Source organism: Arthrobacter sp. UNC362MFTsu5.1 (assembly GCF_000685965.1).
Lineage (GTDB): Bacteria > Actinomycetota > Actinomycetes > Actinomycetales > Micrococcaceae > Arthrobacter.
In genome coordinates this window covers 57,672-113,152 of sequence record NZ_JMLE01000013.1, presented here as the reverse complement: position 1 = coordinate 113,152, position 55,481 = coordinate 57,672, and the positions used below count along the sequence as shown (strand labels likewise).

Sequence of the window (55,481 nt, the reverse complement as noted above, 5' to 3'; positions counted from 1 at the left end):
ACGACGCCCGCGACTCGTACGGGATGCCCGCCATGCGCATCCACTACCGCCTTACGGAGCAGGACCACAACGTGCTGGACCGCGCCAGGCAGGAGATTGTGCGGCTCGGCAGGGCCGTGGGCGAGCCGCTCGATGAGCGGCCGTTCGTCCTGCCTCCGGGCTCATCGCTGCATTACCAGGGCACCACACGCATGGGCGCGGCGGACGACGGCGAGAGCGTCTGTTCGCCGGACAGTCAGGTCTGGGAGCTCCCCGGCCTCTTCGTGGCCGGCAACGGGGTCATCCCCACCGCCACCGCCTGCAACCCCACGCTGACGGCCGTGGCGCTCGCCGTACGCGGGGCACGCAGAATCAGCGAAGAACTCACCAGTTCTTTACTTATGTCTGAATCAGACAATAGACTGTCTAAATAATGAAGAAGCAGCAGTTGCCTTCTCCATTCAACGATTTGCTCAAGCACAGGCATTTGTTCAACAGCAGGCAAAGCATGCCGCAGACAAGGAGGTCTCGATGATTGCCGATCGCATTATCGAGCACGGAACACTGACCACCCAGGACGGCCGCACCGCCGTCGAAGTCCGGATCCCGTGGTACCGGGCCCTGCCCGGCTCGTGCATCGCAGGAGCCGCACTGACAGTGGACGGCGTCGCCGCGCCTGAGGGCTCGCTGCGCTGGACCATGAACAACCGCACGTTCAGCTTCGGGGAGCTCGTGGACGAGACCGGCGAATGGTGGTTCCCCCTGGATTCAGCCGTTCTTTCCGGCGACCTTCCCGTAGCGGACGACCAAGCCGAGCACGAGGTCCGCGTGGATCTGAAGCTCTACATTCCGTACATCATCACCGACCACGGCGTGCTGCATATCGAAGAGCACGACACCAAGACCATGAAGGTGGCACAGCGATGACCAGCCTCGGCACGCCGATCCAGGGCGTCACCCTTTACAGCTTCACCCGGGCCTCCCACGCCCGGCAGTACGACCTCGATGGCCTGATTCGCAAAGTGGCGGCCGAAGGCTTCGGCCCGGGCCTTGAGGTCATCGGATTCTCCAGCCTGCGAGGCTTCCCGGACCGGATCGACGACACGTTCGTTGGCCAGTTCCGCGACCTTGTTGCCGAGGTGGACCTGGTTCCCACGTCGCTGGCGGTCAACGTTGACACGGGCATCCGCCGCGACCGGCTCATGAACCACGACGAGCTGGTCGAATACATGGCCAAGCAGATCGAGGTGGCGTCCAGGCTCGGCTTCCCCATTGCCCGGGTGCAGATTTCGCTGACGCCGGACGCGATGGAAAGCCTGCTGCCTGTGGCCGAGAAGTACGGGGTTACCCTTGCCCTCGAAGTCCACGCCGACCAGCACGGCGCGCACGAGCGCGTCCTCGCCCTGCGTGACCGCTACGAAAAACTGGATTCCCCGCTGCTGGGCTTCACCGCCGACTGGGGTGCCACCGTCACCGGCTTCGCACCTTCCCTGCTGGAGGCCTACCGCCGACGCGGCGCTTCGGAGGAACTGCTCCGACAGGTGGTTGACCTGTGGAACGGCTTCTACGCCGAAGGGCCGCCCAACACGCAGAAAGTTCACGGCGAGCGCTTCGGTGCTTTCATTGGCCTGGCAGCCCGCAATGGACGGCCGGACCTGGGCATCGACTTCGCCATCAACGGAACCGGGCTGTTCGGGCCGGCCGCCGTAGACACCTGGCTGGAGATCATGCCGTGGGTGCGCCACGTTCACGGCAAGTTCTTCGGCATCGACGAAAACGGCGAAGAGCCCTCGGTCCCCGTACGTGGTTTGGTTCGCCAGCTCGTGGAGAACGGTTACTCCGGTGCCATCTCCAGCGAATACGAAGGGTGGCACTGGAACAACTGGCAGGACCCGTTCGACATCATCCGCGGCGAGCAGGCCGTCCAGCGTTCCGCCGCAGTCAACGCCGGCTCGGCCATGATCACGGACGCCGCCGAAGCACGCCGCATCCTCAACAGCCACCTCGCCCAGCCCGTCCGCGGCTGAAACAGAAGGAAAACAACATGTCAGAAGGCATCGCAGGCTCGGGCATCGAGCTCGGCATCACCCTCTATTCGCTAACCTCCGAGTTCGCCGCCGGACTCTACACTCCAGAAACGCTGATCAAGGCCGTTGCCGACGAAGGCCTCGGTCCCGGCGTCGAGTTCAACATCGCCCAGATGCTGCGCACTTATCCCGATGTGGACGACGATTTCATCCGCCTGTGGCGCGACAGCATGGACCGTTACGGCCTTACCCCCAGCGCAGTGGGCACCAACCTGGACATGGGCCGCCGCAAGGACCGGGACATGACCCCGGACGAGGAATACGACTTCTTCGCCGCGCAGCTGAACACCGCCAACAAGCTCGGTTTCCACCGCGTGGTGATCCGCTCCGCCGGCAAGGAACTGCTCCGCCGGCTCCTTCCCCTGGCCGAGAAATACGACCAGAAACTCGGCTACGAGATCCACGCGCCGCAGGGCCCCAACGATCCCAAGATCCTGCAGATCCGCGAAATGTACGCGGAGCTGGGCAGCGACCGGCTCGGGTTCACGGCAGACTTCAGCTCCACCATGCACAGCCTCTCCCCGACGCTCTTCCGCACGCTGACGCAGATGGGGCTCCCCGAGGAGCATTTTGCCGTGATGCAGGACATCTGGCGCAAGCCGCTGCCGATGCAGGAGCGCAACCAGGAGTTCGAGGACTACCTCAGCTCGAACAACTTCGACCCCTCCCGACTGGGCCCGTTCACCCGGCTGGCCTTCAACATGCACGGGCTGGTTCCGCCGGAGGAATGGCTGGACATCATGCCGCAGATCTTCCACGTCCACGCGAAGTTCTACGACATCGACGGCAACGGCAACGAACCGGCGATGGACATTCCCCGCATTGTGCGGCAGTTCGTCAAGGGCGGCTACCAGGGCTACCTCTCCAGCGAATGGGAGGGCCACGCCTTCGCCGACCTCGGCGAATCCGACCCGATCGACCTCGTCAAGAAGCAGCACACGCTCATGCGCCGTGCCATCGAAGAAACCGTTGACTCCAACGCAAGCATTTTCCACCCGGCCCTCATCGAGACAGGTAAGTAAGGCCCATGGCAACTCACAATTCGCTGTTCCAGGACGCCGACGTCCGCAGGCACCCCGAAGGCATTGCCGTGTCAGTGCAACTGCCCTGGTACCGCAGCCTGTGGCTGTCCGCCGTTGACGACGTCGTTGCATCCGTCAACGGTGACGAAGTCCCCAAGGAGTCCCTCCGCTTTGAACTGCAGGGAAAGTCCTATTCCGTTGCCGAGCTCCCGGAGCAGTGGGAAACCCTGTGGTTCGTGGCTGACAAGCCGGAGGTCATCATCCCGCTGGACCGCATCCCCGACGCCGGCGAGGAGCTCGACGTTGAGGTCATCCTCACCCTCCGCCTGCTCTACATGCAGATCGCGCCCCAGCGTTATGTGGGCAACCGCGTGGCGGTGGAGCGGAAGGTAGTGCTCGCATGACAACCCTGCGCGTGGCCATGATCGGCCACGGCTTTATGGGTGCCGCACACTCCCAGGGCTGGCGCACGGCCCCCCGGATCTTCGACCTGCCGGCCGAGCCCGAGATGGCAGTCGTGGTGGGCCGGAACGCAGAAGCGGTGGCGGCGGCCGCCCGAAAGTGGGGCTGGGCTGAGTCAGCCACAGACTGGCGCGAAGTAGTCGCCCGGGATGACATCGACGTCGTCGACATTGTCACCCCTGGCGACTCCCACGCCGAGATTGCGATCGCCGCACTGGCGGCGGGGAAGCACGTCCTGTGCGAGAAGCCGCTGGCCAACACGGTGGCGGAGGCCGAAGCGATGGCGGAGGCCGCCGAAAAGGCAGCCGCAAGGGGTATACGCGCGATGGTGGGATTTACCTACCGTCGCGTTCCCGCCGTCACGTTCCTCCGCAACCTCATCGCCCAGGGCGCCGTGGGCCGGATCAATCACGTGCGCGCCGCCTACCGGCAGGACTGGCTGGTTGACCCGGAGATGCCGCTGGCCTGGCGGCTGCAAAAGGAGCACGCCGGGTCCGGTGCCCTCGGGGACATCGGCGCCCATGCGATCGACCTGGCCCAGTTCGTGACCGGCCTGAGGCTGGAGAAGGTGTCCGGCGTCATCGACACCATCGTGAAGGAAAGGCCTCTGCTCGATTCCGGTTCGGGCCTTTCCGGCACTGGGTTGTCCGGCACTGCCGGGGACGGCAAGGGCGAGGTGACCGTGGACGACATTGCCATCTTCACCGGCCGCTTCGAATCCGGGGCGCTGGCATCGTTCGAGGCCTCACGCTTTGCCACCGGCCGGAAGAATGCGCTGGAGATCGAAATCTCCGGGGACAAGGGTGCCCTGGCCTTCGACCTTGAGGACCTGAACAGCGTCCAGTTCTACGACCGGACGGCACCCGCGGACCGCCAGGGCTTCCGGAAAATCCTGGTCACCGAAGCGGAACATCCCTACGTTTCGGGGTGGTGGCCGGCCGGCCACATGCTCGGCTACGAACATGGCTTCTCCCACCAGGTCAAAGACCTCGTGGAGGGCATCGTGGCCGGCATCGACCCGCACCCCACGTTTGCTGACGGACTGGAGGTACAGCGGGTGCTCGACGCCGTCGAACGCAGTTCCGAGAATGATTCCGCCTGGGTGCGCATCGCCGTCCCTGTGCGGGCACTGTAAGGAAGGGAAAGTACGTGGCACGACCAATTACGTTGTTCACGGGCCAATGGGCCGACCTGCCGTTTGAGGAGGTGGCCCGTCTCGCCGGCGAGTGGGGGTACGACGGGCTGGAGATCGCCTGCTGGGGCGACCATCTGGACCCCTGGCGCTGGGACGACGACGCCTACGTGCAGGGCAAGCTGGATATTCTTGAACGCCACGGCCTCAAAGTCTGGACGATCTCGAACCACCTCAAGGGCCAGGCAGTCTGCGACGACCCCATCGACGAACGGCACCGGGGAATCCTGCCGGACGTCGTCTGGGGTGACGGAGATCCCGAAGGGGTCCGCCGCCGCGCCGCCGAGGAACTGAAGAACACCGCCCGGCTCGCGGCCAAACTGGGAGTCAAGACGGTCACCGGGTTTACCGGATCCTCCATCTGGAAGTACGTGGCGATGTTCCCGCCTGCCACCGAAAAGATGGTCGACGCCGGATACCAGGACTTTGCGGACCGGTGGAACCCCATCCTGGACGTCTTTGACGAGGTGGGCGTGCGGTTCGCCCACGAGGTGCACCCGTCCGAGATCGCCTACGACTACTGGACAACGCAGCGCACCCTCGAGGCGATCGGGCACCGCGAGGCCTTTGGGCTGAACTGGGACCCGAGCCACATGGTGTGGCAGGACATCGATCCGGTGGGGTTCCTGTGGGACTTCAAGGACAGGATCTACCACGTGCACTGCAAAGACACGAAGAAGCGGCTGGTCAACGGCCGGAACGGGCGTCTGTCATCCCACCTGCCCTGGGCAGATCCGCGGCGCGGGTGGGACTTCATCTCCACCGGGCATGGCGACGTGCCCTGGGAAGATGCGTTCCGCATGCTCAATGCCATCGACTACCGCGGGCCGCTGTCCGTGGAGTGGGAAGACGCTGGCATGGACCGGCTGGACGGCGCGCCGGAGGCGCTTGCCTTCGTGCGCCGACTCTCCAGCTACGAACCCTCCGCAGCCGCATTCGACGCAGCCTTCAGCACGAAGTAGTACCGCACGAAGTAGCACCAACGCAGAACGGCTGGCCCGCGATTTCCAGGGCCAGCCGTTTTGCTGTGTCAGCCGGTGATTGAGCCTGTCGAAATCAGGTTGTCGACGGGCTGGGCCAAAGCCGTCTCCGCCAGCGCCAGATGCCGCCGCGTCATGTCCGTGGGGTCGTCCTGCAGCCATTCGTGGCCGCCCCACTCGCTGGTCAGCGTGCCGGTGAAACCGTTCCTGCCGAGGAGGCCGCCAAGGTCACGCAGCGGCTGCGAAACCCGGCTGGAGTCGTCGTCCAGGTCCCAGAACTTCAGGTGGAAGGCGCCCACGAGGGGGAGGACGTCCTGAAGGTCGGCGGCGTCGCTGCGGCCAAAGCGGATGAGCAGGTTCATAAAGAGGGTATGGATGCGCGGCGGAACCTGCCCTGAGCGGAGCAGGGCCGTGACTGCGTCATGGGTGGCGGGATCCTGCCAGTCATTTTCCAGGCGCTCCAGAAGGTCCGGGGCAACTCCTCCCCGGCGCAGCTCTTCGAGGTAGCTGACAGGAAGGGCCGGCATCAGCATGCTGATGTCCACGAGGACCCGCACACGATCATCGGCAAGCCCGGCGATCGCCTTCAGTGCTGGAGCAACCGCCGGGTTGCCAGGAGTCTGCTGGCCCTGGATCTCCTCGTAGAGCACCAGGTCGAGCTCATGCAGCAGCGGCTGCACGAGCGCGAGGAGTTCCGTGCCTGCCTGGCCGATCGGCAGCCGGACCCCGATAGCACCCGCGCGGCGCGCGGCCTGGAGCTGGGGGACAAGGAAGTCCAGGCGCTCCTGCAGGGTGCGGCGCCCGGTTGGAGAGGTGAAGTCGTCCAGGCTGGCGCCGACGATGCTGACGCGTCCTCCTTTGGATGCCAGCCCATGGCGCAGTGCGTCAACCTCGCCGTCCTGCGGAGCGGGGAAGGACCGCCACAGCAGTCCGGGTTCGATCTCGATTGTTTTTGTTACTGAGTCCGCGATGCCGGTGACGATGTCCTGGGCCGTTCGGGCGGCGGCGATGATTTCGGGGGTCCAGTTGAACGAGCTGGCGCAGAGGGTCCAGCCGTTGGGAATTTCGAGGGCCATTCGGATGCCTTCCCATTTATGCTTGATAATGACAAACTTATGTCAGTTTTAGGATAAAGGATGAAAGCCATGTTGCACACCGCTTTGCGCCAAGATGCGCTGACGGCCACACCCGGGGGATTTGAGCTTCGTGTTGGCCTTCCCTGGATACGGTCGATGCCCCTGTCCAGCTTCACTGGCCTGGCGGTTGAAGTGGACGGCGTTCCGCTGGCGTCGGGGGAGCTGACGGTGGCGCTGGGGGCCCGCGACGTGCCGGCAGAAGCGCTCCGCGGAGAGTCCGGCTGGTGGTTCGTGCAGGACAGGCTGGTCCTGACGGGCCGGCGCGAGCTCGGTGGTGGCGTCCACGCCGTGGCCGTCGACTTCCAGATGCTGGTGCCCTACCTCCAGTCGGGCCCCGATTCCCCGCTGGTCCTGCCGTTCCACCTGGAGGCCCGGCTGGATCCTGACGGGGCGCCGGTGCCCAGTGTGTCCCGCGACGTCGCCTGAGCGGACCTTGCGGAGCCGGCCTAGGCGGGAACGGCAGTCCGCTCAGGGGAGGGCCGGCCGGCGGCGAACCAGCGGGGGAAGGTGACGTCGAACAGCTGCTCGCGGGCCAGTTCGGCTCCGCCGCGCAACGGTTCGCGCTCATCGTTGACCGAGAGCGTGATGGTGAGGTCGCGCGTGGCAAGTGGAAGTGACAGTTCGTAGACCCGCTGGCGCACCTCGGCCAGGAACACCTCGCCGGCGGATGCAATGGCGCCGCCGATCACGATCACCCCCGGATTGAACATGTTGACCAGGGCTGAAATGGTTTCGCCTGCCACCCGTGCCGACTTTTGAATGAGGGTGATGGCCAGGGAGTCCCCGGCCTGGGCGGCGAGGGTGATGTCTTCAAGCGTCAGTACATCCTTCCCGGCCCGCGCGGCAAGCGAGCTGGGAGCGCCTTCCTTGATGGCTTGTTCGGCATCGCGGACAAGGGCCCAGCCGCCGGCCACCGCTTCCAGGCAGCCGATCTTGCCGCAGCGGCACAGCGCATCCGAGTCGGAGACGCGGACGTGGCCGATATCGCCGGCGGCCCCGTTTGCGCCCCGGTGGATCCTGCCCTTGGACAGCAGGCCGGCGCCAACCCCTGAACCGATCTTGCAGTAGATCAGGTCCGCGTGGGAGTCGCGCCGCCGGGCGCGTTCGCCGAGGGCAAGCAGGTTTGAATCGTTGTCCACCCATACGGGCGCATTGAAGCGCTCTTCAAAGGGGGTGCGGACGTCGTAACCGTTCCACCCCGGCATGATCGGCGGCGCTACGGGCTGTCCGGTGGCGAAGTCCACCGGACCGGGAAGCCCCACCACCACACCCCATACGGGCACAGTGGGGTCTCTCTTCAGCAATTCATCAATCAGGGGCATGACCGCGTCGATGGTCTTCTCCGGGCCCTGCGCGATATCCCAGCTTCGGTGCGTGTGTTCCAGGATGTCCCCGTCGAGCGCGGTGACGCCGACCCTCATATGGGCCGCTCCGAGGGCGCACACCACGATCCGCCCTTGCTCCGCCCGGAAGCGCAGGGTCCGGGGTGCGCGTCCGCCGGATGAGGCCCCGAACTCGCCATCGCCGAGGAAGCCGATCTGGATTGCCTGATCCACGCGCTGGCTGACGACGCCCCTGCCCAGGCCCGTGACCTTGCCGATTTCAGGACGGGTTGTTGCCTCGCCCGTCCGCACCAGGTTGACGATCCGCAGGAGGCTCGTCACTTCATCCGTCTGTGCCCCAAAGCGGAGGGCGGAGTCTGTCGTCATGCTCACAATTCTCACACATTGGGGCCGACTAAAGTGCTAAGGGACGCGACTATAGCCAGAACCAACCTCACTTATGAATAATAGGAACATAAGAGGAGGGGCGACGATGCCTTGGAGCGTAGGAATACTTGGAGCCGGGCCGGGCGTCGCGGCTCTCCATCTGCCGGTGCTGGGAGGGTTGCGGGACCTGTTTCACATACGGCACATTGCCGATGGCGGCAGCGGACGCGCCCGGGAACTGGCCGGGCGCTTGGGTGCCCGCTGGTCGGCGGGGGAGGCGGACCTGCTTGCGGACACAGGCGTTGACGTGGTGGCCGTCTGTAGCCCGCCGGCAGAACATGCCCGCCAAATCCTGGCGGCAGTGGCCGCGGGCAAGCGGGCGGTGTTCTGCGAGAAACCGCTGGCCACCAGCCCGGAAGAGGCCGAAGCGGTCATAGCTGCGTGCAGGGCCGCAGGAACCGTCCTCCTAGTGGGGACCAACCATTTGTTTGATGCGGCGTGGGGGCGCGTACGGCATCACCTGATGGCTCTCGAGGGCCGGATTCAGACAATTTCCGTGACGCTGGCACTCCCGCCCAACGACAGGTACCACGGGCTGGTCGCAGAGGGAGGTCCTTTCCAGGCAGCGCGGCGCGGGCGCCCCGGCGTGGAGGATCCCGCCGTGGCGGCCGAGGTTCTGCGGCAGCTCCTGACGGGCCTGGCGGTCCATGACCTTCCCGCCGTCAGGGACATTGCGCCGGGCATCGATGAGGTTATTTACGCAAGAATCGCTCCGCCGATCGGCTATCTGGTGGGTTACCGGTCAGGCGGCGTCCTTGTCCAGTTGGCGCTCACCATGCTTCCGGAAGGCCCCGATGCCCTGTGGCGGATGACGGTGGCCACCTCGCATGACCGCGTTGAGGTCAATTTCCCGCCGGCCTTCGTCCACGCCGGAAGCGCGTCCACGCGGGTGCGAAGTGTGGACGGACAGTGGACGGAGTACCGGCGGGATCCCGACGACGGCTACGTGGCGGAGTGGCGCCTGCTGTCATCGCTCCTTGAGGGCGTGGCTCCCGTGGAGTATGACGAACTGTTGGCCGACGCATGCTATGCACTCGAGCTCGGCTACGGTGCCGCCGCCAAGGTCCTCGAAGGAGTGTCCCCGTGAGCCTGATGCGCCAAAGGCGTGGCGTCTTAACTGCGTTGCCGGCCTACGCAGCCGCAACGGCGGAACTTCCCCGCACTGCCGCACCGGCCGATGGCGTCCAGGGTGCCGTTGCGGTAGTGCCCGGTTCCGGCGACTGGTGGCAGGGCTTGCTTGCGGCCCGTTCCGGGGGAGCCGTAGCGGTGGTGATCACGGACCCTGGCACGCTCCCGTGGGAAGCCCTGGAAGCCCGCCCCTGGCCCGGCGGCATCCCGGTTATTGTGGAGCGTCCCCGCCTCCGGTCCGACGTTGTTGCTGATGCGGTTCGGGCAAGGCGGGGCAGCCCGGCCCGGATCGTCATCGTTGAGTGCGCTGCCCCCGCTGCCAGCCTTGAAGGGGTCATCCGCGATGGCTTTGGCTGGGCGCGGTCCCTTGGCCAGGGGCCGCTGACGCTGCAGGCGGGCAGTGCCACGACGCAGGGCCGGATCGCATTGCTGAGCTCGGCAGGGACTGCCGGGGCACCAGTGCCCACCACCCTTGCGGCGACCGCGGCAGCCGCAGGCCCGCATGGCGGCGGCCTGCTTCAGGTACTCGCCCTCGGCGAAGTAAGGACTGAAATAACGGTGGACCAGCCCGCCGGGTTGATGCGATTGGAGACGTCCACTGAGGAGGGCATCTTGAGGGCGCCGGAGCGCTACGAATCGTCCGCCCGCCTTGCGCTGCGCCGGGCGCTCGCAGCCTGTTCGTCCGGCGAGCCGGTGGCGGACCTCGATGAGCTGCTCGAGGACATCAGTCTGGCGGCGGCGCTGCTCCGCAGTTAGCCCTCCAGCCTTTCAGGTCGCATTCAGACAATCTTTTGTTGCTTTCTGACTAAAGTGGAGTAGGATGTGTAATGGCGCCGGGGTTCCTACGGACCCGTTCTCCGCCGTGATGGTGCGTCGGAGGCACAATTCGTCGCGTCGACGGCCCGATCGTTCGGGTAGATCACTATGCCACTTTCGCCTTTGAGACTTCGTCTCCTTGTTATGTCCCTGCTCTCGGTCTCCTTCCTTGGGGCCCTGGACCATACGGTGGTGTCCACATCCCTCGCCACGATTGCCGGTGAGCTGGATGCGCTGGCACTGATGAGCTGGGTTGTTGTGGGCTATACCCTGGCCAGTACGGTGCTGCTGCCCGTGCTCGGCAAACTGGGCGATGTCCTGGGAGCCCGCCGAATCTTCGTCGGATCCCTGCTCGTGTTCCTGGCCGCTTCGCTGGCGTGCGGGTTCGCCCAGGACATGGCATGGCTCATCGCCGCCCGCGTCCTGCAGGGAATGAGCTCGGCCGGCCTGCAGCTCATGTCCCAAACGATCATTGCCCGGGTCACGACGCAGCGGGAACGGCCGCGTTACATGGCGATCATTGGCGCCGCTTTCCCCATTGCGATCCTTGTAGGCCCCGTCCTGGGCGGTGCGATCACGGATTACTGGGGCTGGCAGTGGGTCTTCTGGATCAATATCCCCGTTGGCGCCGCAGCCTTGGTTCTCGCGCTGATCGCTGTTCCGCACCTGGAGCCCGGCCCCAGGCCACGCCACTTCGATGTTGCCGGTGCGGCCGTTTTCACCACTGCCCTGGTGGCCGTGGTACTCGCCGTGACGTGGGCTGCAGAGCGGAACGCCGGCATCGCCACAGCCGCGGCGCTCGCGGTCAGCATCGTGGGCTTCGTTGCTTTCTTTCGCATCGAGCGCCGGGCTCCCGAGCCCATCGTGCCGCTCCATTTGTTCACCAACCGCACGATTGCGGCAGGTACCGCGCTGTCGGCGATCATCGGCGTCGGGCTCTTCTCCATCACTGCCTACCTGCCCACGTACTTTCAAATGGCCTACCAAACTACCGCCACCGTGTCCGGGCTCGTACCCATCGCAACAGTGTTCGGCATGCTGATCAGCAACCTGCTCACCGGTTGGCTGGCCAGCCGGACGGGCAGGTACCGGGTCTTCCCGATCCTGGGGACGTCGCTGGGAGCGGCAGGTCTTTTCGTGATGGCCGCGCTGCCCGCGGGCCTCCCGCTTTGGGCACCCATGATTGTGATGGGTGTGGTCGGGATGGGCACCGGTGCCTTTATGAGCCTGATTGTCGCCGTGGTGCAGGGCGCGGCGCCGGCCAGCCAGACCGGAACCATCACGGCAACCATCAACCTGGTGCGGCAGGTGGGGTCAACCGTCGCCACGGCCATCATCGGCGGGGTGATCGGCTTCGGCGTGGCAGCCCTCCTGCCAGCAGGCCTTGACGCGTCCACGTTGACGCCCCAACTGGTCCACGCGGCCGCGCCGGAGGTGCAGGCCAGCGTCGCGCAGGCCTACGGCTCCGTCTTTACGCCTGTCTTCATCGCTTTGGCCGCCACCTACGCCGTGGGCATTGTCGCGGCGCTCCTGCTTCCGCATGGCCGGCTGTCCGACGAACACGTTCCCGCCCCGCAAACAACTTCCGAATCCCTTTCGGCCTGATTTCAAAGGAGACATCATGTCCAACCCCACCATCGCCGTCGTCGGCAGCGGGCCCGTTGGTTCCGCCTATGCACGGGTGATTCTTGAGCAGGTCCCGCATGCCCGGGTGGTGATGTTCGAGGCCGGGCCGCAACTGACGGAAGTTCCCGGTGAGAGCGTCCGGAACATTCCCGACGCCGCCGAAAAGGCCCGCGCACGGGAATTGTCGCAGGGGCCGCAGGCCGGCGCCTACCGCGAGTCGCTCGGCATCCCGGCCGGAACCGTCACCGAGGGAATGTTCACCGCGCGCCAGGGCACCCACCTGCTGGACTTCGGCGGCGCCGGCTCGGCCCACGCGGCAACCTTTCCCGCGGCGGCTGCGGCCACCAACGTCGGCGGCCAGGGGGCGCACTGGACTTGCGCGACGCCGTCGCCCGCCTTCAGCGAGAAGATCCCGTTCATCGCAGACAGCGAATGGGATGCGCTCATCGAGGACGCCAAGCAACTGCTGCATGTGCACAGTGCGGCGTTCGCCGACTCCGCGGTAGGTGAAGCCATCAGGTCCCTCCTTGACGAGGAGTTCGGCCCGGAACTGCCGGACGGCTACGGCGTTGGCACACTGCCGGTTGCCGGCGATCCGCAGCCGGACGGTTCCGTGCGCTGGGCCGGTGCCGACGTTGTCCTCGGCCCCCTCCTCGACCGGGACAGCCCGCTCTCGAAGCAGTTCGAACTCCGTGACCTCACCCTGGTCCGGCGCGTGGAACTGGACGGTCACCGGGTCACCGGAGTCACCGTCCAGGACCTCCGCACAGGGGAGACATCGTTCGTTGCGGCGGACATCGTTGTGGTTGCCGCGGACGCGTTCCGTTCCCCGCAGCTCCTGTGGGCTTCGGGTGTGAGGCCGACGGCGCTCGGGCACTACCTCACGGAGCATCCGGTGGTCATCTCCACCGTCGCGCTGGACGCCGAGAAGATGCGCCGTTTCGCCACCGAAGGGGATCTCGACGCCGAACTGGCCCGACGCGCACTGAACCCCGCGGATCCCGTGGCCGCCGTCAACCGAATCCCGTTTTCCGAGCCGGAACACCCCTTCTCGGTCCAGGTCATGTACTCGGAATCGACTCCGTTCCCTATGGAGCCCGGAACACCGTACGCCGAAAACCGCTGGGGCTACGTCAACATGGGTTACGGCATGCGCAAGCACCCCCGCTACGAGGACGCCGTCACTTTTGACGACAACGAACCGGACTACCGGGGCTTCCCGAACATGACCATCGAGTACGCGCTCACCGAACGGGAAGAGGCGGAGATCGCCGAAGCCACCGAGCGGCTGCGGCGCGCCGGCAAGGCCCTCGGCGCCTTCGTAGCCGAACCCCGCCTGATGCCAAACGGCTCGAGCCTGCACTACCAGGGCACCTTGCGGATGGGCGAGATCGACAACGGCACCTCCGTGGCGGACCCGTGGTCGCGGGTATGGGGCTACGAGAACCTGCTGGTGGGCGGCAACGCGCTCATTCCGACGGCGACAGCCATGAACCCCACCCTGATGAGCGTGGCCATCGCCGTCCGCGGCGCCCGCAAGGTTGCGGAGGAGCTTGGCTTCTGACGAACCGGGGACGGATGGAAGGTGCGGCCGCGGCATGCAGCCGCCTCGAATTCCAGCAGCGCGGCCGCGGCACAGGCATCTGGACGGGAACGCTGTTCATTGGCCAGTTCCTGACCCCCATCGTCCTCGGCGTGGCTTCAGGGGCTTTGGGCGGTCTCAGCCTCGCCCTCGGTGCACTGGGGATCGCCTGTGTGGTGGCATTCCTGGCAGTCCTGGTCCGCGGGCCACGAATCGTGCCCGTCAGTCACTGAAGGGGGGCGGCCTCGCGCCGCGGATAACCTATGGGTATGAAGAACCTGGACCTCAACCTTCTGCCCCAGCTGCAGGTCCTGCTCGAACTGCGGAACGTCTCGCGGGCAGCGGAGCGGCTCCAGCTGAGCCAGCCGGCCACCAGCGCGGCCATGGCCAGGCTCCGGCGTCATTTCGACGACGAACTCCTGGTCCGCAACGGCCGCACGTATGACCTCACGCCCTTTGCACAGTCGCTGGTACCGCTGGTTGATGAAGCCATGCTTCACATCCAGAGGGCCACGCGCGTGCGGTCCGGTTTCGACGCTGCCACGAGCGAGCGCGAGTTCATCATCGCCGCCTCGGACTACGCCGCGGCGCTGATTGTAGGCCCGCTGCGTGGGATCCTGCGCGAGGAGGCACCCGGCGTGGCAGTGGACTTCGTGCCGACGGCGAAGTCCGGCATCCAGGGCCAAATGGCCGACTATTCAAAAATCGACCTGCTGGTGGGGCCGACGGGATACCACATGCAGGGCGCCAGCAAGCAGCTCTTCCGCGACAGCTTCGTGGCTGTCACCGACGACGGGAACCCGCTGCTCCAGCAGCCCAGCCTCACCTTGGCCGACCTCAGCACCGTGCCCCACGCCGTCGGATATTTCGGAGAAGGCATCAGCACCCCGGCGGACAAGCTCTTCGAGTCGCGGGGCATCCAGCGCCGGGTGGCGGCCGTGGTGGCCGGGTTCCTGTCCCTGCCCCTCCTGGTCGAAGGAACTGACCTCGTGGCCCTGGTTCCGGGGATGCTGGCAGCACGTGCCCAGCGCGGCGCTGACATTGCGGTGCTGGAATTCGCCGAAGACGCCGAGGCGTCCCTGGTGGAGGCCATGTACTGGCATCCCTCACAGGCGGAGGACCCGGCCAGCGTCTGGCTGCGATCCGTGGTCCAGCGCGCCTGTGCCCGGCTGCACGAGCTATTCCCGGTCACGGCACACCCGGTCACTATTCGCGCGGCGGATACCACCTAGAACCAAAGCGCCGTTCCCCGTTCTGCCCATCCCTGCGAAAGTCGGAGAAACGAACTTCTCGAAGGGACCTTCCATGCCTGTCTCCAGCCACCGCCTCGCCGGCAAGACCGCCGTCATCACCGGAACGGCCAGCGGCCAGGGCAGGGCGGCCGCGCTCGCTTTTGCGGAGGCGGGTGCGTTCGTGGTGGGCTGCGACATGGACGACGACGGCGCCGCGGCCACCGTCGCGGCGGTCACCGCCGCCGGTGGCAGGATGAGCAGCCACCGGGTTGACCTGACGAACGACGCCGCCGTGGCTGTTTGGGCTTCTGATGTGGCCGCTGCTCACGGCCAGGTGCACATCCTGTACGCCAACGCGGCAGTCACCCGCTTCGCCCCGGTGGAGCAGCTCTCGTTTGCTGACTGGAGGTGGAACGTGGAACACGAGATGGACGTGGTGTTCCTGCCGGTCAAATACTTCTGGCCCCACCTGATCCAGGCACAGAACGCAGCCATCGTGCTGGTGGGGTCCACGGCGGGGGTCACGGGCTCCATGACCAACGGGCGGCTGGCCCACACCGCCACGAAAGGTGCCGTGGTGGCCATGACCAAGCAGCTCGCCGCCGAAGGTGCCCCGCACGGATTGCGGGTAAATACTGTCAGCCCCGGCATGATCCGCACCGCAGCCACCGAGGGCAACCTCCTCGCCGCCGACCACCCCATGCGCACCATCGCCGGCAGCATCCCGCTGGGCCGGATTGGAACTCCGGAGGAAGTGGCCAAGTGCGCACTCTTCCTCGCCTCTGACGAAGCGTCATACGTGACGGGCGCCAACCTGATGGTCGACGGCGGCTGGTCGGCGGTGCTGCCGGGCTAATCCCTGCACGCAGTACCCAACTAGGTAGCAGTAGGTGTCGTTTTGAGCGCTCAAAAGGACATCTACTGCTACCTAGTTGGGGCGGGCGCGGGGGCGGGGGGAGGTCAGCGCAGGGCGTCGGAGACGGACTTGGCTCCGCCGTGGCTGGACTGGCCGCCGTCCACCGGGATCTCGGCACCTGTCACGAAGGACGAGAGCGGGCTGAGGAGGAAGAGCACGACGGCGGCCACCTCCTCCACGCTGCCCGTGCGGCCTAACGGGGTCTCGGCCAGTGTGGCCTGTCTGAATTCCGGCCTGGCGCCCGCCGTCATGGGCGTTTCGATGAAGCCCGGATGGACAGCGTTCACCCGGATCTCCCGCGGGCCAAGTTCCAGGGCAGCCACCTGGGAGAGGCCCCGCAGTGCCCACTTGCTGGCGGTGTACGCGACCGGGTAATGGGCGGTCAGGCCAGCCACGGAGCCCACGTTAACTATCGAGGCACCAGGTCCCATCACCGGCGTGAGAGCCTGGATTCCCAGGAGGCTTCCGGCAACGTTGACCTCGTAGACGCGCTGCAGGTCAACTACTGAGGCATCCAGCAAACGGCTGCGCTGCGTGATGCCGGCATTGTTGACGAGCCCGTCCACCTGCCAGCCTTGGGAACGGATCCAGGAGGCGAGATCGGACCAGCCGGCAGCGTCGGCGACATCCAGCTGCCGGTACACCAGCGCACCGTTCGAAACTGACGGCGAAGGCACGGACGCAAGCCCGGCCGGCATCTCCGCCGCAAGGTCCGTGGCGATGACCCGCGCCCCGGCGTCCACCAACAGCCGTGTTTCGGCAGCACCCTGGCCCTGGCCGGCACCGGTGACCACCACGGTCCGGCCCTCGAGCTGAAGGGAGACCACGCTACGTCCCGGACGTAGCCAAGGGGGCAACCCTGTTGCGCGGCCTGACCCTGGCAGGAATGCGCGTCAAGGCCTCACGCCGGGCACCCACCGTGTTCTCGATGCTGCCGATGCCTTCCACGGTCATGCGGACCACGTCGCCGGTTTTCAGCGGAGGGGGAGTCTTCGAGCCGTTCCGCCCCCAGAGTTCGGCGAGGCAACCGCTGCCGCACGTGCCGGAGCCCAGGACGTCGCCGGGACGCACCACGGAATCCTGCGACGCATAGGCCACCAGTTCTGCGAACGGCCACCCCATATTGGACAACAGGTCCTGGCCGATGGCTTCGCCGTTGACCTCGACGGACATGGAGATCGGCAGGAAACCCTCGGCGTCGTGCCGGTCCTCGAACTCGTCCGCAGTGACAATCCAAGGCCCGAGGGTGTTGGAGAAGTCCTTGCCCTTGCAGGGCCCCAGGCTGACTTTCATCTCGCGGCGCTGCAGGTCCCGCGCCGACCAGTCGTTGAGCACCGTGTAGCCGAAGATGTGCCGGTGCGCCGCCTCGGCTGTCAGGTTCCGGCCGTCGCTTCCGGGGACGCGTCCGACGACGGCGGCCACCTCAGTCTCAAAGTCCAGGTCCTCGCAACCCGCCGGAATGCAGATCACCTCGCCGGTGCCGGTCACCGTGTGGGGATTCGTGAAGTAGAAGGTGGGTGCCTCGTACCATTCGGGGACCACGCCGGCCACACCGTCGATGCTTTTCCGCACGCCTTCGACGTGTTCCTCGAATGCCACGAAGTCCCTGATGGTGGCGGGTACCAGCGGGGCAAGCAGCTGCACCTCCGCCAGCGGAACAGGCGATGTCGAACCGATGACGTCCCCGGCAAAACGCAGGGTTTCGTCCAGTCCGGCGTCGAGCAGCGACTGGACGCTCTGTCCCTCCGGCAGCGGGTAGCAGTGTCCGTCGTCAACGAAGCCGGACTGCGTCCCGCCGTCGTGATTCCAGCGTGCAATCTTGACCATTCGAGAATTCCTATCCGTTGGTGCGGGCGGTGAGGACTGAAGCGGCGGTGATGCCCAGCCTGCGTGCGTTGACGCCCAAAACTTGGTCCTCGTCCTCGGCCGAGAGTCCGGCAGCTTGGACCTCGTCCACCGGAAGGTCGGAGCCCATGTCGAACGGATAGTCCGAGCCGAGCAGCACCTGTTCCGGTCCGGCGGCGGCCACCAGTGCCCGCAGTTCAGTGGCGCTGTGGACCAGGGAGTCGAAGTAGAGCTTTTTCAGGTACGACGACGGCGGTTCGGCGCAGCCGTGCGCCTCCGGCCGGACCCGCCAGGCATGGTCGGACCGGCCCAGGGTGGTGGGAAGGTAGCCGCCGCCGTGCGCTGCCAGGACTTTCAGGTCCGGGTGCCGGTCCAGGACGCCGCTGAAGACCAGGTGGGAAAGTGCCACCGCGTTTTCGGCAGGCTGGGAGACGGTGTTGGCCAGGTAGAACCGGTCCAGCCGCTCATCCAGCGAGCAGCCGAACGGGTGCAGGAACACCAATGCACCCAGCTCCTCGGCACGGCTCCAGAACGGTTCCAGGCGGGCGTCAGAGAGCTCCACAGTGCTGCGCTCAGAATCTCCCGGGGTGGCGGCAAACGAGCCGATTTCCACCCCGAGCAGCCCGCACTCCAGCACGGCGTGCTCCAAGGCTTCCACCATCAAACCGGGATGCTGGAGCGGGACCAGGCCCAGGCCGTTGAGCCGCTCCGGCGCGCGGTCCACGAAGTCGCGGACGGCCTGGTTGGCTGCCCTGGCCAGCTGCAGGGCCAGTTCCGGCCCGGCGAAGTAGTAGAAATGCGACGGCGACGGCGAGACGAGCTGCACGTCTACACCCTGGGCATCCATGTCCGCGAGCCGACGGTCAAGGTCCGTCAGCTGCGGCCACCGTTCCTTGATCATCCGGCCCGAAGCAGCCATCGACTCGGGCCCGTTGCGCCGCACTTCAAGGGCCTGCTGGGCTCCGAAGCCTTCGGGATCGGCCTCGGACACCAGCTGTTGCAGGGCAGGAAGCAGGATATGGGCGTGGACGTCCACCGTGGGATTTTCGCCAGGCCGGGTGCTCATGCGGGTTCCCTGACCAGGCTGGAGACTGAATGCATGAGGCCCGGTACGTTGGCGTCGCGGACGCCGTCGAGCATCCACTGGCCCAGCTGGACGGAGGCCTCGACCACAGCTTTTGCCCGGTCCAGTCGGCGGTCGGTGAATTCCTTCCAGAGTGTTTCGGTGACGTCCTCGGCGCTGACCAGGAGCTCGGCCAGCACTGCCGCATCTTCCATTGCCATGGCGGCACCTTGGGCAATGGTTGGCGGGCAGCTGTGGGCGGCGTCGCCGATGATGACCGTGCGGCCGCGGTTCCACGGGCCGTCAACCAGGTGGGTGGTGAACCACGTGTAGTTGATACGGGCGCTCTGGTCCAGGTTGGCGCGGATCTCATTCCAGGGGCCGCCGTAAGCAGCCGCCAGTTCCGCCATGACGCGCGGACCTTCCCCGTGCGTGCGCTCCTGCGCCTTTTCCACCAGGTACGCGTAAATGGTGTCCGGGCCGGTGGGGCAGTACCCGGCAATAAAGCAAGGGCCGCCGTAGGTGAGGTCGGTGCGGACCACGTCCGCGGGCCGCTCCACGAAGGCACGCCAGATGCCCATGCCGGTGGACTGGGGTTCGGCGTCAATGCCGATCGCCTTGCGGACAGCGGAGTGCAGCCCGTCGGCGCCTATCAGGAGGTCGTAGCGGGCGGTTCCGCCGTCGGCGGTGCTCACGGTGACGGACGCGCCGTCGTCCTTTATTTCAGTGACCGTCTTGGCGTAGCTGATCCGGGCGCCTGCCTGCTCGGCGCGTTCGCGGAGGATGGCGGTGAGGTCGGGGCGGTACATGCCCAGGGTGGCGGGGAGGTCATCGCCGCCGGTTCGCATGTCATCCAACACGGCGATGACGGTGCCTGCAGGATCCGGGGCGCGCAGGCCCAGGGTGCTGAACGCGTAGCCCTCCGCCTCGATCTGATCCCATACGCCGAGCTGGCGAAGGACGCGCAGGGCGTTCCCCTGCAAGGTGATTCCCGAGCCGACGGTCTGCGGAGAATCGGCTTTTTCCAGGATTTCCACATGGATTCCGGCGTCGGCCAGGAGGATGGCTGCGGTCAGACCTGCGGCTCCCGCCCCGACGATTCCGACGTTCTGTACTGCTGCCATCGCTGACTCCTTTGTATTGACGGCGTAACTGCTGGTGGTTTGTTGAAGTGAAAGTTACCGGACTGCGATCGGGTTGACAGGTGAACCGACTGCTCCGGTGATGGGCAGAGGTGCTGCGGTGAGCAGGAAATCGTACCTTCCGTCCGACGCGCACGCTTCCGCCAGGCCGTCCGGGTCCCACATCTCGCCCAGGAACAGCCCGAGGTTGGGGATGGCAATCTGGTGCAAGGGCTGGAAGGCGCCGTCAAACTCGTTGGGCCGGACCTCGAAACCCCACGTATCGGTGGCGATCCCGGCAATTTCGCTCCGGTGCAGCCACGGGGCCGTGCTGAAGGACAACCCCGGGGCTGCGCCACCGGCGTAGTCTCCCCAGCCGTCGCGGCGGACCCGGGTGTGCTGTCCGGTGCGGACCACCACGATGTCGCCCCGGCCCGCCCTGGAGCTGGGCCCCTGGAGTTCAATAGTCCGTTCCAGGTGCTCCGGGGTGATGGCGAAGCCGTCCGGCAGTTCGCCGTCGGTCCTGCCAAGATCGGGGCCGAGCGCACGGCCGACGTCCAGCAGGACACCGCGGGTGACAATCTTGGCGGCGGCTGTCTCGATGCCTGTGACCAGGTCACCTTCGGAGGTAACGACGTCCCCGGCAGCACGGCCGTTCCATGCCTTGCCCTGGTCGAAGATGTGGCCCAGGCCGTCCCACTGGGTGGAGCACTGCAGCGGCATGGCGATCACGTCGTCCGCGCCGCCGAAGCCGTGCGGGAAGCCCTGGTTGCCGCGTTCGGCGTCCACGCCGGTGTCCGTCATGGTGTGGACGGGGTTGGTGCGGCGGCGCCAGCCCTTCTGCGGTCCGTTGGTGTCGAAGGGCTGGGACAGCGAGAATGCCTCGCCCGTCTTCACTAGGGCCGCGGCTTCGACGCGCTTGGCCCCATCGATGAAGTTCAGGGTCCCGAGGACGTCATAGGCACCCCAGCGGCCCCAGTTGTTGTGGGCCGCGGCCATCGCGCGGATGCTGCCGAGCGGGTCCTCACGCCGGATCACCGGGGAATCGGTGGCCGATTCTCCGGTGCCGGCGAAGGGCGCTGTGTACTGCGCGGTCACGACGCGCGACCTTCAGCGTCAGCTTCATCCTTGCAGTGGATCAGCTGGGTACCGAGGCCGGTGATGGTGCCTTCCATGACGTCGCCGTCCTGGAGCAGCCGGCCCCAGTGCTGGCCGTTGCCGGCCGGGCTTCCGGTCAGGACCAGGTCGCCCGGGCGCAACGGCATAATCTGCGACGCTTCGCTGACCAGCTTGGCCACGCCGAAGATCATGTCCTGCGTGGATTCGTCCTGCATGGCCCGGCCGTTGAGCTTTAGGGTCACCCGGACGTCCTGCGGGTCACCAAAGAACTTGGCCGGCACCAGCAGCGGACCTGTGGGCAGGAAGCCGGGGGCGTTCTTGGCGCGGTACCAGTCCGAGCCGATCGCGGGCATGTCCTTGCGGAAGACGTACTCGCGCGTGGTGATGTCGTTGACCATGGTGTAGCCGAAGACGTAGTCCAAAGCCTCCTCGGGGGTGACACGGAACGCTGTCCTGCCGATTACTGCCGCCAGTTCCAGCTCCCAGTCGTGGGAATCGGAGTAGGCAGGCAGGGTGAGGTCGTCCGTGGCGGACGCGATCGCCGTCGGCAGTCCGATGAAGAAGTACGGCGTGCCCTGGCCGGCGCGCTTGTCCATCATGGCGGCCGTCCTGGCGCGCACTTCGTCCTCGTCCTGGCCCGGTTCGCGATGGGCGGCGGCGAGATCGATCACGTGCTTGCGGTAATTCGCACCGGTCTGCAGGACCTGCACCGGCTCCACCGGGGCGAGAATTTCGACGTCGGCCCGGGCCAGGCCGCTGTCCTTGCCTGCCGAGGCGGCGAGGGCGTCAAGCCCGGCCTCGGTGGTGTCCCAATGCTGGATCAGGGAGTTGATGTCCTCATCCAGCGGCAGGACGCGGTCTTCCACCAGCAGGCCCGCACGGGCCTTGCTGTCCCCGGCTTCCTGGAAGCGGATGAGTGCATATTTTGCTTCGGCCATGATTTCTCAGCCCCGGCCCTGCTTGGCGTACGGGTTCAGCAGGGCTTCCTTCATCTCGGGCGAGGCGCCTTCTTCGGTGGCGGTGAAGCCTTCGGCCGGCGGGAAGGATTCCGTCATGGAGTGGGGCATGGCACCGTTCTTGTAGAAGTTGTTGGAGCCTTCGGAAGGCTTCCAGGTGTTGGCCTCCCAGTCCGGCACGTAGTTGCGGTAGCCGCCGGAGTTCAGCTCCACCCGCAGGCCTGACGGTTCACGGAAGTACAGGAAGTTCTGCTCACCTACGCCGTGGATGGAGGGGCCGTATTCCATCGGGGTGCCGTTTTCCATCATCACGTCGGCGGTGCGAAGCAGATCCTCGGTGGAGTCAACCCAGAAGGCAATGTGGTTGACGCGGCCGGGGCGGTTGGAGGTGTCCAGGACAACGCCCAGGTCGTGCGACTTTTCGTTGGTGGTGAGCACGGAGAAGACAGTGATGGGTGCTTCGTCCAGGTCCACAAAGGCCATAACGCGGAAGCCCAGGGCCTCGTTGTACCACTTGGCGAAGCCGCGGACATCCGAGGTGGCGACGGTGACGTGGTCCAGGAAGCGGGGTGCGGCGGCGTGGCTGCTGCGGCGCTCCGGGCGGTCCGGGTAAGTGGACTCAAACCCGGATTCGGCGACGAACTTTTCCACGTCGTAGAAGAGGCGCATGTGGTGGCCGTAGGGACCGGTGAACTCGTAGGCCTTGCCGTAGCCGTGGCCCCCGGCGGTCCAGCTGCCTTGCACACCGGTTGCTTCGATGCGCTGGGCTGCGGCTTCGAGGGCCGCCTGGGAATTGGTGCGCCACGCCATCCGGCCGAGGGATGCTTCCGGTCCTTCGGTGACGACGAGGCTATAGCGGTAGTAGTCGCCCCAGCAGCGCAGGTACACGTTGCCGTCCACCCGGTCAATGATGCGCATGCCGAACTTTTCCTCGTAGAACCGAGCCGAGGCCTCGACGTCCGGGCTGGTGATCTCGAGGTGGGCGAGATGGGAGAGGGGAGTTTCCACGTTGAAGTCCTTCTGGTTACTGGCTGCTGTCGGTTGGGTGCAGGTCCTGTAACTACTGTGAGCGATTTCATGTATCTGAAGAAGGGCCGCTTTCGCATAGGAGCTATCCATGCGGCTGATAGTTGCGGCGTTGGGGCGTTTGACGGGGAACATGGATTACGCGACCGCTCCGGCCTTGTAGCGCCCGGTGCGCATTTGTGCTGTCGGCGCTGAAGAGCGAACCAGCTGGTTAACGTTTTCCGCTTTCAGTGCGGCTTCGCGGGCAAGGTGATGTGCAGCTTCCATTGCAGAGTCCGGCGAATTGTTCACGGCCCGGACTGTCAGCACCCTACCGGCCGTGGGTGGAGACAGGGCATAGACCGATTCCTGTACGCCCGCCAGGTATTCGGCGGTCTTAGGGTCTTCCGGGCCGCCGATGAAAATGAGGGAGGGATTCAGAATGGCGACACAGGCGGCGAGGGCGGCCCCTACACGTCGGCCATCCTCGCGGGTGTCGCGTGTGCCGGGTACATGACCAGCCGGGGATGCATGGCCGCCGGGCGGGTCAGGCGGCAGCGGCAGTGTGCCTGCCAGTCCGCCGGAGCCCCTTTGCACCACGCCGTCGACGACCCAGCTGGCATGCTGCGGCACGTTTTGGTCGACATAGATCACGTTCCGTCCCGCGTGGCCGGCTCCTGCCGCTGCCTGGATGGCGAGGGCGTCGCTCGTCCGGATGACAGCCAGGGGCAGTCCGGCAACCCTCCCGCTGGTCGGGTGCTCCCTCGGCCGCGCCAAGGGCGGGAGCCTTAAGCTTTCGGGGCGTCGCGGCTGGTCATCGATGAGCAGCGTGCCGGCCGCGAGACTCGCACCCGCAGGCGCTGCCTTCCTGACGAGGTCAGCCCACGCTGCTGTAACCGTTGTCACCAGCTCGTCGCAAGCGTTGATCGGCCGCGGACCCACTTCTGCTATCGGTTTTCCCGCAGCGGTTCGCAAGGCAACACGGAGCGTGTTGCCGCTGGCTCGGCCGGTGAGGACGAGGATGTCCGCCCCGGACCTGACGGCATAGCGGGCCGCCGGACGCCCCCCGGATGAGGGAGCGGGGGCGGTCAGCGCAATCAGCCCCGCGCCCTCCAGCTCCCGCAGGCGGTCGCAGATCGTTGAACGGGCGAATCCTGACGCTGTACAGAGCTCGCCAACCGTCTTGGGCTGGCTTCGAAGATATTGCAGGACGTCGCCTGCGCTGGCACCTGCGCGCTGCCCTCTCATGTGCGGCGCCTGCTTCTTTCCATGACACTAAAGTACGCAATGCGCATACTTTTGTACATAACAAACATAAGTGGGATGTTTCCACACCGCATGGAGCCTGGTGTCCTGCCGCTGTTGCCACTGCCAGGCTCCGGGCCGTTCGGCCCTTGGCTGATCCGTTCACACCGCGGAACCTTGGCGTATGAGCCAAGAGAAAAACGGGATCCGGCTAGTCCAGCGCCCCGAGCAACCCACCGCCGTCGTCCGCGAAAAAGTGCCCATGAACGCTCTGCCGGAATTCTTCGGCCGTGCTTATGGCGCCGTTATGGCCGCAGTGCAGAACCAGGCCGTGCAGATTGCTGGGCCGCCTTTTGGCCGGTACCTGAGCATGCCCACAGATACGGTCGATGTCGAGGCAGGATTTCCGGTGGCGGCGCCCTTCACCGGGTCAGGAGAAGTTGCGGCCGGAACACTGCCGGAGTGCCAGGCTTTCGAAGCCACCCACACGGGCCCGTACGACACGTTGAATGCCACGTATGACGCCATCCAGGAGCGGATGAAGGAAGAGGGGTTCAGCCCGGCCGGCTCAATGTGGGAATACTACTTGAGCGACCCCGCCACGGAGCCCGACCCGGCCACCTGGAAAACCCTGGTTGTCTGGCCTGTGGCCTAGGGTCCGTCCCTGGCGGTCGGTGTACGCCGCCTAGTCCTCGGCGTCGATCTTCTCGAGCAGGTCCTTCGCGGCCTTGGCGATGTCATGGTGGTTGTGTTGCGCAGCCCGGCTTTCCAGGGAAATGACCGCGCAGCGGTGGATCTTCTTGAAATCCCCGAAAGGAAAGCTCACGCTGCCTTTGGTTCCCTCCGACTCGTCAGGGTCCAGGCCCAGGTGCCACGTGGCGAAATCCGAAAAGCCGTGCTTGTCGATAAAGGCATTTTCCTGGTCCGCCGACGGCGCGTGCTCGCTCCAGTCGTCGCGGGTGTCGCGGACAACCTTCCCGTCCCTCACCAGGCTGCGGGCGTGTTCCAGGGCCTTCTTGTTCAATTTCGTGGCCATGACATTCCTCCGGAGGTCTCGGATTTGTTGTGCATCAAGGCTAGGACCATGGTTCACGGACCGCCATGGCACTCCCGTCCCGAAATGTAACTCCGTGGAGACTGCGGCGAAACGTGCCCACAACATGGGGCGCCTACTTTTGGGGCTATGACACCACGCCTGTTCACCAGAATCGCTTCATGGTTCGAAGCCCGGACCTTGCCTGCCACTGCATCACCGTCGGGCGACGGCGCCCGCGAACACGGCGCCTGGGAACACGGCGCCTGGGAACAGGGCAACGCCGCGATCGCCGATGTCACCAGGTGGGGCTGGCTGCCGGCACTCAGCGGGGTGTCCATTGCGGCCGATCACGCGGCGGCCGCACACCGGGAGAAGGCTGCCGCGGCAAGCAAGGGATAGCCGCCGGCCTGCCTGTCCAGGGAGCCTCGGGCCGGCCGGTGACGGACGATTTGTCGGGTTGAACACACTTTTCTTCCACAACCGGCATAATGTCCTAAACTGCTTCACTGAGGTGCCTGAAATGGCGCTGCGCAGCAACGAAAGTGAACCACGCCATGGCTACCGATTACGACGCCCCACGCAAGACAGAAGAAGAGTCTCCCGCTGAATCACTGGAGGCCCTTCAGGCGTCCCGCGGCGGCGGAGCCCAGACCGCCGTCATCGACCTTGATGAGAACGATACGGCTGAGGGAATTGACCTTCCCGGGGCGGATCTTTCCGGCGAAGAACTCACGGTCACCGTTGTCCCCGAGCAGTCCGACGAATTCACCTGCTCCTCGTGCTTCCTGGTCCGTCACCGGTCCCAGGTTGCCCGCGAAAAGAACGGCATGAAGTACTGCCGCGACTGCGAAGGCTAGGCAGCCTCCAGCAAGCGTCCCAAATTTCAGATGCACGGCATCGAGAGGCGCCGGCGAGCCGCAAGGCCCGCCGGCGCCTCGTCGTTATCCGGCATTACGGAAGCGGGTCCAATGACCTTCCGGACAGCCCCTGAATGCCGCTAAATGCGCCGCTGAATAACCGTCCCGTAACCTGCGCCGCCGCAATTTAACAGTTGGGCGCCGAAGGGATTTCGGCCCTCGTTTTAGCCTGTCACGGCTCCTACGCTTGAGTTATCTCAACACTTCCGAGGGTGGCTGAAATGAAGAAATTCCAAGTATGGCTGGTGGCAATCCTGATGGCTGCCGGACTCGGCCTGGTGGCCCCGGCGCCTGCATCCGCGTCCTACTGCGGCCTGGTGTGGGGGTCGTTGGCGAAGTCCGAAGCCCCCATGGGAACCGGAAAGGTCACCAATGTGCGGACCGGGCAGCACTACTGCTTCGACCGCCTGGTCGTTGACCTCAACGGTCCGGTGAAGGGCTACACCGTGCGGTACGTTCCCACTGTGGTGCAGGACGGTTCGGGGTTGCCGGTTCCCCTGCGGGGGCGGGCATTCCTCCAGATCACCGTCAATTCACCCGCTTATGACGACGGCGGCAACTCCACGTATAACCCGGCCGACCGGAAAGAACTGACAAACGTTGGCGGCTACCAGACCTTCCGCCAAGTGGCTTGGGCCGGAAGCTTCGAGGGCTACTCGAGCATGGGTCTTGGTGTCCGTGGACGGCTGCCGTTCAGGGTATTCACCCTGGACGGCCCGGGAGCAGGGTCCCGGTTCGTGGTTGACGTTGCCCACTACTGGTGACCTGCACTAGCCAGACGTACGGCAGGCCCCGCTCCGGATCTTCCGGGCGGGGCCTGCAGCCTTGTGGGTCCTCCAACGTCCTGGTCCCTGCGTTACTCCGGGACCACCAGGGCCGGGGTGTCCTTGCGGATGGTTTCGCCGCGGAAGAACCCGGGACGCAGCCTGGCCATGATGAGCATGAACACGGCGCCCAGGGCAAGGATTCCCACCCCGAGGACGAAGACCAGCCCCACACCGAAGATCTCTGATCCGCTGCCGAACTCCGGTGCCCAGCTGTCAGCGGCCGTCTGCAGGAACACCACCAGCAGTCCCAGTCCGCCCAGCAGCGGGCAAAGCAGGCGCAGGACGAAGTTGCGGACGCTGCTGAAGACGCTGTTGCGGAAATACCAGGCGCACGCGAACGCCGTCAGCCCGTAGTAGAAGCAGATCATGAGCCCCAGGGCCAGGATGGTGTCGTTCAGGACGTTTTCGCTGACCACGTGCATCACCGCATAGAACCCCGCGGAGAGGACGCCTGCGGCAACCGTGGCGAAGCCCGGGGTCGCAAACTTCTTGCTCATGTGGCTGAACGGTTTCGGCAGCGCGCCGTAGTGTGCCATGGCCAGCAGGCTGCGGGACGGCGAGGTGAAGGTGGACTGCAGCGACGCCGCCGAGCTGGACAGGACCGCCAGGGACATGAGGATGGCGAACGGGCCCATGATGGGGGAGGCCAGCGCGGTGAAAATGTTCGCGTGGTTCTCTTCATTGTTCAGTCCGACGCCTTCGGTGCCCACGCCTGCGAACATCATGGTGGCGATGGTGACCAGCAGGTAGATGCCCAGGACCACCACCGCGGTGAGGGTGCCGGCGATGCCCGCGGTTTTCTTGCCGTTGGCCGTTTCCTCGTTCACGGTGAGGCAGACATCCCAGCCCCAATAGACAAAGATGGACAGCGAAATTCCGGCGGCAATCTGCCCGAACGTCTCGATCTTCGTGACGTCAAACCATTCCCAGCTGAACGGAATAGCGGTTTCCGAGGACGACCAGTTGGCGAAGGCCATGGCCACGAACAGCCCCAGCACCAGCAGCTGGAACCCCACCAGGCCGTACTGCACGATCTTGGTGGTGTGCAGGCCGCGGTAGCTCACCCAGACGGCCAGGGCCACGAAAACGAAGCATGTGGCAACGTTCAAGGGTTTGTTGGCGGCGAGGTCCGCAAGCTCCGGTGCGCCCGTGAGCTGGGCGAGGAAGAGGTAGAAGAAGTCCACCGCCACAGCTGCCAGGTTGGACAGCACGATGATGTTCGCGGCGAGGAGTCCCCACCCGCCCATCCAGCCCACCCAGGGGCCGAAGGCCTTGGTGACCCAGGTGAAGGTGGTGCCGCTGTCCGGCGAGTCGGCGTTGAGCTCCCGGTAGGCCAGGGACACCAGGATCATGGGGATGAAACCAATGAGGAAAATGACCGGCAGCTGCAGCCCGGCCTCGTTAACGGTGGGACCGAGGGCACTGGTGAGCGTATAGGCCGGTGCGATGGTGGAAATGCCAAGAACGACGACGGCGAGGAGGCCCAGCTGCCCGCCCTTCAGTCCCTTTCCGGTGATGCCGTGCGGGGTCCCGGGCGCGTCGGTGACAGATGCCGCTGTGCCGGCTGCTTGCTCGCCGGCCTGTGAGCCCTGGCGGATGGTTTGGGTCATGTCCGGACCTTTCAGGAAGTCAAAACTCTAGGGGACGCAGCGGGTTGCTGCTGGGTGATGCAGTGGATGCCTCCGCCCCTGGCGAACAGCTCGCGGGCGTCGATGCCCACGATCCGGCGGCCGGGGTAGGCATCGGCGAGGATCCGCAGCGCCTTTTCGTCGTTGGGGTCGGCGAACGTGCAGGCAATCACGCCGCCATTAACCACGAGGTGGTTGATGTAGCTGTAGTCCACGAAACCCTCGTGGTCCCTGAGGGTGACGGGAGCGGGGACCTCGATGATGTTCCACTCGCGGCCGGCGGCGTCCCGGGTGGTGGACAGGAAACTGATGATTTCGCGGCTAACTTCGAAATCCGGATGCTCCGGGTCCTGCTGGGAATGGACCAGCAGCGTGCCGGGCGAGGGGATGGCGGCCACGATGTCCACGTGGCCCCGGGTACCGAACCGCTCCGAGTCCCTGGTCAGGCCGCGCGGCAGCCAGACAGCGTGGGTGGCCCCGATGGTCCGGGCGAGTTCTGCTTCCACCTCGGCCTTGGTGAAGCCCGGGTTGCGGCCCGGATCCAGCTGCACGGTTTCGGTGAGCAGCACTGTCCCCTGGCCGTCCACCTGAATTCCGCCGCCTTCATTGACGAGCCCGGAGGTGATGTGGCGGGCTCCCGAGCGGCCGGCCACCTCCGCGCCGATCAGCGAGTCCTTGTCCCAGCGGGCCCAGTCCTGTCCGCCCCAGCCGTTGAACACCCAGTCGACGGCACCGAGGCGTCCGTCGTCATCGAGGACGAAGGTGGGGCCGATGTCCCGCATCCACGCATCGTTGAGGTCTGCCGTGAGCACCTCGACGGCGGGATCCAGGTAGCGCGCGGCGATCCCGACGTCGTCGGGCGTTACCACCACGGTGACCGGTTCGAATTCGACGGCGGCATTGGCGACCGCCGCCCAGGCGGTCCGCGCGGCGTGCGCCTCCTCCGCCGTGTCGCCGAGAGTGTAGCCGCCCGTGGGGAAGGCCATCCAGACCCGCTCCTGCGGGGCCGTCTCGGCGGGCATGCGCCAGCTGCTCACGCGGTCACCTCCATGTACACGGGGGCGGGACCGCCGAGCGGCTGGTCACGCCGCACCGGTTCGGTGAGCCGTGCATAGGTGTCCGGACGGCGGGTGGCCAGGAACGGGAACAGCGTCAGCCAGTCCCTGCGCTGGTCCAGGTCAAGGTCGGCGACGAGGACGGCGGATTCGTCGCGGGGCGCCTGGGCCAGGATCCGGCCGTAGGGGTCCGAGATGAACGAGGAACCGTAAAAGTTCAACGTTCCTTCGTTTCCCCAGCGGTTCGGGGCCACCATGAACAGTCCGTTGGCGATGCCGTTGCCTACGATCACCTGCTGCCAGAGTGGCTGGGTGTCGAAGTCCGGGTGGTCAGGCTCGGAACCGATCGCCGTGGGGTAGACCAGGAGTTCGGCTCCGCCCAGGGAGTACAGCCGGGCGAGTTCCGGGAACCATTCGTCCCAGCAGGTGGGCATCCCCAGCCTGGCACCGCCGAGTTCGGCGGGGGAGTGGACCTCGTAGGCTTCCGCGGACGCCGGGCCCTGGCGGAAGAACTTGTCCTCGTAGTAGCCGGCTGTCACGGGGATGTGCAGTTTGTGCGTGCGGGCCAGCAGTTCGCCGTCGGGAGACACCAAAATCGCAGTGTTCAATCCGAGGCCGTCGTCGGTGCCCTCGGGATTGTCCGCGCGCTGGTACAGGGACGCGTGGACGGAGATGCCGTGGCGGCGGGCGGCGTCGGCGGCGAAGCGGAACGTGGGCCCCGTCAGCAGGTCCTCAGCGAGGTCCGACGGGCGGGTACGGGCTGCCCAGGAGCGGGCGGTGTCATTTTCCGGGAGGGTGTCCGCCGGGTAGCGGGAGAGCGTCAGTTCCGGCAGGAAGACGACGGTGGCCCCCAGCCGGGCTGCGCGTCCGATGCCCTCGTCCAGTTCTGCGCGAAGCCGGGCAGGGTCGGCGTGCCAGCGGTGCTGGACCACGCCGACCCGCAGCGCGGGACGGGCTGAAGGCTGCGTCCGGGCCAGGGATGCGGGTGGTTCGAGGCAGGTAATTTCAATCATGGCGAATACTCCAGTGAGACGGCGGTCACTAAATGAATGACGTTCATTTAGTATCCACGTCACGCCGCCGCATGGCAAGGAAAAAATGAACAAACATCATTTTGTTAAGCCCCGCGCGAGAATCGGTGGCGCCGCTGTGGCGGCTGGGATAGTTTCGAATTACCCGAGAAACCGCTGACACCAGGAGGATCAATGAAGGCATCACCGACGCTGACCAACAATCTGCAGGCTGTGCTCGCGGACCTGATTGAGCTGCACATCCAAGGCAAACAGGCCCACTGGAACATCGTGGGAACCAACTTCCGCGACCTCCACCTGCAGTTGGACGAAATTATCGATGCCGCCCGGAACTACGCCGACGACATGGCTGAGCGCATGCGGGCACTCCACGCCCTGCCGGACGGCCGCAGCGCCACCGTTGCGGAAACCACCAGCCTGGCGCAGTTCCCGCAGGGGCTCATCAACACCAAGGATGCCGTGGACCGCATCGTCGCGGCGCTCGAAGCGGCCGTGGGCACCATGCGCAAAGTCCACGATGAAGTTGACGAGGAAGACCCCACCACGGCTGACCTGCTTCATGAGTTCATTTCGAAGCTCGAGCAGTACGCCTGGATGGTGGGCGCGGAGAACATGAAGGCGTCGGCCAGCGTGACCACGCCCGACAGTAAATAGGCACAGCAGGTAGGCTCGGCGGCCAAGAGCGCCGCAGCCAGGCGGACCGCGGGGACTCCGGCCGCCCGCCATCGCCAGGGAAGCCCGGCGCCGGACAGTGTTTCCGGCGCCGGGCTTCCCTGCTGCCGCGGGGGCTTCCTTTGGCTGCCCTTCGATCAAGCGCATAACCCTTGACTTCCGGACACTTCGGAGAATACTTAAGTATATGCTTAACAATCGTGAGGCGGGCGGCGCGGAACTCGACGCTATTTTCCAGGCGCTCGCCGACCCCACCCGCAGGGCCATCCTCATCCGGCTCTGCGAGGGACCGGCGTCCGTCTCGGAGCTCGCCAAGCCTTTCGCCATGAGCCTGCCCGCAATCGTTCAGCACCTGCAGGTACTCGAGCACAGCGGCATGGTCCGGACCGAAAAGATCGGCAGGGTCCGCAGCTGCAGCATCGAACCGGCGGCGGTCCGGCTGGCGGAAGACTGGCTGGGCAGGCGCAGGACGGGCCTGGAACGCCGCCTCGACCGGCTGGAAGCCTTCCTCAAGAAGCCCTAGCAACAAGAAACGAAGGAGTACGCCATGGCAACCCCCATCACGCACGCAAGCTTCAGCCTCGAACGCAGGCTGAACGCCCCGCCGTCGCGCGTTTTCCACGCCTTTTCCGATTTTGCGAGCAAGAAAAAGTGGTTCGGCGGCCCGCCTGAATGGACCCAGGGCGAGTCCAGCCTCGATTTCCGCGAGGGCGGCAGGGAAACCGATGTCGGAGGTCCGCCCGGCGGTTTCGTGTCCACCATGAACGCGGTGTACCAGGACATCGTGGAGAACGAACGGATCGTCTTCACCTACGAAATGCTGCTCGACGGACGCCGCATGTCCGTTTCGCTCAGCACGGTGGAACTGGCGCCCGACGGCGACGGCACCCTGCTCACCTTGACGGAGCAGGGTGCCTACTTCACCGAAGAGGACCAGGCCGCGGGCCGGGAGGAAGGGTTCAGCGGCCTGCTGGACGCCCTCCAGGCCTTCGTCGAAGGCTGAAGCGGGCGGTGCTACGCCGCCTTCGGCACTCCGCGGAGTACGACGGCGACAAGGACTGCCGCCCCCGCCATCAGCACCAGCCCGATGGACGCCGTCACGTGGACGCCCGACTCAAAGGCAACCCGGGCGGCGGACGTCAGGGCGTCCGCCAGCGGCCCGGGGAGCGAATGCGCGAGCTCCATGGACCCGGCGAGGGTCTCCCGGGCGTGGGCAATCCCCTCGGCCGCACCTCCGGGGCTGGAAGCAGCGAGTCCCTCCGGCAGGACCAGGTTCCGCTGGTACGACGCGGTCAGGATCGAGCCGAGCACGGCCGTGCCCAGCAGCGAGCCAATCTCGTAGCCGGTCTCTGAGATAGCGGCAGCCGCTCCTGACTTCTCCGGTGGCACGGACCCCAGGATCATGTCGTTGGAAATCGTCTCGGCTGCCCCCACGCCCAGGGCCAGGACCAGGAGCGCACCCAGCAAGAGGGCCGGCCCGCCCGAATGGTCCCCGAACGCCACCATGAAATAGCCGGTGGCGCTCAGGGAAAGGCCGCCGGCCACCACAAAGCCGGGCCGGACTTTCCGCACCAGCGGCACCACCAGCAGGCCGGCAACCACCGTGGCAACCAGTGCGGGGATCATGGCGATCCCGGCCTCCGTGGGCCGCTGGCCCTCCAGCAGCTGGAGGTGCTGGGCCAGGAACAGGATGAAGCCGTTGAACGAAAACAGGGCCAGCACGTTGGCGGTGATGGCCGTGCTGAAAATCCTGTTTCCGAAGAGGCTAATGTCCAGCAGCGGGCTGGTCAGCCTCTTCTGGCGCCGGACAAAGGCATATCCGATCACGAGTCCACCGCCGATGGCCGCGGCCGACGCGGCGCCGAAACCTTCCGTAGCCAATGACTTGATGCCGTAGACCAGCGGAACCATGGTCAGCAGCGAGAGGACGATGCTGGCACCATCCACCGATCCGGGCCGGGGATCCCTGGACTCGGGAATGAGGACGGGGCCGAGGACCAGGATGGGCAGCATGATGGGCACTGCCACCAACAGGATCGCTCCCCACCAGTACTGCTCCACGAGCCAGCCGCCGAAGATCGGTCCCAGTGCGGCGCCGCCGGAGAACCCTGCCGCCCAGATGGCGATCGCCAGCCGGCGCCGGTTTGCGTCCGGGAAGATGTTGCGGATCAGGGACAGGGTGGAAGGCATGAGCATCGCCCCGAAGAAGCCCAGTGCCGCGCGGCCGGCGATCAACATTTCCGCGCTCGGGGCGAATGCAGTGGCAGCGGACACCGCGGCAAAGCCGGTGCTGCCGATCAGCAGGAGCCGGCGGCGGCCGATCCTGTCACCGAAACTCCCCATGGCAACCAGTAGTCCGGCCAGGACCAGCGGGTAGGCATCAACAATCCACAGCAGTTGAACGCCGGTGGGTTCCAGGCTGCGGGCGATGGCAGGCAACGCAAATGTCAGCGCGGTGTTGTCCACGGCAACCAGCAGCACCGGGAACATCAGTAGCGCCAGGGCCAGCCAGTCGCGGCCCCGGTTCGTAGCGGCCGGCCGGCCGCCGGCAGCGGCAGGAGCGGCGGCAGGGTGCCGGGCCGGGCCGGCTGTGAGGTGACGGGTTGCCGGCGTCGAGGTTGAGGATGAGTTTCCCATGCCAATAACTGTACCGTCTGGACGGTATAGTTAAGAAATGAGCCCGGAGCACCGGGCATGATAGGAACCATGGCCAGAAAACCCGTCGCACGCGAAGCCGTGCTCGACGCCTTTGAATCCCTTCTGATCGAAGTGGGCGAGCGCGCCGCCACGCTGGATGCCGTCGCCAGGCGCGCCGGCGTGTCCAAGGGGGGACTGCTGTACCACTTCCCGAACAAGGAAGCCATGATTTCGGCCCTGCTCGAGCGCATGGACGTGCTGGTCGCGCGGGATCTGGACACCATGGCGAAGGCTCCGGAAGGAGCGGCGGCCTACTTCATCAGGTCCTCGCTCTGGGCGGACACTCCGTTGGACCGGGTCTTTGTGGCTGCCACGCGGCTCGCCGAAGTGGCGCACGAGGAGACGCTGCACCGTTTCGCGGCTGTCCAGGGGAGCTGGCTGGAGCTGCTGGCCGGTGACGTCGGCCCGGCCATGGCAAAGGCCGTGCTGTACATGGGTGACGGACTCTATTTCAATGCCATGCTGGCCAGCGGTCCCGGTGCCGCCCCGCCGGAAATGAGTGGCGACGTCGACAGCCTGCTGGCCGCCGTCGAGCGGCTCCGCGGCTGACCGCCGTGCCTGCCGAGGCCGCTGGCGGCCCGCTTCGCAACTCAGGCCGTAACGCGGCGGCGGGCGCGATGCGGAGTTTGCAGACTGGACTCCTACGTAGGACAATTGCAGCTGTGACTGTTGTCACCGCTAACTAAATATGCCTTTGATCTGCGGCGGGAGAGTTCTGCAAGTAGGTACAAGCAGGCGCCGTAGGAGCAAATCCTCCCCAGGAATCTCTCAGGCCCACGTACCGCCGCGGCGAGGCAACTCTGGAAAGCAGCAGGCTGTCCGTTGTGCCCCAACATTTGTTGGAGTCAACAACGCCGGACACGCCCTGCTCACCGACGGTGCAAGCTGAGCCATGCGAAAGCACGGCAATGCGGAAACTCTCAGGTCCAATACAGAGCGGGGAGGAACCCGGACCACTGCGGCGTACCCTGCGCCGCCATTAGTAATGGAGTTCCTTCGTGACGGTTAGTTCAGCCTCCACCACCTTCGTCGATCGGCACATTGGCGCCCGCCGCCAAGCCGACATCGACACCATGCTCAAGTCTGTCGGCTACGACACCGTTGACTCACTGGTAGACACCGCGGTTCCCAACGACATCCGCCAGGATGTTGCCCTCCGCCTGCAGGACGCCCTCAGCGAGGTTGAAGTCCTCGGCGAGCTGCGCAAGCTGGCTGCCAAGAACAAGACGGCCGTGCAGATGATCGGCCAGGGCTACTACGACACCGTGACCCCGCCGGTGATCCGCCGCAACGTCCTGGAATCCCCGGCCTGGTACACCGCCTACACCCCGTACCAGCCGGAAATCTCCCAGGGCCGCCTCGAGGCGCTCCTGAACTTCCAGACCATGGTTCAGGACCTCGTGGGGCTGCCCATCGCCAACGCCTCCCTGCTGGACGAAGCCACCGCTGTGGCCGAAGCCGTGCTGATGATGCGCCGCGCCAACAAGAACAAGACCGCCCACGACGGCAAGACCGTCCTCGACGCCGATGTGCTGCCCCAGACCATCGCCATCGTCAAGGGCCGCGCCGAGGCACTCGGCTTCGAGGTTGAGGTCGCGGACCTGTCCCTGGGCCTTCCCGACGGCGTCATCAACGGCATCGTGCTGCAGCAGCCGGGCGTTTCCGGCCGCGTGTTCGACCACTCCGCCGTCATCGCCGCCGCCAAAGAGCGCGGCGCCCTGGTCACCGTTGCGGCCGACCTGCTCTCCCTGACCCTGATCACGCCTCCGGGCGAGCAGGGTGCGGACATCGCAGTCGGCTCCACGCAGCGCCTGGGTGTGCCGCTGTTCTTCGGCGGCCCGCACGCTGCCTACATGGCTGTGCAGAAGGGCCTCGAACGCTCCATGCCCGGCCGCCTGGTGGGTGTGTCCAAGGACAACGCCGGCACCCCGGCCTACCGCCTGGCACTGCAGACCCGCGAGCAGCACATCCGCCGCGAAAAGGCGACGTCCAACATCTGCACCGCGCAGGCACTGCTGGCCATCGTCTCCTCGATGTACGCCGTCTACCACGGCCCCGACGGACTGAAGGCCATCGCCGAGACCGTCCACAACAGCGCCCGCACCCTGGCAGCATCCCTGAAGGCCGCCGGCCTTGAGGTCCTGCACGGCAGCTTCTTTGACACCATCACCGTCCGTGTTCCGGGCAAGGCCGTTGAAATCATTGCCGCGGCGGAGGCCAAGGGTATCAACCTGCGCGGCATCGACGCCGACACCGTGGGCATCTCCACTGACGAAACCACGACGCCGGAAATTGTCGCCGCTGTGGCTGCCGTCTTCGGTGCCGAGGTTGCCGGCGATGCGGCAGGATTTGCCCTCGAGGCCGCCGTCGAGCGCACCTCGGACTACTTGCAGCACCCGGTGTTCAACACCCACCGCTCCGAAACCCAGCTGCTGCGCTACATCCGCAAGCTCTCGGACCGCGACCTCGCGCTGGACCGCACCATGATCCCGCTCGGTTCCTGCACCATGAAGCTGAACGCCACCGCCGAGATGGAAGCCATCTCCTGGCCGGAGTTCGCCTCCATCCACCCCTTCGCCCCGGATTCCCAGACCGAGGGCTGGCGTGAACTGATCGATGGCCTGGAAGCGGACCTCGCCGAGATCACCGGCTACGACCAGGTCTCCATCCAGCCGAACGCCGGCTCGCAGGGCGAACTCGCGGGCCTGCTCGCGATCCGCGGCTACCACCTGTCCCGCGGTGACGACCAGCGCAACGTCTGCCTGATCCCGGCCTCGGCCCACGGCACCAACGCCGCGTCGGCCGTCCTGGCCGGCATGAAGGTTGTTGTCGTGGCCACCGCTGCCGACGGCACGATCGATCACGCCGACTTCCAGGCGAAGATCGAAACCCACAAGGACGTCCTGTCCGCGATCATGATCACCTACCCGTCCACCCACGGCGTATACGACGCCGACGTGCGCGAGATCTGCGACTCGGTGCACGCCGCCGGCGGCCAGGTCTACGTTGACGGCGCCAACCTGAACGCGCTCGTGGGCCTGGCCCAGCCCGGCAAGTTCGGCGGAGACGTGTCCCACCTGAACCTGCACAAGACCTTCTGCATCCCGCACGGCGGCGGCGGCCCGGGCGTCGGCCCGGTTGCAGCGAAGGCACACCTGGCACCGTTTATGCCGGGCGACGCCAACAAGGCAGCGCACGAAGACGGGCACGGCGTTGCGATCTCCGCTTCGCGCTTCGGCTCCGCCGGTGTGCTGCCGATCTCCTGGGCCTACGTGAAGCTGATGGGCGGCGCAGGCCTGACCGAAGCCACCAAGTCGGCCCTGCTGGCGGCAAACTACATTGCCTCCCGCCTCAACGAGTTCTTCCCGGTGCTGTACACCGGCGAAGGCGGACTCGTGGCGCACGAGTGCATCCTGGACCTGCGTGAACTGACGGCCAGGACCGGCGTCACCGCTGAAGACGTGGCCAAACGCCTCATCGACTTCGGCTTCCACGCCCCCACCCTGGCGTTCCCGGTTGCCGGCACGCTCATGGTGGAGCCCACCGAGTCCGAGGACCTCGTGGAGATCGACCGCTTCATCGACGCGATGATCACCATCCGCCAGGAAATCGACCAGGTGGCCAACGGCGATTTCACCGTGGAGAACTCCCCGCTGCGCAACGCACCGCACACCGCGGCCGCCGTCGTTTCTTCCGACTGGAACCGCGAGTACCCGCGCGAGCAGGCCGCCTTCCCGGTCCACCACCTCAAGCAGGACAAGTACTTCCCGCCCGTGGGCCGCATCGACGGCGCAGCAGGGGACCGCAACCTGATCTGCTCCTGCCCGCCCATCGAAGACTTCGAAAACTAAGGATTCCCCCGATGACTGAGAACTACACCGCGCTCTACGAAGAGCACAAGAAACTGGGCGCATCCTTCACCGACTTCGGTGGCTGGCAGATGCCCCTGAAATACTCCTCCGAGCTGGCCGAACACCACGCCGTCCGCAACGCCGCCGGCCTGTTCGACCTCTCCCACATGGGCGAAGTCTGGGTCACCGGCCCGGACGCCGCAGCGTTCCTGGACTACGCCCTGGTCGGAAAGATCTCCGCCATGTCCGTGGGCAAGGCCAAGTACTCGCTGATCTGCCAGGAAGACGGCGGCATCATCGACGACCTGATCACGTACCGTCGCCCCGCGGCTGAAGATGGCACCGACAAGTTCCTGGTAGTGCCCAACGCCGGCAACGCCGTGGTGGTTGCCGCAGCACTGGCGGAACGGGCAGCGAACTTCGACGTCGTCGTTCAGGACGCGTCCGCCGCGACCTCGCTGGTCGCCGTCCAGGGTCCCAAGGCCGAAGCCATCCTGCTTCGCCTGGTCCCCGCGGCACAGCACGAGCTGGTCACCGGCCTGAAGTACTACGCGGCCGTGGAAGTTCCCTTCATGGTGGCCGGCAGCAGCAAGGACCTCCTGCTGGCCCGCACCGGGTACACCGGTGAAGACGGCTTCGAAATCTTCGTGGACAACGATGACGCCGCCGCCCTGTGGCAGGCCATCGAAGCCGTCGCCGAGGAAGGCGAACTGGTTCCCGCCGGACTGGCGTGCCGCGACTCGCTGCGCCTCGAAGCCGGCATGCCGCTCTACGGCAACGAGCTCTCCCGCGAAGGCAACCCCTACGCAGCAGGCCTCGGCCCGGTTGTCTCGCTCGCCAAGGAAAGCGACTTCGTGGGCCGTGCCGCACTGGAAGCACTCAAGGCGGGCGGTGCCGGCTCCACGAGCGGGCGCAGGCTCGTGGGCCTCAAGGGCCTTGGCCGGCGTGCCGGCCGCGGCCACTACCCGGTCCTCAAGGACGGCAACGTGGTTGGCGAAGTGACCTCCGGCCAGCCGAGCCCCACCCTTGGTTACCCTGTGGCGCTTGCCTATGTCGACGTCGAGCACTCCGAGGTGGGCACCGCCCTGGACATCGACCTGCGCGGCAAGGCAGAGCCGTTCGAAGTTGTCGCACTGCCTTTCTACAAGCGCCAAAAGTAACCCTAGGCTGGCTCCCGGGTCCCGGTGCCGCTCCTGGCTCCGTTTGGCCCGTCGGGGCTGACATCCTCCGCGTGCTCGGTCGCGTAGACGCCCGCTGGGCGGACGTGACGCTCCCTTGGACGCACGCTTCCGGATGCCAGCCCCGAGGGGCCGGAAGCTCTCTTCTGCGGAACCGACACACCCGGACCCGCAACGGGTTCCGGCGCCTTCGCAAGCCAAAGGTGCTGGGGGATGTGCCGCCTGGCAAGCTCGATCATTGGGGGTTGAGCTTGCCGAAACCCGGGCAGCCTGCTTGGTGCTGAACCACTGTTTTATCTTTCAATGCCGTTGGTTCCCCACCGGAACTGACGGCCGGAGACGGCGGGTGAGCGGATTCCGGAAGCGTGCGTCAGAGCGACAAGGAGCAGCACGCGGAGGAATTCGGTCACCCGCCTCCCCACCCGACCACACAAGTAACGAGATTAAGGAACACCATGGCAAAAGTAGCCGCTGAACTGCAGTACTCCGACGAGCACGAGTGGGTTGCCCGCGAGGCCGGCAACCTTGTGTCCATCGGCATTTCCGCCGTGGCCACGGACGCCCTCGGCGACATCGTCTACGTTGACCTGCCCGAGGTCGGCTCCACCGTGACCGCAGGGGAGACCTGCGGCGAGGTCGAGTCCACCAAGTCCGTCTCTGACCTGTACTCCCCGGTCACCGGCGAGGTCACGGAAACCAACTCCGCCGTCGTCGACGACCCCGCACTGATCAACAGCGATCCGTACGGTGCCGGCTGGCTCTTCAAGGTGGCCGCAGACTCCGACGGCCCGCTGCTTTCCGCTGAGGAATACGCTGCCAAGAACGGCGGCGAGCTGTGAGCGGCGCAACGGCCGCTGCAGGCACTGTCGCGTTCGAGCAGGTAGTCTCCCCGTCCCTGGACGCGGACCTGTCCGCCCTGGACCCGGAGATCGCGGCGAAGATCGACGACGAGCTGGGCCGCCAGCGCACCGGCCTGGAAATGATCGCCTCGGAGAATCACACCGCGAAGGCCGTCATGCAGGCGCAAGGTTCGGTCCTTACCAACAAGTACGCAGAGGGCTACCCCGGCAAGCGCTACTACGGCGGCTGCGAGCACGTTGACGTCGTCGAACAGCTGGCCATCGACCGGGTGAAGGCCCTGTTCGGTGCCGAGTACGCGAACGTGCAGCCGCACTCCGGTGCGCAGGCCAACGCCTCGGTGATGCACGCGCTGATCAAGCCGGGGGACACCATCATGGGCCTGAACCTGGCCCACGGCGGTCACCTGACCCACGGCATGCGGATCAACTTCTCCGGCCGCCTGTACAACGTCATCCCGTACCAGGTCCGCGAAGAGGACCACCGGATCGACATGGCCGAGGTGGAGCGCCTGGCCCAGGAGCACAAGCCGCAGCTGATCGTCGCCGGCTGGTCCGCCTACGCCCGGCAGCTGGACTTTGCCGAGTTCCGCCGGATCGCCGACTCCGTGGGCGCCTACCTGATGGTGGACATGGCGCACTTCGCCGGGCTCGTCGCCGCCGGACTGCACCCGTCACCGGTGCCCCACGCCCACGTGGTCACCTCCACCACGCACAAGACCCTCGCCGGTCCGCGCGGCGGCATCATCCTCTCCAACGACGCCGACATCGCCAAGAAGATCAACTCGGCAGTGTTCCCCGGCCAGCAGGGCGGCCCGCTGGAGCACGTCATTGCCGGCAAAGCCGTGGCCTTCAAGATCGCCGCGTCCCCGGAGTTCAAGGAACGCCAGGAACGCGTCCTGGCCGGTGCCCGGATCCTCGCCGACCGCCTGGTCCAGCCGGACGTCACCGCCAAGGGGATTAACGTGATCTCCGGCGGCACCGACGTCCACCTGGTCCTGGTGGACCTGCGCAACTGCGAACTCGACGGCCAGCAGGCGGAGGACCGCCTCGCGGAAATCGACATCACCGTGAACCGCAACGCCGTGCCGTTCGACCCGAGGCCGCCGATGGTCACCTCGGGACTGCGCATCGGCACCCCGGCCCTCGCGACCCGTGGTTTCGGCGAAGCAGCCTTCGCCGAGGTGGCGGACATCATCGCCGAGGCGCTGATTGCCGACGCCGGCGCGGACCTTTCCGGCCTGCGCTCACGGGTGGAGGCCCTCGCCGCCGCCCACCCGCTCTACCCCTCGGTTGCCAACCTCGCCTAGAGGCCGTATTACAGAAGTAGAGATCACGACGCCGGGCGGCCGCCATAAGCTGCCGCCCGTCGTCGTGTATCCGGCAGTGCGCCGCCGACCGGTTGGTGCGCTGCCTTCCGGCAGGACCATCTGCCGGACCACAGTTAGACCTAGTGAGGAACCCCGGCCATGGCTGTTGGTGTGTTTGATCTTTTTTCCATCGGGATTGGGCCGTCGAGTTCGCATACGGTGGGTCCGATGCGTGCTGCGGCGGTGTTCGCCGAGGAGCTTCGGTCCTCCGGTGACCTGGCGAGGGTGGCGGGGTTGCGGGTGGATTTGTATGGCTCGCTCGCCGCGACCGGGCACGGTCATGGGACGATGACGGCGATCCTGCTGGGGTTGGAGGGTTTCCATCCGGAGAAGATCCTGCCGGCGGAGGTGGAGGAGCGGCTGGCGGCGATCGCGGAGTCCGGGAAGCTGCAGCTGGCCGGTGCTGTTGATGGTGGCGGGGTGGCCCTGGAGTACGGGGTGAAGGATATGGTGCTGCGGCCGTTGACGGTCCTGCCGCGGCATACGAACGGGATGACGTTTACGGTCACGGATGCTGCCGGTGAGGTGCTGCATGCGGCGACGTTCTTCTCGGTGGGCGGCGGGTTCATTGTCCGTGAGGGCGAGGAGGACGCGGCGCAGCAGGAGCTGGAGGAGTCGAAGAAGGAGCTGCCGTTGCCGTTCCGTACGGCGGCGGAGTTGCTGGGCCGGTGCCAGTCCAAGGGTTTGTCCATCGGGGAGATCATGTTCGTGAACGAGCGGGCGTCCCGGTCCGAGGAGGAGATCCGGGCGGGGCTGCTGCACATTTACTCCGTGATGGAGGAGTGCGTGGCGGTGTCCCTGAAGCGTGAAGGCCTGCTGCCGGGCGGTTTGAAGGTCCGGCGCCGGGCTCCGGACTGGCACGAACGCCTCCTGAAGGAGACCCGTGACCAGGATGCGGGCCGGCAGGATCCGGAGTACCGGGATCCGAAGTACTGGCAGGAATGGGTGAACCTGATCGCGCTGGCGGTGAATGAGGAGAACGCTTCGGGCGGGCGGGTGGTCACGGCCCCGACGAACGGTGCGGCCGGGATCATTCCGGCGGTGTTGTATTACGCGCTGCATTTCGCGCCGGGGATGGATCAGGCGACGCAGGCGGACCGGGATGATGTGGTGGTGAAGTTCCTGCTGGCCGCGGGTGCGGTGGGGGTGTTGTACAAGGAGCAGGCCTCGATTTCGGGGGCGGAGGTGGGTTGCCAGGGTGAGGTGGGTTCGGCGTCTTCGATGGCCGCTGCCGGTTTGGCGGAGGTGATGGGCGGGACGCCCCAGCAGGTGGAGAACGCGGCGGAGATCGCGATGGAGCACAATCTGGGGCTGACGTGTGATCCGATCGGCGGTTTGGTGCAGATTCCGTGTATTGAGCGGAACGCGATCGCGGCCGCGAAGGCGATCAACGCCGCGAAGATGGCGCTCTGGGGTGACGGGACGCACCGGGTGTCCCTGGACGAGGTGATCGTGACCATGCGCGAGACCGGCAAGGACATGTCCTCCAAATACAAGGAAACCGCGATGGGCGGCCTCGCCGTCAACGTCGTCGAATGCTGAAGCCGTAGTCCGTTGCCCGTAGTCCGTGGCCCGTCGGTCGAGCCCGCCGGGACCTAATTGTGCAGGGCAGCCCACCAGTTCAGGCTCGTGGCGAAAACCAGCCAGGAGATATACGGCAATAGCAGTAAGCCTGCGGTCCGGCTGATGGGGCCGAAGTACAGGACCGTCACTGTGACAGCGATGACCAGGGCGATGATAATGACGAGCCCCAGCCAGAGTGCCGCCGTGCCCATCACCGGATAGAGGCTGAAGAACACCGGCGTCCACGACAGATTGAGCCCCAGCTGGACCCCGTAAGCCGCCAAGGCGGGTCCGGTGCGTTGGGCGCGGCGCCGCCAGACGAGCCAGGCGGCAACGGCCATGGCGGTGTAGAGCAGCGTCCAGACGGGGCCAAACAACCAATTGGGCGGTGACCACGGCGCCTTGTCAGCTGTGGCATACCAGCCGTCAACGTTGTTCAGGGTGGCAAAGGCGCCCAACCAGGCGACCAGGGCGGAAGCACCAAGGAAGACGGCCAGCCCCAGCAGTTGCGCCCGGGCGCTCCGGCGCTCGGCGACGGCGGCGGTCCCGCCGTCGGGGGCTGCTGTGGGCTGTTCGTGAGGTGCCTGCATGCTCCAACCCTTGCCAGTCCGGCATTCCTAGTCAAGCCGGTCTATTCACCCGCAGGGAGCAGTGCCACTATGGAGCTATGACTGGGGGATACGACCGGGACTTTTTGCGGGCACGCCTTGAGCTGCCCAGTCCGCCGGCAGCAACGCTTTTGCTTGACTACATTCATTTTTCCGTCCGGCTGCGCCCGTCACGCAAGCTGGCCGCCGTCGTCGGCGTGAACATCCACGGACGCGAACTGGTGCCGCTGGCCCGCGAAGGAACCTGGCATTTCGATCCCAGGGTCCCGAAGGAACAGCAGGCGGGCCCGGAGGTGTACAAGAACAACGCCTTCGACCGGGGGCATCTGGTCCGGCGGCTGGATCCGGTGTGGGGCGATCCCGAAACGGCCAAGGCCGCCAACCAGGACACTTTTGCCTTCACCAATGCCGCGCCCCAGGTTGATGACTTCAACCAGGGCAAGGAACTCTGGGTGGGGCTGGAGAACCACGTCCTTGACCACGCGGACCTCCACGACGCCAAACTGAGCGTGTTCACGGGGCCGGTCCTCGCCGACGACGACCTGCCGTACCGGGGCGTCCAGATACCGCAGAAGTTCTGGAAGGTCGCAGCCTGGACCACGGACGGAAAGCTCGCGGCCGCAGGATTCGTGCTGGACCAGTCCCCGCTGCTGGGGAAGGTGGACCTCAAAAAGGCTATCCGTGAACGGCTCCTTGCCGATGAACCGCCGCCGCTGGGCCCTTTCCGCACTTTCCAGGTCCCGATTGCCCAAATCGCCGAAATGACCGGGCTGAGCCTGTCCCGGCTGGAAAATGCGGACCGGCTGGTCAAAAGCCAGCGCTCCCTCGGCAAGGAACCCCTGGCCGTGCGCCTCGAGTCCCTGGACCAGATCCGGCTCTGAGCGCCAATGCCGCGACGCCGGTGACCGGTCAGCGTCCTCCTAGGCAGGGCCGATAGACTTGTGGCTTGCATGCCCGGCATGCGACCGAAGCACAGACCGCAAAGATTGGACACCGCGCACTTGCGAGAATTTACTGCCCGCTTTGCCTCCGCCGAGGAGGTCGCCAACTGGGACAACCACGTCACTGCGAACCCGAACGGCGGAAACCTGCTTCAGTCCGAGGCCTTCGCCGAAGTCAAACAACACTTTGGCTGGAAGCCCCTCCACCTGGTCTACGAAACTGCGGACTACACGAGTTATAACCTGGTGCTGGAGAAGTCCTTTCCGGTCCTGGGCAAGCTCTGGTACCTCATCAAGGGACCGGATGTCGCAGCAGTCGAGGATATTCCGGGCATTGCCGCAGCGAACGCCGAATTCGTGAAACGCGCACGGCTGGGCGTCTTTGCCATCAAGATCGAGCCGGACATCATCCTTTCCGAGGACGCACAGCAGGTGATTGAGGGCGCAGGACTGGTCAAGACGCACAACCTGCAGCCCAACGACTCCACCGCCCTGCTGGACATCGCACCGGAGGAAAACCAGCTGCTGCGGAACCTGCACTCCAGGGGACGCAACGCCGTGCGGCGGGCAATCCGCGAGGGAGTGGAAGTCCACAACGTGGAGCCCACGGAGGAGAACTTCCGGGCCATGTATGCGCTGATGACCACCACGGTGGAAGCGAAGTCGCAGGTCAGGGTCCGCGAGTATGAGTATTACCGGCAGTTCTGGACCAACTTCATCAACCGCGGCCAGGGCCGGCTCCTGTTTGTCTACGAAAACGGGGTGCCCTCTGTGGGCGCCTTTGTGATCAACTACGGCCGCAAGGGGACGTACAAGGACGGCGGCTCACTCCAGAAGCGCAGCCAGTACGGTGACTCCCATCTGGTGCAGTGGACTGCCATTAGCCAGGTCAAGGAACTCGGCTGCACGGAGTACGACTTCTGCGGCACCCCGCCGAGCGACAAACTCAAGGACACCTCCAACCCCTTCCACGGGCTGGGGCTGTTCAAGACCAGTTTCAGCAAGACAGTCACCGACTTCGTGGGCTGCTATGACCAGGTTCTCAGCCCGCTGAAATACAAAGCCTGGATGGCCGCCGGCGAACGCGTGGCCCGCCAGCTGTACACACGGCGAACCGGCCAGCAGTTCTACTAAACCTTGTGAAGCCCCAGAGGAGGCCGCAATGACCAAAGCACCCGACGGTCGCCGCAGGCCGCCCACGGCGGCCCTGCCCCCGACCCAACCACTCACCGCCTCCCAGGTGCGGCAGAACGCTGCCGCCAAGCGAATGCTCCGCAGGCTGGTGCAGGGTGAAAACCCGCCCACCGCCCCCATGAGCATCGTGGACAGGCTCGCGGGAAGTCCGTACGCCAACCCCATGATCCAGGTAGGGGGAGTGGACACCTCCGCCCGCAAGACCATTGACTTCGCGCTCCACCTTGCCGAGTCGATGTTCCGCTACGGCGCCGGCGCCCTTGAAGTGGAAACCAGCATCATCGCCGTCACTGCCGCCCTGGGCCTGAAGCACATCGAAGTGGACATCACCAACCAGTCGGTGGCCATCAACTACGCACCGAAGGACCAGACCCCCATTTCGCTGCTCCGGGTGGTGCGGTCGTGGACCAACAACTACGCGGGCCTGGCCCAGGTGCACCAGCTGGTCACGGATATCGTGGCAGGCGGCGTCGGCCGTGACGAGGCAGTCCGCCGGCTGGATGAAATCATCCGCAGCTCCAAGCCGTTTCCGCGCTGGATGGTCACCGTTGCTTTCGCGGTGTTCGCTGCGGTCTTCGTCGGTGTGCTGGGCGGCGGACCGGGCGCTTCGGCCGTGGCGTTCGGCTCGAATATCCTGGTGAGCCTGCTCGCCCGGCAGCTGGGCCGCTGGCGGGTTCCGGACTTCTTCACCACGGCGTCATGCGCGTTCCTGGTCACGTTCATCGCCCTGCTGCTATGGCGATTCGGCAGCCCGGTGGGAATCCAGATTGCGCCCGCGATCGTGGTGGTAGGCGGAATCCTGCTGCTCCTGCCCACCGGCCGCCTCGTTTCGTCCGTACAGGACGCCATCAACGGCTTCCCCGTCACGGCGGCGGGCCGGTTCCTCTCCACCATGCTGACCTTCGGCGCCTTGGTGTCCGGCATCTCCGTCGCTTTTGTGCTCGGCTCGAAAATGGGGATGGAGGAAATCGACGTCACGGAAACATTCCCGCCTGCGTATCCGTTGTGGGCGCTCATCATCCTCGTGGCAATAGCCGTCGTCGCCATCGGCATCACCGAACAGACCGCCTGGAAGCTGCTCCTGCCCACCGCGGCGGTGGGCGTGGTGGGCCATCTTGTGCTGCTCGGCGCGGACCTGATCGGCATGGGGGCCAGGTTTTCCCCGGCCGTGGCCGCGGTGGTAATCGGCCTTTTGGCCAGAGTGGTCGCCTTGAAGATGGGCGCGCCACAGCTGGTGGTGGCCGTCCCCGCTGCCCTCATCCTCTTGCCGGGCCTGACTATATTCCGGTCCATGTATGTTTTGACCATTGAAGAGTCACAGATTCTGATGGGCGCCGGGGGCATGCTGAACGCCGGGGCGATTGTGCTGGGAGTGGCGGCCGGAATCGTCCTCGGCGACACCTTGGCCCGTCCGCTCACGCGGAGCCTGGCCAGCAACGAACGCCGCCGCGCCCGGCGCCGCTAACCGGGGAAGGCTTTCCCGGAACCGGCCGGCTGGCTCCGGCCGGCTAGATCTGACCGGCTAGATCTGGCCGGCTAGATCTGGCCGGCTAGATCTGGCCGATGGGGAGCTTCTTTTCGGCCTGGAAGTCGTCCTCGACACGTCCGGCGGCCCAGTAGCCCGAGAGCGATACCTGCGCCCGTTCGAGGCCGCGCTCACGGAAGAAGACTTCGCGGAGGGACTTCATGTAGCCCCGCTCGCCGTGGGCGAAGACCTGTACCGTGCCCTCCGGCCACTCGGCCTCGCGCACGGCGCTGACCAGGAGACCGCTGGCGCCTGCAGGGGTGCCGTTGCGCGGCAGCCACTCGATCCGCAGGCCGGCCGGGGCCGTGATGGGCTGGATCTCGGCGTTGCTGTCCACTTCCAGGAACGCGAGTCCCCGGGCCTGGGGCGGAAGCGACTCAATGGCGGCGGCGATGGCTGGAAGGGCCGCCTCGTCACCGACGAATAGGTGCCAGTCGGCCGCCGGGTCCGGGTTGTAGCCACCCCCCGGTCCGGTGAGTACCAGGCTGTCGCCGGGACGGGCATTGGCAGCCCAGGGGCCGGCCAGGCCTTCGTCACCGTGGATCACGAAGTCGATGGCCAGTTCACGGGCCGCCTCGTCCACCCAACGAACCGTGTAAGTCCGCGTGTGCGGCCATTGTTCGCGGGGCATGGACTCACGGATGGCCCACAGGTCCAGAGGGAGCGGGTATTCAACGCCCGGCTGCGGGAAGGCGATTTTCACGTAACGGTCGACGTAATCGTTGTTCACATAGCTCGAAAAGCCTTCGCCGCCGGCCACGATCCGCACCATGTGCGGCGAGAGTTCTTCGCGCCGGAGGACCGTAAGGTTCGTCTGGGGGCGCGATTTTCGGCTGGCTGACGTGGCGGCGGGGAGGGAAGTCATGGAAGTAAGCCTAGGCTAAGAGACCGGCGGGAGCTCCCAGTCGACGGGCTCCGCGCCCTGCGAACGGAGCAGTTCGTTGGCCTTGCTGAAGGGGCGGGACCCGAAGAATCCGCGCGCTGCCGACAACGGGCTGGGGTGGGCGCTGGCAAGCACCGGAGCGTCTCCCAGCAGGGGACGGACGCCCCCTGCATCCTTGCCCCACAGCACAGCCACGAGGGGCGCCGGGCTGCCATCAGGAGTGCGGCGCCCGGCAACGGCGGCGATTGCCGCCGTCGTAATCGGTTCCCAGCCCTTGCCCCGGTGGGATCCGGCCGCTCCCGCACGGACTGTCAGGACACGGTTCAGGAGCAGGACGCCCTGATCCGCCCAGCGGGTGAGGTCCCCATGGACGCGGGCGGGAAGATTGAGGTCGGATTCAAGTTCCTTGTAGATATTCGCAAGGCTCCGCGGAATGGGCCGCGTGTGCCCCTCCACTGCGAAGGACAGCCCGATGGGGTGCCCTGGGGTCGGGTACGGATCCTGGCCCACGATGAGGACCTTGACGCCGGCCAGGGGCTGTTGGAAGGCGCGCAGCACGTTCGACGGCGACGGCAGCACCTGGTGCCCGTCGGCCACTTCCGTAGCAAGGTACTCCAGGACGCTGCGCAGCCCGGCTTCGACCGGCGCCAGCGCCGCCGCCCAGTCCGGGGCCATCAGCCGGTCCAGCGGCATCTGAACCATCTCCGCGAAAGCCAAAGCCTCCACGGCAGGCTCCAGCTCGAACAAAGCTTCAGAATCAAACACGAGTCCATTCTCGCAGTGCTGGACTCCAAGAGGCTGGCGGGCCACATTTGCGTAGGCTCCGTTGTTGCGTGAGGAACGAGCGCAGGAGCCGGTGAATGGAGCCTGTCAGCCTCTCCACCCCCGCGTCACAGTGCGTAAATGACAGGCGTGTTATTCGCCCGTACCATGGAAAGAGACTTTGACCGGATCAAGTGAAGGAGTTTGCCGTGGCCGAACCTGTGCACGACGACGTCTCACTTGCGGCTGCCGGCAGCCAGGGCGCGGTGGCGAACGGCTTGGTGCCCGCTCCGCAGCAGGGCTCCGGGCTGAGTGAGCGGGACCAGCAAATGCTGGCCCTCGAGCGGCAGTGGTGGAAGTACGCAGGGGCCAAAGAACAGGCCATTCGTGAGCTGTTCGACCTCTCGGCCACCCACTACTACCAGATCCTCAACACGCTGATTGATACCGAGGACGCCCTGGCCCACGACCCCATGCTCGTGAAGAGATTGCGTAGACTACGTACGTCACGCCAACGGGCACGCACGGCGCGCCGTTTGGGCTCTGACGCCTAACAGTCGGGGCTGGGCAATCAGCAAAACCACCAAGGACATCGTTTTACCATGACCAAATACGCTCGGGATGAATTCGACAGGGTCCCGGAGGCCTCTTCACGACAGGGTGTCCACCGGGTCGCCGCCGATGCCCCCCGGCGCCGGCTGGGACCCATCCTGGCGGTCGGCGTTGTGGCGCTCGCCATCGGCCTGGTTGCCTTCCTTTTCCTGCCCAAGCTGGGGTTCGTTCCCACCGGCACCCCGCTGCTGGCGGCAGGGTCCGCCCAGCAAAGCCCCTCCGCCTCACCGTCCGCCGAGGCCACCCAGGGCGCCGGATCCCCGAGTGCTGCGCCCAGCGCAGAGCCAAGTGCGACGCCCTCTACCACTGAAGCGCTCGCGAACAGCGGCACTCCCTCCGCTGAACCCTCCGCCAACGCGCAGGCTGTTGACAAGACCCAGGCCGTGGCCGTCTACAACGGGACCACCACGGCCGGCCTGGCCGGCCGCGTAAGCGCCACCGTGGCCGGGGACGGATGGGCTTTGGGCCCGGTGGGCAACTGGGGCGGAATGCCGCAGCAGTCGTCGGTGATCTACTACAGCGGGGCTGGGCAAAAAGCGAACGCCGAAGCGCTCGGCGAGCTCCTGAACATCACCTCGCTGGTGGACTCCGCCGAGTTCCAGATACCCGTGGTCGTGGTCCTCGGGCCCGGTTTCCAGTAGGGAATTTCGGTTACGCCTGAATAACTATTAGGGGCTCGCAGGACAGGGTCCTGCCTCCGGCAAACGGCAGTGGCTAAAGTGATTCCGGACGCCGCATTTGGATGCGGACCGTACCGATGGCGCACAGTGACGTGGGCCGAACAGAAGCAACCGAAAGTGGGCACCATGGCATTGGGAACCGTCAAATGGTTCAACGCCGAAAAAGGCTACGGCTTCATCACTGTCGACGACTCCGGAGACGATGTCTTCGTCCACTGGTCGGCCATCGAGGGTGAGGGCTACCGTGCCCTGGATGAAGGGCAGCGGGTGCAGTTCGAAGTCGGCGAAGGTGAGAAGGGTCCCCAGGCAGAGAACGTCCGGCCGGCCTGATGCTGTTCGCGGCAGTGCACGGCCCAGGCGCTCCTGCCCGCTCCGCCCGGGTGCGGCCACGGTTGTTGTCGGCGGCGGTCCTTGGCGCAGCCACGGCGCTGGTCCTGGCCGGCTGCTCCGGCCAGAGCGGCAACGTGCGGGTTGATTCGGTCGACGCCAATGGCGACGGCACACTGCGCATAGGCATCATCCTGGACAACACCGGAAAACAATCCTTCCTGAACGCCTCCCAGCTTGCCGCCGCAAAACTCGCGGTCCAGGAGATTAACGCCGCGGGCGGCCACAAGGGGCGGCCGGTGGAGCTCCTGCCCGAGAAAATCAGCGAAGACACCGCGTCACAGGCCAAGGAACTCGTGGCGGCCAAGGCTGACGTGGTCATCGGTCCCACTGACTCGAGCCGCGCCCCGGGGGCAATAGATGTCCTGTCGCGGGCCAAAGTGGCCATCATTTCTCCGGCGAACGCCGCGCACGGCCTCACACGGTATAAGAGTGGCGGGTACTACTTCCGCACGTCGGCAGCCGACGTGGCCCAGGCGCCAGTGCTGGTCAAGCTGGCCAAGGACAGCGGCGCCCGGACCGTAGCGGTCCTTCACGAGGACAGCCTGTACGGCAAGGACGTCTCTGTGGCCGTGGCCGCCGCGGCCAAGGCAGCAGGCGTAGGCACGGTGGCCGAGGCCGGATTCACAGCCGGCCAGGCACAGCAGGCGGCCGCAGCCGCGAAGGCCGCCGGCCCGGACGCCGTCATTGTCGTTGCCCGCGCCGGCGCCCAGGGCGCCATAGCGGAACTCAACAACGCGGGCCTGGCGGGCAGCAAGCTGATCCTCAGTGACGGCGCCGTCAACCAGTACGGCTCCGCGCTGGGATCCAAGGCCCTTGAGGGTGCCCGCGGAATTCTGCCGGGCGTCTTCCCCTCGGCCCATTTCCAGGGCGAACTGGTGGCGGTTGATCCCGGCCTTAAGGACATGACGTTCGCCGCGGAAACGTACGACGCCGTTAACCTGGCCGCCATCGCGGCCGTCGCGGCGCAGGACGACGCCGGCTCCTCCATCGCTGCCAAGCTGACCGCAGTCTCCGGACCGCAAGGCGCGGGCACGGCTGAACCGTGCAGGAGCTACAAGGACTGTGCCGACGCCCTCAAGGCCGGTAAGCCTGCGGATTACGACGGCGAGTCAGGGCAGATCGGCTTCGATTCCACCGGGGACGTCACCAGCGCCAACTACATGGTGTTCACCTATGCCGCAGATAACAGGGCCAGGATGAGCGGAAGCGAAACCGCCGCCCGTGCCGGCGGCTGATCGCTCCTAGCGTAGCCGGGGCTGCGGCAGGGCCTTTCCGCGCAATGCCTGCTTGCACTCTCCCCGGGGGAGTGCTAATTATTGACTTAGCACTCCCACGGACTGACTGCTAATTCCACGCCCGGTTCCGGCCGGCCGCGGAGAGCGGGAAGGACAAGGAGCGAAAGAAATACCTTGCTGGGGTGAGATCCCATCCGTGCGGCATACAGAGGCCGCCGGTGAAGGGTCGTCCGTCGCGGGCACCGCAGTGAAGGTTCATTCTTAACGACTGTCCCGAAAGGACTACTGCCGTTATGGCCAAGATCATTGCATTTGATGAAGAGGCACGCCGCGGTCTTGAGCGGGGCCTGAACATCCTCGCCGACGCCGTCAAGGTCACCCTCGGCCCGCGTGGACGCAACGTCGTCCTCGAAAAGAAGTGGGGCGCCCCCACGATCACCAACGATGGTGTGTCCATCGCCAAGGAGATCGAGCTGGACGATCCTTACGAAAAGATCGGCGCCGAGCTGGTCAAGGAAGTTGCCAAGAAGACGGATGACGTCGCTGGCGACGGCACCACCACGGCCACCGTGCTCGCACAGGCACTGGTCAAGGAAGGCCTGCGCAACGTCGCAGCCGGCGCTGACCCGCTGTCCCTGAAGCGCGGCATCGAGAAGGCTGTTGAAGCCGTCACCACCGAGCTGCTCGCTTCCGCCAAGGAAATCGAAACCAAGGAAGAGATCGCCGCCACGGCGTCCATCTCTGCCGGTGACGACGAAATCGGCGCGCTGATCGCTGAAGCACTGGACAAGGTCGGCAAGGAAGGTGTTATCACCGTCGAGGAGTCCAACACCTTCGGCCTCGAGCTTGAGCTCACCGAGGGCATGCGCTTCGACAAGGGCTACATCTCCGCTTACTTCGTCACCGACGCTGAGCGTCAGGAAACGGTCCTCGAGGATCCGTACATCCTGATCGTCAACTCCAAGATCTCCAACGTCAAGGAACTGGTTGCTGTCCTCGAAAAGGTCATGCAGTCCTCCAAGCCGCTGCTGATCATTGCCGAAGACATCGAGGGCGAGGCCCTGGCCACCCTGATCGTCAACAAGATCCGTGGCACCTTCAAGTCCGTCGCCGTCAAGGCTCCGGGCTTCGGCGACCGCCGCAAGGCGCAGCTCGCGGACATCGCCATCCTCACCGGTGGCCAGGTCATCTCCGAGGAAGTCGGCCTCAAGCTTGAGACCGCCGGCCTCGAACTCCTGGGCAAGGCACGCAAGGTTGTTGTCACCAAGGACGAGACCACCATCGTCGAAGGTGCCGGCGACGCCGACCAGATCGCCGGCCGCGTTTCCCAGATCCGCGCCGAGATCGAGAACTCCGATTCGGACTACGACCGCGAGAAGCTGCAGGAACGCCTGGCCAAGCTGGCCGGCGGCGTTGCAGTCATCAAGGCCGGTGCCGCAACCGAAGTTGAGCTCAAGGAACGCAAGCACCGCATTGAGGACGCTGTCCGCAACGCGAAGGCTGCCGTTGAAGAAGGCATCGTTGCCGGTGGTGGCGTTGCCCTCATCCAGGCCGGCGCCAAGGCATTCGCCAACCTGCAGCTCGAAGGCGACGAAGCAACGGGCGCCAACATCGTCCGCGTTGCCATCGACGCACCGCTGAAGCAGATCGCGTTCAACGCCGGCCTCGAGCCGGGCGTTGTTGTCGACAAGGTCCGCGGCCTGCCCGCCGGTCACGGTCTGAACGCCGCCACCGGACAGTACGTTGACCTGCTGGCTGCCGGCATCAACGACCCCGTCAAGGTAACGCGCTCTGCCCTGCAGAACGCTGCGTCCATCGCGGGTCTCTTCCTCACCACCGAGGCCGTTGTGGCCGACAAGCCGGAGAAGAACGCTCCGGCCATGGGTGGCGGCGACGAGATGGGCGGCATGGGCGGTTTCTAACCTGCCCAACCGCGCAAAGCGCACCTGAGTGCGGCCCCCTCATTGCGAGGGGGCCGCACTTTTGCGTTCGGAAGGACATTCGCACGGACACTGGTGCAGCCACCGTCCGCCGTGGCCGTGCATCACCGAAAGCCACAATGTCGGGCAGGTCTGGCAGGATAGTGCGGTGACGATTACTGCAGCAGCCGACGGTTCGGCTTTAGGAAATCCCGGCCCGGCCGGATGGGCCTGGTATGTGAACGACGACTGCTGGCGGGCAGGCGGCTGGCCGCACGGCACGAATAACCAGGGCGAGCTGATGGCCGTCCTGGATCTTTTCCGTTGCACCGCGCACCTCCCCGAGGAGGAGCTGCATATTCTTTGCGACAGCCAATACGTCATCAACTCGGTCACCAAGTGGATGCCCGGCTGGAAGCGCAAGGGCTGGCGGAAGGCTGACGGCAAGCCGGTCCTGAACGTGGAGATCCTGCGGGAAATCGACCAGGCGCTGACTGGACGCAAGTACCGCTTCGAATGGGTCCGGGGCCACGCCGGGCACGATCTCAACGAGGCCGCCGACGACCGGGCGCGGGCTGCGGCAACCTCCTATCAGCAGGGCATTGCAGTACGGTCGGGACCGGGTTTTGTCCGTGCCGGCATTGTCCCCGAGGGAGGCGCCTCCACACAGGCCGCGCCCCGGGTGCCGCAGCGCCAGGAATCCCTCACCCTGGCCGGAAGCCGCAACCAGCCGGACCTTTTCACCGAGCCGGACCTATTCAGTGAGCTGGAGACGGACCCCTTCGCGCAGCCGGGGCCGGACGCAGCTCCCGAAGCCGTCGTTGAGGCACTGGAACGGGAACTGCTCAGCCCCGACACCCGCGCCGACATCGGGCGCACCGGCGTGCTGCTGCATCCGGAGTTTACGGAAATCGGCAGCTCGGGCCGGTTCTGGACACGCGATGCCATGATGATGGCCCTCGAGGAGAGCCCGGGCACTGCCGCCGAACTGGAGATCATTGGCGCCGACCGGGTGGGACCGCAGGCGGTCCTGCTGACGTACCGAAGCAAGGACCGGTCGGGATCGTCGCTGCGCAGTTCGCTCTGGGTGCTGGACGGCACCCAGTGGCGCCTGCGCTTCCACCAGGGAACCCCGGAGGCTTAGCCCGCTTCAGCTGAGCCTGTGAATCAGCTGAACCGCTGCGTATTGCCCTGCTCTGCCTGGGCGTAAGTGGCGGCCGCTGACGTCAGGGCCATATTGATCGAGGCGAGCGAAGCCTCCACTTTGCCCTGCGTAATGGTCCACTCGGTGATCAGCGCCTGGAAGTTGGTGGCCGCCGATCCGCGCCAGGTGCCCTGCAGCTCATCCAGCCCCCGCTTCATGGCCTGGACGTCCGCGCTGATGCGGTCAACCGTGGCCTTCACGTTGGCTGATTTGAGCTGGAGCAGTTCGGTATCTACGGAGATGATGCTCATGGTGATTGCCCTTCGACGCTGTTCGCAAGCCGGGTCAAGCCTGCGGACGGACCGGGGTGTTCGGACCGCTACGTCGAGCCTAGGAAACGGGCGGAAAGCCGCGCCACATCCGCTGCCTATATGTGGACAACTTCGCCGGCTTCGCCGCCGTCGTTCCTACTGCCTGAGCCGTCGTTCTTACTGCCTAAATACTCGGCTGCCTCGTCCCGGAACGGCAGGCTGACCACCATCGTGGCGCCGCCGCCGTCCGTGGGGACCATGCGGACGGACCCCGAGTGTGAGCCCACGATGGCAGCAACGATGGCCAGGCCGAG

General features: G+C 65.9%; 57 protein-coding genes and 1 riboswitch (2 of these 58 cut by a window edge). Of the genes, 37 read left to right on the top strand and 20 right to left on the bottom strand.

The window, feature by feature from the left end:
• The 7 genes from BS38_RS0113935 to BS38_RS0113905 form a co-directional block, all read left to right on the top strand.
• On the top strand, nt 1–413 hold the 3' portion of the coding sequence (locus BS38_RS0113935; RefSeq protein WP_028271373.1) for a GMC oxidoreductase. 1,147 nt of this gene lie to the left of the window's left edge; 413 of the gene's 1,560 nt are visible here — the last part of the coding sequence; its start codon lies beyond the left edge, outside the window; its stop codon occupies nt 411–413.
• A 97-nt stretch (nt 414–510) separates the two neighbouring features.
• On the top strand, nt 511–906 hold the full coding sequence (locus BS38_RS0113930; protein WP_028271372.1) for a C-glycoside deglycosidase beta subunit domain-containing protein: 396 nt from the start codon (nt 511–513) through the stop codon (nt 904–906).
• Nucleotides 903–2,006, top strand: a complete 1,104-nt coding sequence (locus tag BS38_RS0113925; RefSeq protein WP_028271371.1) for a sugar phosphate isomerase/epimerase family protein — start codon at nt 903–905, stop codon at nt 2,004–2,006. Before BS38_RS0113930 ends, BS38_RS0113925 begins: the two co-directional genes overlap by 4 nt.
• Nucleotides 2,007–2,023: 17 nt before the next feature.
• On the top strand, nt 2,024–3,088 hold the full coding sequence (locus BS38_RS0113920) for a sugar phosphate isomerase/epimerase family protein (protein WP_028271370.1): 1,065 nt from the start codon (nt 2,024–2,026) through the stop codon (nt 3,086–3,088).
• A 5-nt stretch (nt 3,089–3,093) separates the two neighbouring features.
• The gene (locus BS38_RS0113915; protein ID WP_028271369.1) at nt 3,094–3,492 is read left to right on the top strand and encodes a C-glycoside deglycosidase beta subunit domain-containing protein; all 399 of its coding nucleotides are present in this window, start codon (nt 3,094–3,096) and stop codon (nt 3,490–3,492) included.
• On the top strand, nt 3,489–4,685 hold the full coding sequence (locus tag BS38_RS0113910) for a Gfo/Idh/MocA family protein (RefSeq protein WP_028271368.1): 1,197 nt from the start codon (nt 3,489–3,491) through the stop codon (nt 4,683–4,685). Before BS38_RS0113915 ends, BS38_RS0113910 begins: the two co-directional genes overlap by 4 nt.
• 14 nt (nt 4,686–4,699) lie before the next feature.
• The gene (locus BS38_RS0113905) at nt 4,700–5,704 is read left to right on the top strand and encodes a sugar phosphate isomerase/epimerase family protein (protein ID WP_028271367.1); all 1,005 of its coding nucleotides are present in this window, start codon (nt 4,700–4,702) and stop codon (nt 5,702–5,704) included.
• Nucleotides 5,705–5,772: 68 nt separating this feature from the next.
• Here BS38_RS0113905 and BS38_RS0113900 read toward each other — a convergent pair whose 3' ends face one another.
• A complete protein-coding gene (locus tag BS38_RS0113900) occupies nt 5,773–6,798 on the bottom strand; it encodes a hypothetical protein (protein ID WP_028271366.1) in 1,026 nt (341 codons plus the stop codon).
• A 60-nt stretch (nt 6,799–6,858) separates the two neighbouring features.
• On the opposite strand from BS38_RS0113900, the gene BS38_RS0113895 reads away from it, so the two are divergent.
• A complete protein-coding gene (locus BS38_RS0113895; protein ID WP_331280052.1) occupies nt 6,859–7,284 on the top strand; it encodes a C-glycoside deglycosidase beta subunit domain-containing protein in 426 nt (141 codons plus the stop codon).
• 20 nt (nt 7,285–7,304) lie between these two features.
• On the opposite strand, the gene BS38_RS0113890 is transcribed toward BS38_RS0113895, so the two are convergent.
• Nucleotides 7,305–8,567: an ROK family protein gene (locus BS38_RS0113890; RefSeq protein WP_028271364.1), complete on the bottom strand. Its 1,263-nt coding sequence runs from the start codon at nt 8,565–8,567 to the stop codon at nt 7,305–7,307.
• A gap of 106 nt (nt 8,568–8,673) precedes the next feature.
• Here BS38_RS0113890 and BS38_RS0113885 point away from each other — a divergent pair, with 106 nt between their 5' ends.
• The 7 genes from BS38_RS0113885 to BS38_RS0113855 all read left to right on the top strand — a co-directional run bounded on the left by BS38_RS0113885 (nt 8,674) and on the right by BS38_RS0113855 (nt 15,867).
• Complete coding sequence (locus tag BS38_RS0113885) at nt 8,674–9,714, top strand: Gfo/Idh/MocA family protein (protein ID WP_028271363.1); 1,041 nt, start codon at nt 8,674–8,676, stop codon at nt 9,712–9,714.
• A 5-nt stretch (nt 9,715–9,719) separates the two neighbouring features.
• Entirely contained in the window at nt 9,720–10,511 is a 792-nt protein-coding gene (locus tag BS38_RS0113880; RefSeq protein WP_028271362.1) for a hypothetical protein, read from the top strand.
• 204 nt (nt 10,512–10,715) lie between these two features.
• The gene (locus tag BS38_RS0113875) at nt 10,716–12,176 is read left to right on the top strand and encodes an MFS transporter (protein WP_231511245.1); all 1,461 of its coding nucleotides are present in this window, start codon (nt 10,716–10,718) and stop codon (nt 12,174–12,176) included.
• A 16-nt stretch (nt 12,177–12,192) separates the two neighbouring features.
• Nucleotides 12,193–13,761, top strand: coding sequence for a GMC oxidoreductase (locus BS38_RS0113870; RefSeq protein ID WP_028271360.1), 1,569 nt, complete (start codon nt 12,193–12,195; stop codon nt 13,759–13,761).
• Nucleotides 13,762–13,775: 14 nt separating this feature from the next.
• The gene (locus BS38_RS0113865) at nt 13,776–14,012 is read left to right on the top strand and encodes a hypothetical protein (protein WP_028271359.1); all 237 of its coding nucleotides are present in this window, start codon (nt 13,776–13,778) and stop codon (nt 14,010–14,012) included.
• A 36-nt stretch (nt 14,013–14,048) separates the two neighbouring features.
• Nucleotides 14,049–15,011: a LysR family transcriptional regulator gene (locus BS38_RS0113860; RefSeq protein ID WP_051628909.1), complete on the top strand. Its 963-nt coding sequence runs from the start codon at nt 14,049–14,051 to the stop codon at nt 15,009–15,011.
• A 73-nt stretch (nt 15,012–15,084) separates the two neighbouring features.
• Entirely contained in the window at nt 15,085–15,867 is a 783-nt protein-coding gene (locus BS38_RS0113855) for an SDR family NAD(P)-dependent oxidoreductase (protein ID WP_028271357.1), read from the top strand.
• A 104-nt stretch (nt 15,868–15,971) separates the two neighbouring features.
• Here BS38_RS0113855 and BS38_RS0113850 read toward each other — a convergent pair whose 3' ends face one another.
• From BS38_RS0113850 to BS38_RS27105, 8 genes are all read right to left on the bottom strand, one after another.
• On the bottom strand, nt 15,972–16,754 hold the full coding sequence (locus tag BS38_RS0113850) for an SDR family NAD(P)-dependent oxidoreductase (RefSeq protein WP_028271356.1): 783 nt from the start codon (nt 16,752–16,754) through the stop codon (nt 15,972–15,974).
• Between the two features lies 1 nt (nt 16,755).
• Entirely contained in the window at nt 16,756–17,754 is a 999-nt protein-coding gene (locus tag BS38_RS0113845; RefSeq protein ID WP_028271355.1) for a fumarylacetoacetate hydrolase family protein, read from the bottom strand.
• A gap of 10 nt (nt 17,755–17,764) precedes the next feature.
• Nucleotides 17,765–18,838 carry an amidohydrolase family protein gene (locus BS38_RS0113840; protein ID WP_028271354.1) on the bottom strand — a complete coding sequence of 358 codons (1,074 nt, stop codon included), beginning with the start codon at nt 18,836–18,838 and terminating at the stop codon, nt 17,765–17,767.
• Nucleotides 18,835–19,959, bottom strand: a complete 1,125-nt coding sequence (locus tag BS38_RS0113835) for an FAD-dependent monooxygenase (RefSeq protein ID WP_028271353.1) — start codon at nt 19,957–19,959, stop codon at nt 18,835–18,837. The genes BS38_RS0113840 and BS38_RS0113835 overlap by 4 nt, the downstream gene beginning before the upstream one ends.
• 54 nt (nt 19,960–20,013) lie before the next feature.
• Nucleotides 20,014–21,054 (bottom strand): cyclase family protein, encoded by a 1,041-nt coding sequence (locus tag BS38_RS0113830; RefSeq protein ID WP_028271352.1) that lies wholly within the window; start codon nt 21,052–21,054, stop codon nt 20,014–20,016.
• Entirely contained in the window at nt 21,051–22,013 is a 963-nt protein-coding gene (locus tag BS38_RS0113825; protein WP_028271351.1) for a fumarylacetoacetate hydrolase family protein, read from the bottom strand. The genes BS38_RS0113830 and BS38_RS0113825 overlap by 4 nt, the downstream gene beginning before the upstream one ends.
• Before the next feature lie 6 nt (nt 22,014–22,019).
• A complete protein-coding gene (locus BS38_RS0113820) occupies nt 22,020–23,039 on the bottom strand; it encodes a VOC family protein (RefSeq protein ID WP_028271350.1) in 1,020 nt (339 codons plus the stop codon).
• Between the two features lie 156 nt (nt 23,040–23,195).
• Nucleotides 23,196–24,284: an ArsR family transcriptional regulator gene (locus tag BS38_RS27105; RefSeq protein ID WP_156037127.1), complete on the bottom strand. Its 1,089-nt coding sequence runs from the start codon at nt 24,282–24,284 to the stop codon at nt 23,196–23,198.
• A gap of 181 nt (nt 24,285–24,465) precedes the next feature.
• On the opposite strand from BS38_RS27105, the gene BS38_RS0113810 reads away from it, so the two are divergent.
• Nucleotides 24,466–24,936 carry a GyrI-like domain-containing protein gene (locus BS38_RS0113810; RefSeq protein WP_028271348.1) on the top strand — a complete coding sequence of 157 codons (471 nt, stop codon included), beginning with the start codon at nt 24,466–24,468 and terminating at the stop codon, nt 24,934–24,936.
• A 30-nt stretch (nt 24,937–24,966) separates the two neighbouring features.
• On the opposite strand, the gene BS38_RS0113805 is transcribed toward BS38_RS0113810, so the two are convergent.
• Nucleotides 24,967–25,317 (bottom strand): hypothetical protein, encoded by a 351-nt coding sequence (locus BS38_RS0113805; protein ID WP_028271347.1) that lies wholly within the window; start codon nt 25,315–25,317, stop codon nt 24,967–24,969.
• Between the two features lie 147 nt (nt 25,318–25,464).
• Between BS38_RS0113805 and BS38_RS25155 the strand changes: the two genes are divergently transcribed.
• The 3 genes from BS38_RS25155 to BS38_RS0113790 all read left to right on the top strand — a co-directional run bounded on the left by BS38_RS25155 (nt 25,465) and on the right by BS38_RS0113790 (nt 26,998).
• A complete protein-coding gene (locus tag BS38_RS25155; RefSeq protein WP_043438678.1) occupies nt 25,465–25,716 on the top strand; it encodes a hypothetical protein in 252 nt (83 codons plus the stop codon).
• Nucleotides 25,717–25,871: 155 nt separating this feature from the next.
• Nucleotides 25,872–26,174, top strand: coding sequence for a DUF4193 domain-containing protein (locus tag BS38_RS0113795; protein ID WP_028271346.1), 303 nt, complete (start codon nt 25,872–25,874; stop codon nt 26,172–26,174).
• Nucleotides 26,175–26,455: 281 nt separating this feature from the next.
• Entirely contained in the window at nt 26,456–26,998 is a 543-nt protein-coding gene (locus BS38_RS0113790; RefSeq protein WP_028271345.1) for an AMIN-like domain-containing (lipo)protein, read from the top strand.
• Nucleotides 26,999–27,090: 92 nt separating this feature from the next.
• On the opposite strand, the gene BS38_RS0113785 is transcribed toward BS38_RS0113790, so the two are convergent.
• Genes BS38_RS0113785 through BS38_RS0113775 form a run of 3 tightly spaced genes read right to left on the bottom strand, consistent with a single transcriptional unit; the run spans nt 27,091 to nt 30,757 of the window.
• Nucleotides 27,091–28,671 (bottom strand): APC family permease, encoded by a 1,581-nt coding sequence (locus BS38_RS0113785; protein ID WP_028271344.1) that lies wholly within the window; start codon nt 28,669–28,671, stop codon nt 27,091–27,093.
• A gap of 11 nt (nt 28,672–28,682) precedes the next feature.
• Nucleotides 28,683–29,726 (bottom strand): agmatine deiminase family protein, encoded by a 1,044-nt coding sequence (locus BS38_RS0113780; protein ID WP_028271343.1) that lies wholly within the window; start codon nt 29,724–29,726, stop codon nt 28,683–28,685.
• Entirely contained in the window at nt 29,723–30,757 is a 1,035-nt protein-coding gene (locus tag BS38_RS0113775; RefSeq protein ID WP_028271342.1) for a nitrilase-related carbon-nitrogen hydrolase, read from the bottom strand. The genes BS38_RS0113780 and BS38_RS0113775 overlap by 4 nt, the downstream gene beginning before the upstream one ends.
• 192 nt (nt 30,758–30,949) lie before the next feature.
• Between BS38_RS0113775 and BS38_RS0113770 the strand changes: the two genes are divergently transcribed.
• The 3 genes from BS38_RS0113770 to BS38_RS0113760 all read left to right on the top strand — a co-directional run bounded on the left by BS38_RS0113770 (nt 30,950) and on the right by BS38_RS0113760 (nt 32,450).
• On the top strand, nt 30,950–31,429 hold the full coding sequence (locus tag BS38_RS0113770; RefSeq protein ID WP_028271341.1) for a Dps family protein: 480 nt from the start codon (nt 30,950–30,952) through the stop codon (nt 31,427–31,429).
• Between the two features lie 205 nt (nt 31,430–31,634).
• Nucleotides 31,635–31,970 (top strand): ArsR/SmtB family transcription factor, encoded by a 336-nt coding sequence (locus BS38_RS0113765; protein ID WP_028271340.1) that lies wholly within the window; start codon nt 31,635–31,637, stop codon nt 31,968–31,970.
• A gap of 24 nt (nt 31,971–31,994) precedes the next feature.
• Nucleotides 31,995–32,450, top strand: coding sequence for an SRPBCC family protein (locus BS38_RS0113760; protein ID WP_028271339.1), 456 nt, complete (start codon nt 31,995–31,997; stop codon nt 32,448–32,450).
• Nucleotides 32,451–32,461: 11 nt separating this feature from the next.
• Here BS38_RS0113760 and BS38_RS0113755 read toward each other — a convergent pair whose 3' ends face one another.
• Nucleotides 32,462–34,084: an MFS transporter gene (locus tag BS38_RS0113755; RefSeq protein WP_028271338.1), complete on the bottom strand. Its 1,623-nt coding sequence runs from the start codon at nt 34,082–34,084 to the stop codon at nt 32,462–32,464.
• A 69-nt stretch (nt 34,085–34,153) separates the two neighbouring features.
• On the opposite strand from BS38_RS0113755, the gene BS38_RS0113750 reads away from it, so the two are divergent.
• The 6 genes from BS38_RS0113750 to BS38_RS0113720 all read left to right on the top strand — a co-directional run bounded on the left by BS38_RS0113750 (nt 34,154) and on the right by BS38_RS0113720 (nt 42,942).
• The gene (locus BS38_RS0113750) at nt 34,154–34,693 is read left to right on the top strand and encodes a TetR/AcrR family transcriptional regulator (RefSeq protein WP_028271337.1); all 540 of its coding nucleotides are present in this window, start codon (nt 34,154–34,156) and stop codon (nt 34,691–34,693) included.
• Between the two features lie 146 nt (nt 34,694–34,839).
• Nucleotides 34,840–34,938, top strand: a riboswitch (glycine riboswitch).
• Between the two features lie 204 nt (nt 34,939–35,142).
• Nucleotides 35,143–37,995, top strand: coding sequence for an aminomethyl-transferring glycine dehydrogenase (gcvP, locus tag BS38_RS0113745; protein WP_028271336.1), 2,853 nt, complete (start codon nt 35,143–35,145; stop codon nt 37,993–37,995).
• A gap of 11 nt (nt 37,996–38,006) precedes the next feature.
• The gene (gcvT, locus tag BS38_RS0113740) at nt 38,007–39,155 is read left to right on the top strand and encodes a glycine cleavage system aminomethyltransferase GcvT (RefSeq protein ID WP_028271335.1); all 1,149 of its coding nucleotides are present in this window, start codon (nt 38,007–38,009) and stop codon (nt 39,153–39,155) included.
• 473 nt (nt 39,156–39,628) lie between these two features.
• A complete protein-coding gene (gene gcvH / locus BS38_RS0113730; protein ID WP_028271334.1) occupies nt 39,629–40,012 on the top strand; it encodes a glycine cleavage system protein GcvH in 384 nt (127 codons plus the stop codon).
• Nucleotides 40,009–41,340, top strand: coding sequence for a serine hydroxymethyltransferase (gene glyA / locus BS38_RS0113725; RefSeq protein WP_028271333.1), 1,332 nt, complete (start codon nt 40,009–40,011; stop codon nt 41,338–41,340). Before gcvH ends, glyA begins: the two co-directional genes overlap by 4 nt.
• Nucleotides 41,341–41,499: 159 nt before the next feature.
• Entirely contained in the window at nt 41,500–42,942 is a 1,443-nt protein-coding gene (locus tag BS38_RS0113720; protein ID WP_028271332.1) for an L-serine ammonia-lyase, read from the top strand.
• A gap of 53 nt (nt 42,943–42,995) precedes the next feature.
• Here BS38_RS0113720 and BS38_RS0113715 read toward each other — a convergent pair whose 3' ends face one another.
• A complete protein-coding gene (locus BS38_RS0113715; RefSeq protein ID WP_028271331.1) occupies nt 42,996–43,553 on the bottom strand; it encodes a TspO/MBR family protein in 558 nt (185 codons plus the stop codon).
• Between the two features lie 77 nt (nt 43,554–43,630).
• Here BS38_RS0113715 and BS38_RS0113710 point away from each other — a divergent pair, with 77 nt between their 5' ends.
• The 3 genes from BS38_RS0113710 (at nt 43,631) to BS38_RS0113700 (ending at nt 47,171) form a co-directional block, all read left to right on the top strand.
• Nucleotides 43,631–44,452 carry a DNA/RNA non-specific endonuclease gene (locus tag BS38_RS0113710; RefSeq protein ID WP_028271330.1) on the top strand — a complete coding sequence of 274 codons (822 nt, stop codon included), beginning with the start codon at nt 43,631–43,633 and terminating at the stop codon, nt 44,450–44,452.
• A gap of 120 nt (nt 44,453–44,572) precedes the next feature.
• Nucleotides 44,573–45,646, top strand: a complete 1,074-nt coding sequence (locus tag BS38_RS0113705; RefSeq protein ID WP_028271329.1) for a lipid II:glycine glycyltransferase FemX — start codon at nt 44,573–44,575, stop codon at nt 45,644–45,646.
• A 28-nt stretch (nt 45,647–45,674) separates the two neighbouring features.
• A complete protein-coding gene (locus tag BS38_RS0113700) occupies nt 45,675–47,171 on the top strand; it encodes a threonine/serine ThrE exporter family protein (RefSeq protein ID WP_028271328.1) in 1,497 nt (498 codons plus the stop codon).
• An 85-nt stretch (nt 47,172–47,256) separates the two neighbouring features.
• On the opposite strand, the gene BS38_RS0113695 is transcribed toward BS38_RS0113700, so the two are convergent.
• Nucleotides 47,257–48,096, bottom strand: a complete 840-nt coding sequence (locus tag BS38_RS0113695; protein ID WP_028271327.1) for a siderophore-interacting protein — start codon at nt 48,094–48,096, stop codon at nt 47,257–47,259.
• Nucleotides 48,097–48,111: 15 nt separating this feature from the next.
• Nucleotides 48,112–48,879: a uracil-DNA glycosylase gene (locus BS38_RS0113690; RefSeq protein ID WP_028271326.1), complete on the bottom strand. Its 768-nt coding sequence runs from the start codon at nt 48,877–48,879 to the stop codon at nt 48,112–48,114.
• 263 nt (nt 48,880–49,142) lie between these two features.
• Between BS38_RS0113690 and BS38_RS0113685 the strand changes: the two genes are divergently transcribed.
• From BS38_RS0113685 to BS38_RS0113660, 6 genes are all read left to right on the top strand, one after another.
• On the top strand, nt 49,143–49,430 hold the full coding sequence (locus tag BS38_RS0113685) for a DUF3263 domain-containing protein (RefSeq protein WP_051628911.1): 288 nt from the start codon (nt 49,143–49,145) through the stop codon (nt 49,428–49,430).
• Nucleotides 49,431–49,478: 48 nt separating this feature from the next.
• Entirely contained in the window at nt 49,479–50,129 is a 651-nt protein-coding gene (locus tag BS38_RS0113680) for a LytR C-terminal domain-containing protein (protein ID WP_028271324.1), read from the top strand.
• 165 nt (nt 50,130–50,294) lie between these two features.
• Nucleotides 50,295–50,498, top strand: coding sequence for a cold-shock protein (locus BS38_RS0113675; RefSeq protein ID WP_156037126.1), 204 nt, complete (start codon nt 50,295–50,297; stop codon nt 50,496–50,498).
• Nucleotides 50,498–51,793, top strand: coding sequence for an ABC transporter substrate-binding protein (locus BS38_RS0113670; protein ID WP_051628908.1), 1,296 nt, complete (start codon nt 50,498–50,500; stop codon nt 51,791–51,793). Before BS38_RS0113675 ends, BS38_RS0113670 begins: the two co-directional genes overlap by 1 nt.
• A gap of 293 nt (nt 51,794–52,086) precedes the next feature.
• Nucleotides 52,087–53,715, top strand: coding sequence for a chaperonin GroEL (gene groL / locus BS38_RS0113665; protein ID WP_028271321.1), 1,629 nt, complete (start codon nt 52,087–52,089; stop codon nt 53,713–53,715).
• A 166-nt stretch (nt 53,716–53,881) separates the two neighbouring features.
• Nucleotides 53,882–54,856 (top strand): ribonuclease HI family protein, encoded by a 975-nt coding sequence (locus BS38_RS0113660; RefSeq protein WP_028271320.1) that lies wholly within the window; start codon nt 53,882–53,884, stop codon nt 54,854–54,856.
• Nucleotides 54,857–54,879: 23 nt separating this feature from the next.
• Here the strand turns inward: BS38_RS0113660 and BS38_RS0113655 are convergent, their stop codons facing one another.
• Both BS38_RS0113655 and BS38_RS25150 read right to left on the bottom strand, forming a co-directional pair.
• Complete coding sequence (locus BS38_RS0113655) at nt 54,880–55,167, bottom strand: WXG100 family type VII secretion target (RefSeq protein ID WP_028271319.1); 288 nt, start codon at nt 55,165–55,167, stop codon at nt 54,880–54,882.
• 116 nt (nt 55,168–55,283) lie between these two features.
• Nucleotides 55,284–55,481, bottom strand: partial view of a sensor histidine kinase gene (locus tag BS38_RS25150; protein ID WP_051628907.1) — the final stretch only. The gene runs 1,314 nt beyond the window's last position; only the last 198 of its 1,512 coding nucleotides appear in the window; its start codon lies off the right edge, out of view; it ends in the stop codon at nt 55,284–55,286.

Coding starts and splice junctions, on each gene's coding strand:
- BS38_RS0113930 (WP_028271372.1), top strand. CDS start 511: ATGATTGCCGATCGCATTATCGAGCACGGAACACTGACCACCCAGGAC.
- BS38_RS0113925 (WP_028271371.1), top strand. CDS start 903: ATGACCAGCCTCGGCACGCCGATCCAGGGCGTCACCCTTTACAGCTTC.
- BS38_RS0113920 (WP_028271370.1), top strand. CDS start 2,024: ATGTCAGAAGGCATCGCAGGCTCGGGCATCGAGCTCGGCATCACCCTC.
- BS38_RS0113915 (WP_028271369.1), top strand. CDS start 3,094: ATGGCAACTCACAATTCGCTGTTCCAGGACGCCGACGTCCGCAGGCAC.
- BS38_RS0113910 (WP_028271368.1), top strand. CDS start 3,489: ATGACAACCCTGCGCGTGGCCATGATCGGCCACGGCTTTATGGGTGCC.
- BS38_RS0113900 (WP_028271366.1), bottom strand. CDS start 6,798: ATGGCCCTCGAAATTCCCAACGGCTGGACCCTCTGCGCCAGCTCGTTC.
- BS38_RS0113895 (WP_331280052.1), top strand. CDS start 6,859: ATGAAAGCCATGTTGCACACCGCTTTGCGCCAAGATGCGCTGACGGCC.
- BS38_RS0113890 (WP_028271364.1), bottom strand. CDS start 8,567: ATGACGACAGACTCCGCCCTCCGCTTTGGGGCACAGACGGATGAAGTG.
- BS38_RS0113885 (WP_028271363.1), top strand. CDS start 8,674: ATGCCTTGGAGCGTAGGAATACTTGGAGCCGGGCCGGGCGTCGCGGCT.
- BS38_RS0113880 (WP_028271362.1), top strand. CDS start 9,720: ATGCGCCAAAGGCGTGGCGTCTTAACTGCGTTGCCGGCCTACGCAGCC.
- BS38_RS0113875 (WP_231511245.1), top strand. CDS start 10,716: ATGTCCCTGCTCTCGGTCTCCTTCCTTGGGGCCCTGGACCATACGGTG.
- BS38_RS0113870 (WP_028271360.1), top strand. CDS start 12,193: ATGTCCAACCCCACCATCGCCGTCGTCGGCAGCGGGCCCGTTGGTTCC.
- BS38_RS0113865 (WP_028271359.1), top strand. CDS start 13,776: ATGGAAGGTGCGGCCGCGGCATGCAGCCGCCTCGAATTCCAGCAGCGC.
- BS38_RS0113860 (WP_051628909.1), top strand. CDS start 14,049: ATGAAGAACCTGGACCTCAACCTTCTGCCCCAGCTGCAGGTCCTGCTC.
- BS38_RS0113855 (WP_028271357.1), top strand. CDS start 15,085: ATGCCTGTCTCCAGCCACCGCCTCGCCGGCAAGACCGCCGTCATCACC.
- BS38_RS0113845 (WP_028271355.1), bottom strand. CDS start 17,754: ATGGTCAAGATTGCACGCTGGAATCACGACGGCGGGACGCAGTCCGGC.
- BS38_RS0113840 (WP_028271354.1), bottom strand. CDS start 18,838: ATGAGCACCCGGCCTGGCGAAAATCCCACGGTGGACGTCCACGCCCAT.
- BS38_RS0113835 (WP_028271353.1), bottom strand. CDS start 19,959: ATGGCAGCAGTACAGAACGTCGGAATCGTCGGGGCGGGAGCCGCAGGT.
- BS38_RS0113825 (WP_028271351.1), bottom strand. CDS start 22,013: ATGGCCGAAGCAAAATATGCACTCATCCGCTTCCAGGAAGCCGGGGAC.
- BS38_RS27105 (WP_156037127.1), bottom strand. CDS start 24,284: ATGAGAGGGCAGCGCGCAGGTGCCAGCGCAGGCGACGTCCTGCAATAT.
- BS38_RS0113810 (WP_028271348.1), top strand. CDS start 24,466: ATGAGCCAAGAGAAAAACGGGATCCGGCTAGTCCAGCGCCCCGAGCAA.
- BS38_RS0113805 (WP_028271347.1), bottom strand. CDS start 25,317: ATGGCCACGAAATTGAACAAGAAGGCCCTGGAACACGCCCGCAGCCTG.
- BS38_RS25155 (WP_043438678.1), top strand. CDS start 25,465: ATGACACCACGCCTGTTCACCAGAATCGCTTCATGGTTCGAAGCCCGG.
- BS38_RS0113795 (WP_028271346.1), top strand. CDS start 25,872: ATGGCTACCGATTACGACGCCCCACGCAAGACAGAAGAAGAGTCTCCC.
- BS38_RS0113790 (WP_028271345.1), top strand. CDS start 26,456: ATGAAGAAATTCCAAGTATGGCTGGTGGCAATCCTGATGGCTGCCGGA.
- BS38_RS0113785 (WP_028271344.1), bottom strand. CDS start 28,671: ATGACCCAAACCATCCGCCAGGGCTCACAGGCCGGCGAGCAAGCAGCC.
- BS38_RS0113775 (WP_028271342.1), bottom strand. CDS start 30,757: ATGATTGAAATTACCTGCCTCGAACCACCCGCATCCCTGGCCCGGACG.
- BS38_RS0113770 (WP_028271341.1), top strand. CDS start 30,950: ATGAAGGCATCACCGACGCTGACCAACAATCTGCAGGCTGTGCTCGCG.
- BS38_RS0113765 (WP_028271340.1), top strand. CDS start 31,635: ATGCTTAACAATCGTGAGGCGGGCGGCGCGGAACTCGACGCTATTTTC.
- BS38_RS0113760 (WP_028271339.1), top strand. CDS start 31,995: ATGGCAACCCCCATCACGCACGCAAGCTTCAGCCTCGAACGCAGGCTG.
- BS38_RS0113755 (WP_028271338.1), bottom strand. CDS start 34,084: ATGGGAAACTCATCCTCAACCTCGACGCCGGCAACCCGTCACCTCACA.
- BS38_RS0113750 (WP_028271337.1), top strand. CDS start 34,154: ATGGCCAGAAAACCCGTCGCACGCGAAGCCGTGCTCGACGCCTTTGAA.
- gcvT (WP_028271335.1), top strand. CDS start 38,007: ATGACTGAGAACTACACCGCGCTCTACGAAGAGCACAAGAAACTGGGC.
- gcvH (WP_028271334.1), top strand. CDS start 39,629: ATGGCAAAAGTAGCCGCTGAACTGCAGTACTCCGACGAGCACGAGTGG.
- BS38_RS0113720 (WP_028271332.1), top strand. CDS start 41,500: ATGGCTGTTGGTGTGTTTGATCTTTTTTCCATCGGGATTGGGCCGTCG.
- BS38_RS0113715 (WP_028271331.1), bottom strand. CDS start 43,553: ATGCAGGCACCTCACGAACAGCCCACAGCAGCCCCCGACGGCGGGACC.
- BS38_RS0113710 (WP_028271330.1), top strand. CDS start 43,631: ATGACTGGGGGATACGACCGGGACTTTTTGCGGGCACGCCTTGAGCTG.
- BS38_RS0113700 (WP_028271328.1), top strand. CDS start 45,675: ATGACCAAAGCACCCGACGGTCGCCGCAGGCCGCCCACGGCGGCCCTG.
- BS38_RS0113695 (WP_028271327.1), bottom strand. CDS start 48,096: ATGACTTCCCTCCCCGCCGCCACGTCAGCCAGCCGAAAATCGCGCCCC.
- BS38_RS0113680 (WP_028271324.1), top strand. CDS start 49,479: ATGACCAAATACGCTCGGGATGAATTCGACAGGGTCCCGGAGGCCTCT.
- BS38_RS0113675 (WP_156037126.1), top strand. CDS start 50,295: ATGGCATTGGGAACCGTCAAATGGTTCAACGCCGAAAAAGGCTACGGC.
- BS38_RS0113670 (WP_051628908.1), top strand. CDS start 50,498: ATGCTGTTCGCGGCAGTGCACGGCCCAGGCGCTCCTGCCCGCTCCGCC.
- groL (WP_028271321.1), top strand. CDS start 52,087: ATGGCCAAGATCATTGCATTTGATGAAGAGGCACGCCGCGGTCTTGAG.
- BS38_RS0113655 (WP_028271319.1), bottom strand. CDS start 55,167: ATGAGCATCATCTCCGTAGATACCGAACTGCTCCAGCTCAAATCAGCC.